The 57671-nt window shown below is 65.3% G+C and carries 52 protein-coding genes (1 of these 52 running past the window's edge); 31 read left to right on the forward strand and 21 right to left on the reverse strand.

What is annotated here, in order from left to right; translation table 11 throughout:
* From R2N03_RS15120 to R2N03_RS15145, 6 genes are all read right to left on the reverse strand, one after another.
* On the reverse strand, positions 1-4197 hold the 5' portion of the coding sequence (locus R2N03_RS15120; protein WP_316658412.1) for an Hpt domain-containing protein. 1824 nt of this gene lie to the left of the window's left edge; the window shows 4197 of its 6021 coding nt (coding positions 1-4197); it begins with the start codon at positions 4195-4197; the stop codon falls past the left edge of the window.
* 96 nt (positions 4198-4293) lie between these two features.
* Positions 4294-6528 carry a methyl-accepting chemotaxis protein gene (locus R2N03_RS15125; protein WP_316658413.1) on the reverse strand — a complete coding sequence of 745 codons (2235 nt, stop codon included), beginning with the start codon at positions 6526-6528 and terminating at the stop codon, positions 4294-4296.
* Positions 6529-6737: 209 nt separating this feature from the next.
* A complete protein-coding gene (locus R2N03_RS15130; RefSeq protein WP_316658414.1) occupies positions 6738-7283 on the reverse strand; it encodes a chemotaxis protein CheW in 546 nt (181 codons plus the stop codon).
* 29 nt (positions 7284-7312) lie between these two features.
* Positions 7313-7684, reverse strand: a complete 372-nt coding sequence (locus R2N03_RS15135) for a response regulator (RefSeq protein ID WP_316658415.1) — start codon at positions 7682-7684, stop codon at positions 7313-7315.
* A gap of 44 nt (positions 7685-7728) precedes the next feature.
* The gene (locus R2N03_RS15140) at positions 7729-8157 is read right to left on the reverse strand and encodes a response regulator (protein WP_428984417.1); all 429 of its coding nucleotides are present in this window, start codon (positions 8155-8157) and stop codon (positions 7729-7731) included.
* Positions 8158-8492: 335 nt separating this feature from the next.
* Positions 8493-8675, reverse strand: coding sequence for a rubredoxin (locus R2N03_RS15145; protein ID WP_003261842.1), 183 nt, complete (start codon positions 8673-8675; stop codon positions 8493-8495).
* 213 nt (positions 8676-8888) lie between these two features.
* Here R2N03_RS15145 and hemL point away from each other — a divergent pair, with 213 nt between their 5' ends.
* A complete protein-coding gene (gene hemL / locus R2N03_RS15150; RefSeq protein ID WP_316658463.1) occupies positions 8889-10190 on the forward strand; it encodes a glutamate-1-semialdehyde 2,1-aminomutase in 1302 nt (433 codons plus the stop codon).
* Positions 10191-10334: 144 nt separating this feature from the next.
* Here hemL and dapA read toward each other — a convergent pair whose 3' ends face one another.
* Positions 10335-11243: a 4-hydroxy-tetrahydrodipicolinate synthase gene (gene dapA, locus R2N03_RS15155; RefSeq protein WP_316658464.1), complete on the reverse strand. Its 909-nt coding sequence runs from the start codon at positions 11241-11243 to the stop codon at positions 10335-10337.
* A gap of 91 nt (positions 11244-11334) precedes the next feature.
* Here dapA and R2N03_RS15160 point away from each other — a divergent pair, with 91 nt between their 5' ends.
* The 6 genes from R2N03_RS15160 (at position 11335) to R2N03_RS15185 (ending at position 17373) form a co-directional block, all read left to right on the forward strand.
* On the forward strand, positions 11335-11538 hold the full coding sequence (locus tag R2N03_RS15160; protein ID WP_316658465.1) for a hypothetical protein: 204 nt from the start codon (positions 11335-11337) through the stop codon (positions 11536-11538).
* 99 nt (positions 11539-11637) lie between these two features.
* Entirely contained in the window at positions 11638-12264 is a 627-nt protein-coding gene (locus R2N03_RS15165; protein WP_316658466.1) for a LemA family protein, read from the forward strand.
* Positions 12265-12277: 13 nt separating this feature from the next.
* On the forward strand, positions 12278-13132 hold the full coding sequence (locus R2N03_RS15170) for a TPM domain-containing protein (RefSeq protein WP_316658467.1): 855 nt from the start codon (positions 12278-12280) through the stop codon (positions 13130-13132).
* A 14-nt stretch (positions 13133-13146) separates the two neighbouring features.
* A complete protein-coding gene (locus R2N03_RS15175; RefSeq protein ID WP_316658468.1) occupies positions 13147-13671 on the forward strand; it encodes a TPM domain-containing protein in 525 nt (174 codons plus the stop codon).
* 1060 nt (positions 13672-14731) lie between these two features.
* Entirely contained in the window at positions 14732-16111 is a 1380-nt protein-coding gene (locus R2N03_RS15180) for a sigma-54 dependent transcriptional regulator (RefSeq protein WP_316658469.1), read from the forward strand.
* Positions 16112-16131: 20 nt separating this feature from the next.
* Positions 16132-17373, forward strand: a complete 1242-nt coding sequence (locus tag R2N03_RS15185) for a glycosyltransferase family 87 protein (RefSeq protein WP_316658470.1) — start codon at positions 16132-16134, stop codon at positions 17371-17373.
* 41 nt (positions 17374-17414) lie between these two features.
* On the opposite strand, the gene R2N03_RS15190 is transcribed toward R2N03_RS15185, so the two are convergent.
* From R2N03_RS15190 to R2N03_RS15200, 3 genes are read right to left on the reverse strand one after another with little or no spacing between them, the layout of a single operon-like run.
* Entirely contained in the window at positions 17415-18662 is a 1248-nt protein-coding gene (locus R2N03_RS15190; protein ID WP_316658471.1) for a glycosyltransferase family 87 protein, read from the reverse strand.
* Between the two features lie 13 nt (positions 18663-18675).
* Positions 18676-19689, reverse strand: coding sequence for a glycosyltransferase family 2 protein (locus R2N03_RS15195; RefSeq protein ID WP_316658606.1), 1014 nt, complete (start codon positions 19687-19689; stop codon positions 18676-18678).
* 34 nt (positions 19690-19723) lie between these two features.
* Entirely contained in the window at positions 19724-20971 is a 1248-nt protein-coding gene (locus R2N03_RS15200; RefSeq protein WP_316658472.1) for a glycosyltransferase family 87 protein, read from the reverse strand.
* Positions 20972-22072: 1101 nt separating this feature from the next.
* On the opposite strand from R2N03_RS15200, the gene R2N03_RS15205 reads away from it, so the two are divergent.
* From R2N03_RS15205 to R2N03_RS15260, 12 genes are all read left to right on the forward strand, one after another.
* Positions 22073-22243 carry a Flp family type IVb pilin gene (locus tag R2N03_RS15205; protein WP_316658473.1) on the forward strand — a complete coding sequence of 57 codons (171 nt, stop codon included), beginning with the start codon at positions 22073-22075 and terminating at the stop codon, positions 22241-22243.
* A 95-nt stretch (positions 22244-22338) separates the two neighbouring features.
* A complete protein-coding gene (locus R2N03_RS15210; RefSeq protein ID WP_316658474.1) occupies positions 22339-22509 on the forward strand; it encodes a Flp family type IVb pilin in 171 nt (56 codons plus the stop codon).
* A 47-nt stretch (positions 22510-22556) separates the two neighbouring features.
* The gene (locus R2N03_RS15215; protein ID WP_316658476.1) at positions 22557-22727 is read left to right on the forward strand and encodes a Flp family type IVb pilin; all 171 of its coding nucleotides are present in this window, start codon (positions 22557-22559) and stop codon (positions 22725-22727) included.
* A 56-nt stretch (positions 22728-22783) separates the two neighbouring features.
* On the forward strand, positions 22784-23326 hold the full coding sequence (locus tag R2N03_RS15220) for an A24 family peptidase (protein ID WP_316658477.1): 543 nt from the start codon (positions 22784-22786) through the stop codon (positions 23324-23326).
* Positions 23327-23394: 68 nt separating this feature from the next.
* Positions 23395-24810 carry an ATP-binding protein gene (locus R2N03_RS15225; protein ID WP_316658607.1) on the forward strand — a complete coding sequence of 472 codons (1416 nt, stop codon included), beginning with the start codon at positions 23395-23397 and terminating at the stop codon, positions 24808-24810.
* Between the two features lie 49 nt (positions 24811-24859).
* Positions 24860-25705: a Flp pilus assembly protein CpaB gene (gene cpaB, locus R2N03_RS15230; protein WP_316658479.1), complete on the forward strand. Its 846-nt coding sequence runs from the start codon at positions 24860-24862 to the stop codon at positions 25703-25705.
* Positions 25706-25814: 109 nt separating this feature from the next.
* The gene (locus tag R2N03_RS15235; RefSeq protein WP_316658480.1) at positions 25815-27797 is read left to right on the forward strand and encodes a type II and III secretion system protein family protein; all 1983 of its coding nucleotides are present in this window, start codon (positions 25815-25817) and stop codon (positions 27795-27797) included.
* 25 nt (positions 27798-27822) lie between these two features.
* The gene (locus R2N03_RS15240; protein WP_316658481.1) at positions 27823-28155 is read left to right on the forward strand and encodes a hypothetical protein; all 333 of its coding nucleotides are present in this window, start codon (positions 27823-27825) and stop codon (positions 28153-28155) included.
* Between the two features lie 116 nt (positions 28156-28271).
* The gene (locus R2N03_RS15245) at positions 28272-29480 is read left to right on the forward strand and encodes a CpaE/TadZ family protein (RefSeq protein ID WP_316658483.1); all 1209 of its coding nucleotides are present in this window, start codon (positions 28272-28274) and stop codon (positions 29478-29480) included.
* A gap of 76 nt (positions 29481-29556) precedes the next feature.
* Positions 29557-30870, forward strand: coding sequence for a TadA family conjugal transfer-associated ATPase (locus R2N03_RS15250; protein WP_316658609.1), 1314 nt, complete (start codon positions 29557-29559; stop codon positions 30868-30870).
* 41 nt (positions 30871-30911) lie between these two features.
* A complete protein-coding gene (locus tag R2N03_RS15255) occupies positions 30912-31889 on the forward strand; it encodes a type II secretion system F family protein (RefSeq protein ID WP_316658484.1) in 978 nt (325 codons plus the stop codon).
* Positions 31890-31948: 59 nt separating this feature from the next.
* Positions 31949-32911, forward strand: coding sequence for a type II secretion system F family protein (locus R2N03_RS15260; RefSeq protein WP_316658485.1), 963 nt, complete (start codon positions 31949-31951; stop codon positions 32909-32911).
* 800 nt (positions 32912-33711) lie between these two features.
* Here the strand turns inward: R2N03_RS15260 and R2N03_RS15265 are convergent.
* The 7 genes from R2N03_RS15265 to R2N03_RS15295 form a co-directional block, all read right to left on the reverse strand.
* Positions 33712-34158 (reverse strand): TadE/TadG family type IV pilus assembly protein, encoded by a 447-nt coding sequence (locus R2N03_RS15265; RefSeq protein WP_316658486.1) that lies wholly within the window; start codon positions 34156-34158, stop codon positions 33712-33714.
* A complete protein-coding gene (locus tag R2N03_RS15270) occupies positions 34151-34642 on the reverse strand; it encodes a TadE/TadG family type IV pilus assembly protein (protein WP_316658487.1) in 492 nt (163 codons plus the stop codon). Before R2N03_RS15270 ends, R2N03_RS15265 begins: the two co-directional genes overlap by 8 nt.
* Before the next feature lie 9 nt (positions 34643-34651).
* On the reverse strand, positions 34652-35860 hold the full coding sequence (locus tag R2N03_RS15275) for a TadE/TadG family type IV pilus assembly protein (RefSeq protein ID WP_316658489.1): 1209 nt from the start codon (positions 35858-35860) through the stop codon (positions 34652-34654).
* Positions 35861-36126: 266 nt separating this feature from the next.
* Positions 36127-36573, reverse strand: coding sequence for a GtrA family protein (locus R2N03_RS15280; protein ID WP_316658490.1), 447 nt, complete (start codon positions 36571-36573; stop codon positions 36127-36129).
* A 209-nt stretch (positions 36574-36782) separates the two neighbouring features.
* Entirely contained in the window at positions 36783-38426 is a 1644-nt protein-coding gene (gene groL / locus R2N03_RS15285; RefSeq protein ID WP_232042130.1) for a chaperonin GroEL, read from the reverse strand.
* Positions 38427-38527: 101 nt separating this feature from the next.
* Positions 38528-38818 carry a co-chaperone GroES gene (gene groES / locus R2N03_RS15290; RefSeq protein ID WP_021196716.1) on the reverse strand — a complete coding sequence of 97 codons (291 nt, stop codon included), beginning with the start codon at positions 38816-38818 and terminating at the stop codon, positions 38528-38530.
* Between the two features lie 362 nt (positions 38819-39180).
* Positions 39181-40104 (reverse strand): LysR family transcriptional regulator, encoded by a 924-nt coding sequence (locus R2N03_RS15295; protein WP_316658493.1) that lies wholly within the window; start codon positions 40102-40104, stop codon positions 39181-39183.
* 111 nt (positions 40105-40215) lie between these two features.
* Here R2N03_RS15295 and msuE point away from each other — a divergent pair, with 111 nt between their 5' ends.
* The 4 genes from msuE to R2N03_RS15315 all read left to right on the forward strand — a co-directional run bounded on the left by msuE (position 40216) and on the right by R2N03_RS15315 (position 45505).
* Positions 40216-40797 carry an FMN reductase gene (gene msuE / locus R2N03_RS15300; protein ID WP_316658610.1) on the forward strand — a complete coding sequence of 194 codons (582 nt, stop codon included), beginning with the start codon at positions 40216-40218 and terminating at the stop codon, positions 40795-40797.
* Between the two features lie 45 nt (positions 40798-40842).
* Positions 40843-41826, forward strand: a complete 984-nt coding sequence (locus tag R2N03_RS15305) for a DUF1852 domain-containing protein (protein ID WP_316658494.1) — start codon at positions 40843-40845, stop codon at positions 41824-41826.
* 195 nt (positions 41827-42021) lie between these two features.
* Positions 42022-43047 (forward strand): methionine synthase, encoded by a 1026-nt coding sequence (locus R2N03_RS15310; RefSeq protein WP_316658495.1) that lies wholly within the window; start codon positions 42022-42024, stop codon positions 43045-43047.
* 682 nt (positions 43048-43729) lie between these two features.
* Complete coding sequence (locus R2N03_RS15315) at positions 43730-45505, forward strand: diguanylate cyclase (RefSeq protein WP_316658496.1); 1776 nt, start codon at positions 43730-43732, stop codon at positions 45503-45505.
* A gap of 14 nt (positions 45506-45519) precedes the next feature.
* Here R2N03_RS15315 and R2N03_RS15320 read toward each other — a convergent pair whose 3' ends face one another.
* Entirely contained in the window at positions 45520-46332 is an 813-nt protein-coding gene (locus R2N03_RS15320) for a DUF6597 domain-containing transcriptional factor (protein WP_316658498.1), read from the reverse strand.
* Positions 46333-46460: 128 nt separating this feature from the next.
* Between R2N03_RS15320 and R2N03_RS15325 the strand changes: the two genes are divergently transcribed.
* A complete protein-coding gene (locus R2N03_RS15325; RefSeq protein ID WP_316658500.1) occupies positions 46461-47129 on the forward strand; it encodes a glutathione S-transferase family protein in 669 nt (222 codons plus the stop codon).
* Between the two features lie 6 nt (positions 47130-47135).
* Here the strand turns inward: R2N03_RS15325 and R2N03_RS15330 are convergent, their stop codons facing one another.
* A complete protein-coding gene (locus tag R2N03_RS15330) occupies positions 47136-48938 on the reverse strand; it encodes a methyl-accepting chemotaxis protein (protein ID WP_316658501.1) in 1803 nt (600 codons plus the stop codon).
* 222 nt (positions 48939-49160) lie between these two features.
* Here R2N03_RS15330 and R2N03_RS15335 point away from each other — a divergent pair, with 222 nt between their 5' ends.
* A complete protein-coding gene (locus R2N03_RS15335; protein WP_316658502.1) occupies positions 49161-50267 on the forward strand; it encodes an S-(hydroxymethyl)glutathione dehydrogenase/class III alcohol dehydrogenase in 1107 nt (368 codons plus the stop codon).
* Positions 50268-50277: 10 nt separating this feature from the next.
* Positions 50278-51138, forward strand: coding sequence for an S-formylglutathione hydrolase (gene fghA, locus R2N03_RS15340; RefSeq protein ID WP_316658503.1), 861 nt, complete (start codon positions 50278-50280; stop codon positions 51136-51138).
* 18 nt (positions 51139-51156) lie between these two features.
* Here fghA and R2N03_RS15345 read toward each other — a convergent pair whose 3' ends face one another.
* Positions 51157-51555, reverse strand: a complete 399-nt coding sequence (locus R2N03_RS15345; RefSeq protein ID WP_316658504.1) for a hypothetical protein — start codon at positions 51553-51555, stop codon at positions 51157-51159.
* 208 nt (positions 51556-51763) lie between these two features.
* On the opposite strand from R2N03_RS15345, the gene R2N03_RS15350 reads away from it, so the two are divergent.
* From R2N03_RS15350 to R2N03_RS15365, 4 genes are read left to right on the forward strand one after another with little or no spacing between them, the layout of a single operon-like run.
* Positions 51764-52588 carry a paraquat-inducible protein A gene (locus R2N03_RS15350; RefSeq protein ID WP_316658505.1) on the forward strand — a complete coding sequence of 275 codons (825 nt, stop codon included), beginning with the start codon at positions 51764-51766 and terminating at the stop codon, positions 52586-52588.
* A complete protein-coding gene (locus tag R2N03_RS15355; RefSeq protein WP_316658506.1) occupies positions 52585-53313 on the forward strand; it encodes a paraquat-inducible protein A in 729 nt (242 codons plus the stop codon). Before R2N03_RS15350 ends, R2N03_RS15355 begins: the two co-directional genes overlap by 4 nt.
* On the forward strand, positions 53310-54953 hold the full coding sequence (locus R2N03_RS15360; RefSeq protein WP_316658507.1) for a PqiB family protein: 1644 nt from the start codon (positions 53310-53312) through the stop codon (positions 54951-54953). The genes R2N03_RS15355 and R2N03_RS15360 overlap by 4 nt, the downstream gene beginning before the upstream one ends.
* Positions 54954-54961: 8 nt before the next feature.
* Complete coding sequence (locus R2N03_RS15365) at positions 54962-55600, forward strand: PqiC family protein (RefSeq protein WP_316658509.1); 639 nt, start codon at positions 54962-54964, stop codon at positions 55598-55600.
* Between the two features lie 12 nt (positions 55601-55612).
* On the opposite strand, the gene R2N03_RS15370 is transcribed toward R2N03_RS15365, so the two are convergent.
* Entirely contained in the window at positions 55613-57076 is a 1464-nt protein-coding gene (locus R2N03_RS15370) for an aminotransferase-like domain-containing protein (RefSeq protein WP_316658510.1), read from the reverse strand.
* Between the two features lie 194 nt (positions 57077-57270).
* On the opposite strand from R2N03_RS15370, the gene R2N03_RS15375 reads away from it, so the two are divergent.
* On the forward strand, positions 57271-57609 hold the full coding sequence (locus R2N03_RS15375) for a hypothetical protein (protein ID WP_316658511.1): 339 nt from the start codon (positions 57271-57273) through the stop codon (positions 57607-57609).
* Positions 57610-57671: the final 62 nt, after the last annotated feature.

Genomic DNA, 57671 nt, shown 5'->3' on the forward strand with positions numbered 1-57671 from the left:
CGCATCATTGATGAGCGAATCGAGCGCACGCGCCTGCACGCGCACCATCGCACGCTGGCGTTCGGCGACTTCCAGCGCTTCGGTTTCGGGGCTGCGCACACCAGTCAGATCGACGCTGGTCGTGGCCACGGCCGGCAACATCGACGGGCTTGACGCAGCCTGCTCCTCGGCGGGCGCCTGCGGGGCAACGGCAGCGTCGGCCAGCCCGGCGTCCAGCGGCAGCAGCGTGCCCGACCCCAGCGCATCGACGTGCGCCTGAATCCGGTCGAACCACACGTAAAGCTTGCGGAACAGCGTGTCGTCCACACGGTTCTGGCGCAGGCCGGTCTCGATGGCGCTTTCCATCTCGTGCGCAACCTGGCCGAGCGTCATGGCACCGGCCATGCGCGCGCTGCCCTTCAGGGTGTGCAGGTTGCGCAGCAGTAGGCCCGAGCCGGTGCGGTCCTGCGGCGCGGCTTCCCACGCGCGCAGGTGCTGGCCGAGTTCCGGCAGGGCAACGTGCGCTTCTTCCAGGAAAATTTCTAGCAGCGCGGGATCGAGCGCATCGGAAGGCGCCTGGCGCACGAGTTCCGCGACGGCGGGTTCCGCCACCGGCGACGGGTATGCCGGCGCCAGCGGCACGAGGCCCGCAGGCGGCGCGAATGCAGGTTCACCGGCCAGGCCCGCCGTTTCGTTCTCGGCCTGCTCGGCTTCGATGACAGCCTGCGGCGCGGGCTCCAGCGGCAAGCGAGGACGCAGCAGCAAGCGCTCGCACAGCTCTTCCAGGCTGCGCCGCACGGGCTCATCGGCCTCCGGCCAGACACCCGCGGCAAACTGATGCAGCATGCCGCGCATGCGCTCGACAGCCTGGTCGAGCAGGCGGAAGTCGCCAGGGTGCATGGCCACCGGGCGGCTATTGAGGTTCAGCAAGGCCTGCTCGAGCGCGTCCGCCAGCTGGCGCACCGGTTCCAGTTCCACCACGGCGGAACTGCCTTGCAGCGTATGGGCGGCGCGCAGGGCAAGCTCGCTCGGCGGCGTACGCCCTTCATGGCGCCATTCCGAGAAATCCACGCCCAGCCGCCGGATCAGATCATCGGCTTCCTGCAGGTAGACGTTGTACAAGGCCACGCTGATGCGGACCGGGCCGATGGCCTTCACGCCATCGTCGTGCGGCGCCTCTTCCGGTGCGCCGGTCTGCGCGAACGGGAACGGGATCACCTTGGCGTCACCCTCGGCAGCATGCGCCGGCGCATCCGATTCGGCGTGCGGCTCGCCTTCGTCTTGCGCGGCAACCGGCATGTCGGACGCGGCGTTCGCGGTCCCGAACCCGGCGGTCGTCGCTTCGAATCGAGCGTCCTGCGTTTCGATCGCGGAGTACGGCGTCTGGGCCTCGGCGTCCGGCGTATCGGATACCACGCCAGGCGTGTGCGGCTCGGCGGCGGCCGGTTCGTCCTCCCAGATCAGGGACGCGGCGTCAGCGGCAGGTTCGGAGGCGTCGGCTACGGCCGCACCGGTTTCGGCAGGGCTATCGACTTCAGGCGCCGCCTCCAGCCAGACAAACGGGCCGCCATGACGCACCCGCTCGGCGGCCGCAACGAGCGGCTCGATCGGGTGATCGGCCTGCGGCATTTGCGCGATGGCCGCCGCCCACGCCGACAGCTCGGCTTCAGCGCGCGTGAGCAATGCGGCAAGGTCGAGCGTCGGCACGCGGCTTTCCGCCAGCCACACGTTCATGACCTGCTCGATGGCCCAGGCGGCCTCCCCGTAGCGCGTGAGGCCGACCATACGGCCCGAGCCCTTCAGCGTGTGGAAGGCGCGGCGCAATTGCATCAGCAAGTCGAGGTCCGAACCCGCGGCCAGACCGCCCGAGCCGGCCTCGGCGGCAGCGTGCAGTGCGTGCAGATCGGTACGCACGCCAGCCAAGACTTCCTCAGCTTCGGACAGGAAGATGTCGAGCAATTCGGCATCAACGGACTGGGTATCGCGGGCCGCGGCAGCCGGCGCAGGCGCCGCCGCAGACGGCGTGGTCGCCGGTGCCGCCAGCGCGGCCTGCATGCGTTCCAGCGCGCCTGCGCTGCCCACCTGCCATGCGTCGAACTGGGCCAGCGCCTCTTCCAGGCGGCGGCGGCGCACGGGATCGTCGTCGATGGCGGCGGCGTCGCGTGCCTGCTGCAGCGCGGTGCGCAACTCGGCCGCGAGCGGGTCAGCCGGGTCGGCAGGCTGCCTGGCCAGCAGGCGGTCGACCAGCGATTGCAGCGGCGATACCGTGTCGGCATCGGCGGCCTGGGCAGCATCCTGCGCGTCCGTGTGGGCTTCGCGGCGGGTGAGCATGCCCGATTCCGCATCGAAAACGAATGCCTGCCACGCAACCTCGCGCTCGGTCGGCGTCAGCCTCCCTGCGATGACGATCTCGTCGACCTGTCCGCCGGTCAGTTCCGCGCCGATGGACAATGCGTCGAGCAGGCTCTGCAGCCCACTGACGTTGGCGGCCAGGGCAGCCAGGCAGCGCTCGCGTTCGGCGGGACGCTCGCCGGCCGCTTGCAGCGCGGCAATGGTCGACTGCGCGACCTCCGTCGCACGCACGGCCGCATCAGCGCCGAGCGTGGCAAAGGCTCCCTGCATCTCACCGAACAGACGATGGGCTTCTTGCAGGCCACCGCCCTGTTCGCCTTCGCGTTCGAAGGCGTCGAGATGCGTCTCGGCCGAAGCCAGCAACGTCTGCAGCGCGCGGACCTGCTCGGCCCGGGCTCGGCGTTGCGCGGCTTCTTGCGCCAGCAGCGCGAGCCATGCGGGCGTCGTGTGAGCGTCCGACGCGGCGAGCTCGCTGCAACGGGCGGCAAACCAGGCGCTGCGCAAATCGCCTGACTCGCCGTGCAGCGCCCACGGGCGTGCCAGCATGCGCGACAGGAATTGCAGCGCCGGGGCAATGTCCCCCGTGCCGGCGTCTGCCAACCGGTTGGACAGTTCACCCAGGGCGGGCTGGCCCAGCGCTCCGGCGTGCAGCGCGAGCGTCTGCAAGGCAGCGTCGAGCTCATCGGCAGCCGGAGCAGCCTGCTGGCTCAGGGCTTCCAGCGTGCGGCCGACGCGTTGCAGCGTGTCGCTGGCATCGGTCGGGAGCAACGCGTAGTACTGGCGCGTGTGCAGCGCACCGGCCGGCGCATGCGTGGGTGGAATCGCAAAAGCCTCGACGCAGGCAACGATGTCCGGGCCGAGCGTGTCATCGCCCATCGGCGCCGCTGGGGCGTTGTTGTAGGCCATGCCCGCCAGCAGGTACAGCGCGTCGGTCAGCAGCCCCTGCGGCAGCTGGACGTTGTTGTGCGAGTACTGGCGCAGCAGCAGGTTGACGCGCGCGGCCAGACGCTTGGCGGTCAGATCGGCCGGCACCAGGCCGGCACGCAACGCGCCGAACGTCAGCGCCAGCACGAGCCAGAGATCGCGCTGGAGGTCATCGCCCGTCCGGCGGGGTTCGCGCTCCAGCGCACGGATGCCGTGCAGCAGTTCTTCAAGGGGGGCGTACGCTGCCGCAGCGGCGGCCGGATCGGCTTGGGCGCCTTCGGCGGAAGCCGGCGCGCGCAGCGCGGTCAACAGCGCCAGTTCGAATTTGCGGCGCAGGCGCGCGAGACCTGGCAGGTCACGCGAGGGCAGCAGCAGCGCCGGCAGGTGGCGCAGCTCATCGGCCCACAGGTCGGCGGGGTGGATGCGCTCTTCGCCCAGGCGGGCGAGCACGGCTTGATACGGTTGGAACAGGCGCAGCGGCTCTTCGGCCATGCCGGCCATCAGGTCGGCCACGTACTCCTGCAACGCCTGCACGGCGCGCGAGAAGACATCGAGCGTCTGCATGTCGGCGGGCACCGAGCCAGCATCCACGGCATCCAGCAGACGCTTGGCCGCCTCGCAGTACACATCGACGCCGCGCAGCCCGACGATCAGCAGGGCACCGGCCGCCTGATGCAGATACTGGCCGGCCAGCCGCAGCGAGGTGGTATCGCGCGCACCGATGACTTCCGGGTGGGCTGTGACTTCGGCCGCGTATTCGCCGAACTCGCGCACGGCGTCGTCCAGCGCGGCGCGCATGTTGGGCGCCACCCAGGCCAGCGCGGAAAGATCCCGCGCCTGTGCGCTCGACGGAGCGGACCTTGGGCGCGCCGCAGGGACGCCAGCCGCCCCGGACGAGGCAGGATGGGACTGGGCGGGCTCGGCGGCAGATTGATGACGCATGTGTGCTTCCAAAAAGCAGATGGCGGTTGCCGCAGTTGCCTCGGTGAGCCCCTTGGCGCTCCCGCCCGAAATCCAGTGACGGCGTCGTGACGCGAATCAGGCGATGCGGAACCGCGCCACCGAGTCACGCAACTCTTCGGCAAGCTGCGTGAGCTGGCGCACCGACTGTGCGGTCTGGCGCGTACCGGTCGACGTCTGTTCCGTGATGTGCAGGATCTGTTCGATGTTCTGCGCGACGTCGGAAGCCAGCGTCGCTTCATGCGACGTCGTCTGCGAAATGCTCTCAATCAGTTCCGCAAGCTGGCGCGACACGCGGCCGATCTCCACCAGTGCGGCACCGGCGTTATCGGACAGCTTCGCCCCTTCCACCACACCCGCCGTGCTGCGCTCCATGGCGTGCACCGCGTCTTGCGTGTCGGTCTGAATCGTGCGGATCAGCGCGCCGATCTGCTTGGCTGCCTCGGCCGAACGTTCTGCCAGGCGCTGCACTTCCTCCGCCACCACCGAGAAGCCGCGACCGGCTTCACCCGCCGATGCCGCCTGGATGGCCGCGTTCAGTGCCAGCACGTTGGTCTGCTCGGTAATGTCCGAGATCAGCTCCACGATTTCACCGATCTCCTGCGACGATTCGCCCAGGCGCTTGATCCGCTTCGAGGTTTCCTGAATCTGGTCACGGATGTCGTTCATGCCCGTGATGGCGTTCTGCACGGCCTGCTGGCCTTGCTCGGCAGCGGCCAGCGAGGCGCGTGCAACGTTGGCCGATTCAGCGGCGCCCCGCGAGACCTGCGTGATGCGGTCCGCCATCTCCACCACCGACTGGCCGGTCTGGCGAATCTGGCGCGATTGTTCTTCCGATGCGGCCACCAGGCTTTCCGACGTGGTCTGCACCGCCGACGATGCCTGCGTCACCTGCTCGGCCGTCTGCTGCACCCGGCCGACCAGCTCGCGCAGTTCTTCCACGGTGTAGTTCACCGAGTCGGCGATGGCGCCGGTAATGTCTTCGGACACGGTGGCCTGCTTGGTCAAGTCACCGTCTGCAATGTCCTGCAGCTCGTTCATCAGACGCAGAATGGCGGCCTGGGTGGCGTCGTTGTTGCGCTTTTCCACCATCCGGCGCTCTTCAGCTTCACGCTGACGGGCTTCTGCTTCCATCGTACGCACACGCGAATCGCGCAGGTACAGGGCGGCCAGGCCAGCCAGGCAGACCACGGTCAGGATGGCCGACAGCACCACCGCGCCCAGCGTCAGTGGACGGTTGCGCACGCTGTTCGAGTACGCCGATTGCAGATCGGACAGGTCAGCGCGCAGTTTCTCGTTGTCGTTGAAGATCTGCTGCTGGGCGCGCTTGGCGGCGATCAGGCCAGGCAGGTTCTCCAGGATGATCTGCGTGGTCTTCTGCACGTTGTCGAAGCGCGACTGCAGTTCGGTCAGGTAGCCCTTCGTCTCGGCATCGGTCACCGCCGACAGGCGCAGCGCCTCCGACCCGTTGAGCAGGCCGTTCAGGGTTTCATTGAACGTGTTGGTGTCCTTGCCGAGCAGGAACGCCGTTTCGGGGTTCACGCCTTCGCCGGCCAGGAACTCGTTCATGTTCTTACCGAGACGCTGCGTCAGCATCACGAGCTGCGACGAGGCCGCCACTTCACGTGCCGGGGCATTGGTCTGCAGCTTCATCGAGGCGATCTGCTCCGCCTCTTCCAGCAGTTCGGGGTTGGACGCGTTGAACACGTTGAGCGTCTTGCCCACCGCCACCAGCGTCTTTTCCTGGGTCAGAATGGCCTGGGCGCTCTTCTCGCTGCGCTTCCACTCTTCGATGGACTTGTCGAGGAACGCCTGGGCATCGCCGCTGGAGGTGGCTCGCACGCCGCGTTCGGCGCTGCCGTTCTTGAGCGCTTCAAGGTTCTCCTGCAGGCGCGCGCGGCTCTCCTTGAGCTGCGCGAAGGCGTTGGCATTACCCAGCAGCGCCACCGGCACGGCCTTGGCCAGACGCTGCGAGTGCATCAGCGTGTCACCGGCAATTTCGATCTGCACCGAACCGTTGTTGGCTTGGCGGTTATCCAGGTACACCGAGATCAGCAGGGCAAGCAGGCCGACCAACAGGCCGATGGTGAACAACCGCTGCTGGGCGGCAAACGGCACGCGCTCCATCCAGCCGACCATCGCGTCAACGGGCGTGCGGCCCAGTTGCCCGGCCGCGCCGGCGGGCTGGCCGTCGTCCACATGGGCCGCATCATCCAACTGCACGGAAGCCGCGGAAGCGCCCTCCACTGCAACCTCCGGCGTCCCTGCCTCAACTCCAGCACGACGACCCGCGTTGAACCACTTGAACCCCATAGGACCCTCTTATTTTTTCGATGCCGCCCGCTCGCGTTATCGAGACCGACGACATGGATTTCCCATCCGCGTCCATGCCTTGTCTTGCCCGGCGTGGTCCGCACCTGTTGCCCTCGTGCGCGCTCGCTCCCGTTGCGAACGCACGCAATCTTTCTCGTTCTTTGCCGGGCCGATCGAGCGCCCCGGTCCGTACAGCATGCGCCGCGCGTTCAGGCGCGGCTGCGGCCCACTTGCAGGAACGCCGGATCTGCCAGCAATTGCCGCACATCCAGCTCGCGCCACAGCATGCCTTGCGCATCGCGCCAGGCGCGGCCCTGCCACGGACGGCTCTCGTCCGGCGCGGCCTCGGCCAATTGGAGATCAGTCAGGCTGCGCAGGCCCGCCACGCGCGGCACAACGATGGCACAGGCCCGCTGGGGGTCCTTGGAAAGCACTACGATCTTGGCGCCAGGGCCACCGGCCGTCGGCGCCTCACCGCAGAACAGGCCGAAATCGATCACGCCGAGCAGGTTGCCGCGCGCATTCACCAGGCCGAGGTACCACGCCTGCGTGAGCGGCACACGGGCAGGCGGCTGATAATCCAGTACTTCGCCGGTGTCCGTGAGCGACAGCAGCCAGTGGTGCTCGCCGATCTGCACCCCCAGAAAGCCTTCCGTCGAGGACTTCGCGCGCGCCTCCTGCAGGCGGCGCGCAAGCATCGCCTGGTATTCATGCAGGCGCTGGCGGGAGGTCAGGTTCGTGCGCGTCTCGGTCATGTCCGGTGCGTCCTGGGTCGGTGGCTGGCTTACTGCTGCGCGAGCTTGGCGATCTTGTCGAGCAATTCTTCTGCCTTGACCGGCTTGACGATGTAGTCGGACGCGCCCTGGCGCATGCCCCACACACGGTCGGTTTCCAGTCCCTTGGTGGTGCAGATGATCACGGGGATATTCTGGAAGCGCTCGTCCTTCTTGATGGCGCGGGTGGTCTGGTAGCCGTTCTGGCCCGGCATCACCACGTCCATGAGGATCAGGTCGAAGGCTTCGGCTTCGAGCCTGGTCATCGCCTGCTCGCTATCGGCCGCGACCGACACCTTGAAGCCGTTCTTGCCGAGGATTTCCGACAGGTGCAGCGCCTCGGTCGGAGAATCATCGACCACCAACACTTTCTTGATTGCCATACAAACAGTCCTTCGTTGATAGAGAGCCAACCCTGCCGGGCAACCTACGCCGCCGACAGATGGGTCTGGACCGCCTCCAGCAGCGCCTCCTTGGTGAAGGGCTTGGCGAGGTGGTCCGCCGCCCCGACCGATTTGCCGCGCGCACGGTCGAAAATTCCGTCGCGCGACGACAGCATGATCACGGGCGTGGCATGAAACTTTGGGCTTTTCTTGATGAGCGCGCAGGTTTGGTAGCCGTCCACGTTCGGCATCAGGATGTCGCAGAACACGAGGTCGGGCTTCAGATCGCCCACCTTGGCCAGGGCGTCGAAGCCATCTTCGGCGAGCATGACCTGGCAGCCGGCCTGGGTGAGGAAAATCTGCGCGGTACGGCGGATGGTGCTGGAGTCGTCGATCACCAGCACTTTGCGGCCGGCAAGAGCGTTCACCAGGGATTGAGAGTCAGTCAGTTGTTCCACCCGCGCGGATTGCATCATGTTCTCGCATTGCGCGACCACGGGTCGCCACGACATTCTGACCGGATGGATCGCGGCAAATCACCACCCAGCGTGCACCCTGACGGCCCACGCTGGCGACGACTTCAAAACTACGCCCCCCGGCCCGCTTATGAAGTGTGAAGCTCAGAATTTGACGAAGTGTGACAAGTCACCTATTCGCCGTCAATGGCGCCGATCGTCCGCCGGCTGCGTGTGGCATGGAAGCGACGAGACCCATCGGCTGGATTCGATGGATGCGTCACTTCCTGATATCTGGGGATCGGCAAGAGGGCAACCGCTCACTTGCCGAGGGGAAACTGGTCAGACCCGGCTCAGATCTGGACCATTTCGAAGTCTTCCTTGCGCGCGCCGCACTCGGGGCAGGTCCAATTGATGGGTACGTCCTCCCACTTGGTGCCGGGGGCGATGCCGTCGTCCGGGGCGCCTTGTTCTTCATCGTAGATCCAGCCGCAAATCAGGCACATCCACGTCTTGTATTCAATCTGTTGTTCCATAAGGCAAAGCTTCGGTGGTTCCGTCTATTAAAATGGCAGGCCAGATGGTACCGAATCGCGCCCGCCCGCGCCAGAACAGGCGCGGTGCAGGCTTGGTGTTTGATTGCGTTCATACCGCATCTGCGCCAAACGCCGCACAATCGCACCCAAACCCGTCTTCTAACCGCGCCGCAGCGCTCTCCCGCCCGGCGCTTCTCTGATCCAACTGCATCCATGTCGACTCCTTCCCGCAGCGCCGCCCTGTTTGAACGTGCCCAGAAGACCATCCCCGGCGGGGTGAACTCGCCGGTGCGCGCGTTCCGCTCGGTCGGCGGCACCCCCCGCTTCATCGCCAAGGCAGCTGGTCCGTACCTGTGGGACGCCGACGGCACCCGCTACATCGACTACGTTGGCTCGTGGGGCCCGATGATCGTCGGTCACGCCCAACCCGAAGTCGTGCGCGCCGTGCAGGAGGTGGCGGCCGATAGCTTCTCGTTCGGCGCGCCGACCGAGGCGGAAGTCGTCATGGCCGAGGAGATCTGCAAGCTCGTGCCGTCGATCGAGCAGGTGCGGCTGGTGTCGTCAGGCACCGAGGCAACCATGAGCGCCCTGCGCCTGGCACGCGGCTTCACGGGCCGTGACCTGATCGTCAAGTTTGAAGGCTGCTACCACGGTCATGCAGACAGCCTGCTGGTCAAGGCCGGGTCGGGCCTGCTGACGTTTGCCGATACGACGCAGAATGCGCCGTCTTCCGCCGGCGTGCCCGAAGACGTGGTCAAGCACACGATGGTGCTGCCGTACAACGACGTGGCCGCGCTGCGTGAAGCGTTCGCGCGCCACGGCAACGAAATCGCGGCCGTGATCGTCGAGCCGGTGGCCGGCAACATGAACCTCGTGCGTGGCAGCAGCGAATTCCACCAGGCCATGCGTTCGCTCTGTACCGAGCACGGCGCCGTGCTGATCTTCGACGAGGTGATGACCGGCTTCCGCGTGGCGCTCGGTTGCGCGCAGGCGCTGTACGGCATCAAGCCGGACCTGACGTGCCTGGGCAAGGTGATCGGGGGCGGCATGCCGGCCGCCGCATTCGGCGGGCGCCGCGACATCATGGGCTTCCTGGCGCCGCTGGGCAGCGTGTATCAGGCCGGAACACTGTCGGGCAATCCGCTGGCCGTAGCCGCCGGGCTGACCACGCTGCGCCTGATCGCAGCAGAAGGCTTCCATGACCGGCTGGGCGCGCAGACACGCAAGCTCGTGGACGGACTCTCAGGCATCGCACACGAAGCTGGCGTGCCCTTTGCCGCCGACAGCGTGGGCGGCATGTTCGGCATCTACTTCCGCGAGGGCGTGCCGACGAGCTTTGCTGAAGTGACCAAGAGCGATGTTGGGCGCTTCAATGCGTTCTTCCATGCGATGCTGGATCAGGGCGTCTATCTGGCGCCGTCTGCGTTTGAGGCGGGTTTTGTGTCTTCCACGCATGATGATGCGATTTTGGATGCGACGTTTGAGGCGGCTCGGAGGGCGTTTAAGGCTGTTTGAGTTTTGTTTCTTGGGATGAGCCTTGGTGGTGCATCCCTGGTTTCATCCCCTGCCGGGGCTGACTCACTTTCTTTGGTCTTGCCCAAAGAAAAGTAAGTCGATCCCGGCAGGGAACGAAAGAGGGATGGACCACCAACAAAAAACTCAAACTCTCCCAACCACCCCCACCAACTGCCGCCCCACCCCCTCAGACGCCCCCATCATCGGCGCTCGCAACACATTCCGAATCAACCCCTCGGCAGCCAGCCAAGCCTTCAACGGCCCAGGATTCGTCTCGGCAAACAGCAACCGGATCACCGGCGCCAGCGCATGATGCAACCGCCGCGCATCGTTCAACCGCTGCTCCCGCACCGCCCTTGCCATCTCCACAAACAGCTCCGTGCGGACATGCGCCGCGGCGATGATCGCCCCGACGCCGCCCGCGCACAGCGTGCCGAACACCTGCGCATCCTCCCCCGCCAGCACCTGCAACCGCCCATCGGCAATCACGCGCTGCGTCTTGTCCGCATCGCCACCGCAATCCTTGATGCCATGGATGTTCGGGTGCGCCGCCAGCGCAAGCAGGGTTTCGGTGTCGATGTTCGCGCCGGTGCGATACGGAATGTCGTACAGGAGCACCGGCACCGGCGAGGCGTCGGCCAATGCGGTGAAGTATTCGATGATCCCGCGCTGCGACGGGCGAATGTACGAAGGCGCCGGAATCAGAAACGCCGCCGGACGATGTTCAGCAAGGCGCCGCATCCGCTCGCGTACGGACACGAGAGCACTGCCCGAGACACCCATCACCACGGGCAAGCCGTCGGCGGCGGCACGTACCGTATCGAGCACGTCGGCCTGTTCCTGATCGGTCAGCGCCGCGGCTTCGCCGGTACTGCCACACGCCACGAAACCGGCGACGCCCAGCGCGCGATACCGAACCACTAACGAATACAGCGCGCCGTAGTCGACGGACCGCGCCGCATCATCGGCAAACGGCGTCACGATGGGCACCCAGATGCCCGCATAAGACGGACGATCATGGTTCGACAGATTGACAGATGAATTTTCAAGCACGACAACACTCCTGGACGGATCAACGACCGGTCAAGAACCGTCAGGAGCGCTTCGGGAATGCGGCCCCGCGAGATGCGGGTGGGAGGCAACCGTGTCTAACGTATCGGTCAACCGCTGTTCCGTCGCCCATCTGACGGAACAGCGCTCCGGTCAGACGAGCGGCTGTTTGGTGGCTTTTTTGGCGCGCGCGAGCGTCGATACGGCCGACAGGCTACTTGCCGGTGCCGTGTTGATCGACGAGGAACGGGAAATCGCGCGCATGGAAATTGTCAAAAAAGTCCCCATACCGTACTGATGTGTGACTGGAGCGTCAAGCGCATAAGCTAGAGTTCGCAGGAACGCCATGAGACGATGTTTGTCCCATGCCACATTCTTTTCAGACCAAGAGGACTTCATGACCCCTGCCCTGTCCCTTCGCACAACGCGTTTCCCGGTGCTGCGCTGGCTGGCGCTGTCGCTGGCCGTGCTGGCTGCGCCCTTCCTCTCAGCCTGCGGCTATAACGATTTCCAGGCCAAGGACGAAGCCACGAAGGCCGCCTGGGCCGAGGTCGTCAACCAATACCAGCGCCGTGCCGACCTGATCCCGAACCTGGTCAACACGGTCAAGGGCTACGCCTCGCACGAGAAGGAGACGCTCGAAGCCGTGACGCGCGCCCGCGCTGCCGCGACGAGCATCCAGGTCACGCCGGAAACCCTCAATGACCCGGCGGCCTTCCAGAAATTCCAGCAGGCCCAGGGCGAGCTTTCGAGCGCGCTGTCGCGTTTGATGGCCGTCTCGGAAAACTATCCGCAGTTGAAGGCCGACCAATCGTTCCGCGATCTGCAGTCGCAGCTTGAAGGCACGGAGAACCGCATCACCGTGGCGCGCCAGCGTTACATCAAATCGGTGCAGGACTACAACGTGCTGGCCCGCAGCTTCCCGACCAACCTGACGGCCAAGGTAATGGGTTACCAGGTCAAACCGAACTTCACGGTCGAGAATGAGAAGGGCATCTCCACCGCGCCGACGGTGAAGTTCTGACGAGTTGACCGCCATGTCGATGCGCGCGCGAGCCTTCCTGACCTTTGTGCTGACGGCGGCCCTATGGCTGGCCGCGGCCCTACCAGCGCGCGCGCAAAGCGACGAGGTGGCCGTGCCGCCGCTGGCCGCGCGCGTGACCGACCTGACCGGTACGCTCGACGCACAGCAGCGCAACGCGCTCGAGCAGGTGCTGGCCGACTACGAGCAGCAGCACGGCAGCCAGATCTTCGTGCTGATGGTGGCCTCCACGGCGCCGGAGCCCATTGAGGCCTACGGCATCCGCGTGGCCGATGCCTGGAAGGCCGGCCGCAAGGGCGTGGACGATGGCGCCATCATCCTCATCGCCAAGGACAACCCGGCCTCGCTGCGCAAGATGCGGATCGAGGTCGGCCGCGGCCTGGAGGGCGCGCTGACGGATGCGCAATCGAAGCGCATCCTGCAGGACGTCATGGCGCCGCACTTCCGGCAAGGCGACTTCTACGGCGGCCTTGCCGCCGGCATCTCGGCCATCCAGACCGTCATTGCGCAAGAGCATCTCCCGCCCGCCGAGCGCGCGAGGCGCCAGCAGGCAGACGGCCTTGGCGAGTGGCTGCCTGTGCTGTTTCCGCTGGCGATCATCGTGTTCTTCGTGCTCAGTGCAGCGATGCGTTCGGGCGGCCGTGTGACCGGCAGCCTGCCGGGCCGGCCAGGCTCGCGCGTGATGATGGGCAATCGCGGCTGGGGCCCAGGGACGATTGGCGGCCTTGGCGGAGGCCTGGGCGGCGACTGGGGGCGCGACCGCGACGACTTCGGTGGCGGCGGGGGCGGCGGCTTTGGCGGCGGCGGCGGAGGTGGTTTCGGCGGCGGCGGCGCTTCCGGTAACTGGTGAGGACGATCACAGCCATGGCATCCGTGTCCCGACACCATCGCGGCGCCCGCCGCGCCCTCGTCCATCTGCTGACCACCGCGTCGCATGCCCGCCGCGCCTTCCCGCCCGAAGACCTGCGCAAGCTCGAAGCCGCCGTCCGTGAAGGCGAGCAGCGCCATCGCGGCGAGGTGCGGGTCGTCATCGAAAGCTCGTTGCCGGTGCGCGACGCATGGGCGGGCGTGACGCCGCGCCAGCGCGCTCGCACGCTGTTCGGCCTGCTGGAAGTCTGGAACACGCACGCGCACGTGGGCGTGCTGCTTTACATCAACCTGGCCGACCACGCGGTGGAGATCCTGGCCGACCACGGCATCGCCGCCAAGGTTGACGCCCAGGCGTGGCGCGCCATCTGCGACACCATCACGCGCGGCTTTGCGCAGCGGCTGTCGATGGCACCGGTGCTTGACGCGCTGGCGCAGATCAACGATCTCCTCGCCATGCATGCGCCTGGCGACGGTACCCCGCGCACCAACGAGCTCAGCGATCAACCGCTGGTGCTCTAGCTGCCCCCCCCGGCGACGGGCCACCCGGGTTCACGCCCCCCTGCCCTTGCCACACCATCCCTGCGCTTCATTCCTGATACACATCCGCAGCGGCGAAGGCGCGCATCAGTAACATGCCCGAGCAGCGTCGCGCCTCATCTTTTAGGATGACGCAGCGGCGGTGCGCTCTCATGAATCTGCGTCACCACTTTCGATGCACTCCCCCGCATCGCCGACATGCCGCTACGCCGTTCCCGCGACGTGCCCGCATTCCGCTCGAGCGTGTCTCCACGGATGGGGGTCCGTCGGCTCGTCTGGGACCCCGCGCATGTTTCACCGATGCAACCATTTGACGTGACCCGGGTTGTCCTCAGGCATCTGGGGCATCACAGGCAATCCGCGTCACTTTCGAGGCTCGTTTGCGGGTCCCATCGATCACAAAACATATCGATCTCAGGTGGCTTGCGCCCTGCGCGCTGGCGGTCAGCACGTTTCCATTTCGAAACGCCTCCTTGAAGCCTGCCGGCGCAAACACCTTCCATGTGACCGAAAGCCTTGTCAATCAAAGGTTTATCGGGTGTGGCATGGTCGTCGCTCAATGGGCTGGGCCTGCGGGACAAGACAGCGATCCGGAAAGCGGCGCGCAGCAGAACGGCACAAGCCGTCGCGTGGAGCGCAGGACAGATGCACGACGGGGTGCCGCATCGTCAGCACCTCGAGGGGAAGCTCAGAACAAGCGGGGTGTGCCACCCACATCAGATGGGACAGCACTCCAGAACAAGCCTGAAGCGTCAACACAGGCAGCAGGCAACGCGTGTGGAGTCCATGCGCAGAGGTCGAAGCAGAACTGTCCGGGGGTAGGGTCGGCGCAGGCCGACACACCAAAACCAGTCTCGATACAACGAGACAGCCGAGGCGACAAGGCCGGCACCGCAAGCCAGCCGCCGCACGGCACATAGATGTTCCTCCCCCAGACGACTTTTTCGGACAGGCGGCTTGCGCCTGTGTCCGATGGCAGTCCGGTCATTCCATGGCGGCCGCAGAATCAATGCGGTCCCTTAGAAGAACGTTGGGGGAAAACATGAACGCGTACATCAACCGCCCGTTGCTTTATGTCTCACTGCGTCACGATGCAACGCTTTGCCGCTACCTCGCCCAGCAGGGCTGGCGGTTGATCTTCGCAAACAGCCGCCGCGACCTCGAGGCGCTGAACCTCGATGATGCGACGGTGCTGGGCGGCCTGCTCGACCTCGACTGCGGCTATTCGGACGCCGAACTGGAAGACCTCGAGCCCTGGCTTGCCCTGCACAACATCGGCTGGATCGGCGCGGTGAACAACGGCGACTTGCTGTCGGAGCCGATGCGCAAGCTGCTCAGCCTGTACTTCATTGATTACTACAACATGCCCTGCGACACCGCCGAGCTGGCGCGCGCACTCGGCCATGCCGTCGGCATGGCGAGCCTGCGGCCGGCGGCATCCCTGGCGCGCAGTGCGGTCCGCCCCGACGGCATGATCGGCAACTGCGCGGCCATGCAGGCGCTGTTTCGCAGCATCGAAAAAGTGTCGAAGTGGGACACTCCGGTGCTGATCTCTGGCGAGTCCGGCACCGGCAAGGAGCTTGCGGCGCGCGCGGTGCATCGTGCCTCGCGCCGTGCCGACCACCCGTTCATCGCCGTCAACTGCGCGGCCATCCCGCCCACGCTCCTGATGTCGGAGCTGTTCGGCTACGAACGTGGCGCCTTTACCGGCGCAGTCAAACGCAAGCTGGGCCGCATCGAGATGGCACACGGGGGCACGCTCTTCCTGGACGAGATCGGCGACATGCCGCTGGAAAGCCAGACCAGCCTGCTGCGCTTCCTGGAAACCGGCTGCATCGAACGCCTTGGCGGCACGGAGTCCGTCGCGGTGGACGTGCGCGTCATCTCGGCCACGCATGTCGACCTGGAAGCGGCCATCGCCGCGGAGCGGTTTCGCGGCGACCTGTATCACCGGCTGTGCGTGCTGCGTGTCAAGCAACCCGCCTTGCGCGAGCGGGACACCGACATCCTGCTGCTGGCCGAGCACATCCTCAACAGCATCCGCAGCCATTCGCCAGAGCACATCAGGGGATTCTCGCCGGCTGCACTGCGCGCCCTCTGCGCGCACGCCTGGCCGGGCAACGTGCGCGAGCTGATCAATCGCATCCGGCATGCGGCGGCCATGTGCGAAGACGGCATCATCAAGCCTGCCGATCTCGACCTGCAAGCGCCGGCAGAACCGTCGCGCCCGCTCACGCTTGCCGAGGTCAGGGACGCTGCCGAACGCAATGCCGTCAAGGACGCCTTGCAACGCAATCATGAACGCCTCATCGACGTGGCCGAGGAACTGGGCATCTCCCGCGTCACGCTGTTCAGGATGATGCGCGAGCACAAGCTGCAGATTCGTAAAGGAGAGCTGGGGATGGTGTGCGTCCAGGGATAGCGCGAAAACCGCGGCATACCATGTCAGACAGCCAGCAGCAGCCGGCGCTCGCCTCGCCGGCAGCAAACGAGGGAGGGAGGGGATGGCCGGGGTCTCGCCGGTTCCAGGTCTATGGCGGGACCCTGCTCTTCCTGGAGTATTTCGCGCTCGGTGTCTGGTGGTGGGGCCACCACGTGCTCAGGAATGCCACCATTCCGTCGCCCGGCTGGGATCTCGGGGTGTTCTGGAGCGCCTCCGGCCTGGCCATTCAGCACGGTGCGGCGGCGGCGTATGACTGGGACCTGCTCCGCGCGGCGGAAGCTGCCATTTTGCCGCCCGGCATCTTCGGGCCCTTCTCATACCCGCTGACGTTCCTGCTGCTCATCTATCCGCTCGGATTACTGTCGTTTGGCGCGGCCACCGCGCTCTTTTCGGGCGGCGGCGTTGCGCTCTATCTTGTCGTGCTGCGACGGGTGCTGGCGCCGCAGCGGTTGCCCTGGCTGATCCCGGCGCTGACGTTCCCTGGCGTGTGGGTCACGATCGCCACGGGCCAGAACTCGCTCTTCACGCTGGCGGCAGCCGGGGCTGCGCTGATGCTGCTGCGCCGCTCGCCCGTGGCAGCCGGCGCCTGCATTGCTGTGCTCTGCATCAAGCCGCAACTAGGCATCCTCTTCCCGCTGTACCTGCTATGTGATCGACAGTGGCGCGCCATCGCGTCCGCCACCGTGTTCTCTTTGCTCTATCTGGCAATGAGCTGGCTCGTGTTCGGCACGGATGCCTTGCTGGCCTCGGTAAAAAGCCTCGCCATGTTCCGCCACGCGATTATCGAGAACGGCGGCGTCATCCTCTACGGCGCGCCGACGGTGTTCGGCATGTTGCGTTCAGCCGGATACTCCACCACGGTGTCTTACGCGGCGCACGCGGGTTCGGCACTGCTCGTGGTTGCTGCGTGCGTGTGGCTGTGGCGAGGCTCATGCCGCTTTTCGCTGCGCGCGGCGTCGTTGCCCGTTGCCACGTTGATGGCACAGCCGTACCTCATCTATTACGACCTGGCGTGGCTTGCCTTGCCGATTGCATGGCTCACCGTGGACTTCCTTCGTCATGGCAGCCGCTGGATGGAAAGAGTGGTGCTGCTTGCGGCGTGGCTGCTGCCCGCGCAGGGCCTGTTCGCGGTTCTGTCGCGGCAGACGGGGCAGTGGGCGCCCGTGGTGCTGGCGGCGCTCCTGGTGGTCATTGCACAACGCGCGCGCCAGGACCGGCGTGGCGTCGACACGGCAACTTGAGATCAGGTGGACCACCCGCCTGCGATTGCAGGCGATCAGCGTCACGAACACGGACCGATCGCCACGTCAGTTGCGGCGCCGGCGGCGCTCCGTCGGATGCCGGGTGATCGCAAATGGCGACGCACCACCATGCCGAGCATGGCGAACAGCACCAGCGGAACCACTTGCAGATACCACCCAACGTACGCCGCAAGCACGCCCTGCAGCGGCGCCAACCAGGCGGCCGCGAGCACCGTCCACTCGGCGCGGCTCAATGCCTGCTTCCTGGCGTCCCGCAGCAGGAGCGTGATCGGCAGGATCAACCACGCCAGGTCATAGAACATGAGATAGGGCTGCACCAGCAGGGTGGCGCAGACCAGCGCAGCGGCGCGAAGCTCGAAGCGGGCGCGCACAGCCCACAGGAACGCCACGACAATCACGGCAGGCGCGGCAACCAAGCCATGCACGGCGTAGGCGACGCCCACGGGGCAACCCAGCGCGCGGCTCATGGCAAAGACGGTCGGCATGCCGGGCCACATTCCGCTTCCGCCCTGCTCCACCGCGATCCGGTTGAATTCGGGCAGGTAGGCTGCAAACGCGCGCCATGCCTCCACCCCGAACACGGCTACGCTGGCCGCCGTGAACGCCAAGGTACAGAGGGCGGCCACGACGAGCGCCTTCCATTGCCTGCCGCACACCAGCGCCACGGGAAACAGCACGCCAAACTGCGGCTTGATGGCAAGCATCGCGATGAAGATGCCGGCCACCGCGGAGCGGCTCTCCAGAAGAATCAGCGCGGCGCCCGCCGCCGACACCGTCAACAGTGTGCTCTGCCCCATCCCCACGGCGACGGGAATCCCCGGAAAAGCAGCCAGCAGGGGCAGGAGTGCACGGTCGATCTTGCGGCGGATGCGCGCCAGCATCACGGCATAGGCGCACAGGCCGCACCCCAGATACAGCAAGAGCGCGCCCGTAAACGGCAAGAGCCCGAGCAGCACCACCACGAGCAGAAAGGTCGGAGGATAAGGCCATGGCGAATAACCGTCCTGGTGCCGGACCGCGGCTTCAATCGGCCCCACCCATTGCGCGGAGAATACCGATGCCGCGTTCCGCTCCAGCGCAACCCGCGCCGCAGACCAGAACACCGAGAAGTCGTAGCCGACCATCGGCGCGGCCCGGTCCTCCACGAGGTAAAACCGGATCATCCAGATCAGCAGGACCACAACCTGGAGGGCCAATGCAGCCAGCGCGTAGACCTGGAGGCGCCCCGCCACGAGGCGCTTCGAGCCAGGTGCAGACACGCTCGACATGGCACGCGACCGCTCAACCGCGCTGGCCTGTCACGAGACGGATCACACGCCGGTCTCCGGGCAGCCGGTTGCGCAGACGACGCTCCTGATAGCGGCGCTTCACGAGGTAGATCGGGCGGGCCTTGGCTTCGTCATAGATGCGGCCGATGTATTCGCCGACGACACCAAGGCCGATCAGTTGCAAGCCGCCAAAAAACAGCGAGAGCGACAGCAGCGAAGCGTATCCCGGCACGTCGATCCCCAGGACCAGGGTACGAACGATGATGAAGCCGCCATACAGGAACGCGATGCTCGCGATCGCCAACCCGATGTAGGTCCAGCTCCTGAGCGGCCACGTGCTGAAACTGGTGATGCCTTCCAGCGCAAAGTTCCACAGACGCCAGCCGGAAAACTTCGACTGTCCCGCGCTGCGGGGTTCCCGCTCGTACGGGACGATCACAGTGTTGAACCCCACCCACGCGAACAGGCCCTTCATGAACCGGTGCCGCTCCGGCAACTGCTTGAGCGCATTGACGACCGCGCGGTCCATCAGGCGAAAATCGCCCACGTTCTCGGGCAGCTTCAGATCGGAAAGCGTGTTGTGCACCCGGTAATACGCCGCAGCGGTCACCCGCTTCAGGAACGCGTCGCACGCACGGCTGGCCCGTTGCGCCAGCACCACCTCCGCGCCCTTGTGCCAATGCGCCACCAGTTCGGGAATCAGTTCCGGCGGGTCCTGCAGATCGGCGTCGATCGGGATGACGGCATCCCCGACGGCTTCATCGATGCCGGCCGTCAGCGCCGCTTCCTTGCCGAAGTTGCGGGTCAGGTCGATGACGCGAACGCGCTCATCGCGACGCGACACGGCGACCAGTTTTTCCAGCGTGTCGTCCTTGCTGCCGTCGTTGACGCACACGATCTCGAACTGCATGTCGTCGATCGATTCGAGGATCGGCACCACGCGCGCGAAGAACGCGGCGAGTGCATCGCCTTCGTTGTAGAACGGCACGACAAGCGAAAGCAACTGTGTTTTCTTGACGTCCGACATCATTGTTCTCCCCGTCAATGGCGCGGGCACGCGGTTATGCTCCGCGTTGCGCGCGCTCAAGATGAATACGCCGTGCGATATGCGCCAGGGCCATCAGCACGATGACCGGCATCAGCTGAAAGCCAAGTCGCTCGACCAGAAGCATCCCCGCCAGCGGCAGGAGCCAGAGCACGATCAGGGCTTCGCGTTCACCCGGAAGCCATCCCGCCTGCCGGGCGTACACCGCGAGCCAGGCCACGGCCAGACCGAGGAAGGCGAGATCGTAGTCGTACAGGTATGGGCTGATGAGCATGCTGGCAGTCAACAGGGCCGCCGCCTGCAGCGCGAAGGTGCAAGGTCGGCTCCATGCGTAGACAACGACGGCACAGGCGGCCGTCGCCCCCAGCAGGTGCAGCGCATAGGCGAGCGCCACACTGCCATGCAGCATCTTGACCATCGCAAAGAGCGTCGGCATGCGCTCGAGATGGACCGCCCCCGATTCCACCACCGAGCGCGCAAACGCCGCGTTCTGCAGGAAGGCAGCGAAGCATTCCGGACCGAATGCCACCAGCGCCAACACGGCCAGCCCGAGCGAAGTCGCCACCATGGCGATCAGCGCCCGCCACGCGCGCGCGCAGAAGAGCGCCACCGGAAACATCAGCGCCAGGTGCGGCTTGACGCTCAGAAGCGCCAGCAGCATCCCTGCCGCAACCGGCCGCGCGCGCAGCAGCGTCAGGGCCAGTCCACCGCAGGCAGCAAGCAGCAGCGCGTTCTGGCCGGTCGAGAACACCACGGCAATACCGGGAAAGGCCGCGCAGGGCAACCATGCCTCGCGCCACGGCACGATCCGGCTCGCCACCCACAGGAAGCTGCCTGCGCTCACGCCCAGAAAGACGGGCACCGCGAGCCAATAGGGCAACAGGCCGAACGGCACCACGAGCGGCATGAACGTCGGCGGATAGAACCAGGGCAACACGCCCTGCGTGGTGGCGACCAGCGGAACGGTTGCAAGCTCCACCTGATGCAGCACGGCAACGTTGTAAGCCGCAAGCGGATCGCCCTGCAGGACCAACTGCGCAGCGCTCCAGAACACCAGGAAATCGCCGCCGAGCGGGAAGACACCCGGCACCCTCAACACGCTGGCGCGGATGAACCAGATGACGAAGTACGAGGCGTAGCACGCCAGCACCGCTTGCGAATACACACGCAGGCGATCCCGTCCCAGCCAGTGCACGGCAGGGACGGCGGGCGGGGCGCGCAGCCCGGAAGCACAGTCTTCTTTCGTCACGTTGGCAGCAGCCATGATCCCTCTCACACTCGCGTAGCGGCACGGCACGCAACCAGCGCCCTCCTGGCCAGCAGGACCCGCGACCGGCAGCGGCCTGACGCGCTGCGTGGCCACACGCGGCGCACAGGTGCGCTGATCTCTGGCGCACCGGTGATGGGTCATGCAGAGCGTGCAGACGATGACGGACTGCAGGATGAACGACCGGTCTTTGCCAAGCAGCCGGGCTGTCGTGTGCAACGTCTCCGGTGCATGCGAGCCTGAGCTCAGTCTTGTTCGCACCCGAGGAGAAGGCAAGACGGGGCACGGGCGCTGGCGCTCGGCAAAGGCCAACCCTGGCCGCCGGAATGCTGCGACGTTTCAGCGTTGAAGCGCGCGTCCTCCGGCTGAAAGCGTTGTCGCCGCGCCGTCGCAGCGCGCCCGTTCGCGCGTCCGGGCGCTCAGGTGCCAAACAACGTTTCTGCCCGGAAACGTCACTCCCCGGCCCGTCATCCCGCCGCCATCTGTGTGAAAAAGGCTTCGACCACGGTACCGCCCACTCGCCACCTGATCGCCACCGTCCACTACGCCCATCCCCCCCCTGTCCGTTTGAACGAGGGCGCTCCGCCGGACTGTCATCCCTAAGTAGCCTCATCCAAATCGACCTGCCGTGTGTTGCGTTTCCGCGCGGCAACTCGACCCCGGCTAACGCCATCGCACGCCGCCATCGTCCACGGCCAGCGATACGCGGACCGCCCGCAAAGCCTTGTCATACCAGGCAATGCAGCAGGGTGGCCCGCCTTTTGCCTATACCCGATCGCAACGCACCGCCACCTCAGTCATGAACGGGGAGCTTCAGGTTCACGGAGGGGTGGCTACGCAGAACGGAATCTCCAATTCGGACACTCGAATTGAACAAGGGATCGGAACTCATGCTTAACGCCTACAAGTCCACATCGCTCGAAAGGGACAACACGCAGTGCAACGCCCACTCGGCCGCGCCAAGCAAGTTCCTGCGGGCGGGCCGCAGCGGCCAAGGCTGCTGGCCGTTCCATGCGTGCGCCATCTGTGCGCCGCCCGCTTGACCGCCCACCGTTTCAGGTTTTTTCGCTCGCCCATTACACACTGAAGGAGATTGTCATGAACCACCTCGCTACTACGTTCAAGAAGTTCGTCCGCGACGAAGACGGTGTGACCGCCATCGAGTACGGCCTGATCGCTGCACTGATCGCTGTCGTGATCATTGCTTCGGTCAAGGCAGTTGGTACGAACCTGAGCACCGTGTTCAACAACATCGCAACAGCGCTCTAGTTTTCCGACGTGCGCGTGTGGGCGGTCGCCAACCCGACAGCCCGCACGCCAGCGGCGCATCGCCGAACCCCGTTCCCTTGCACAAGGAGATCACCATGAAAACGCTTGCCATGCTTCTGCAGCAGTTCGTCCATGACGACGAAGGCGTCACAGCCATCGAATACGGCCTGATCGCAGCGCTGATCGCCGTGGTCATCATCGCGTCCGTCCAAGCCGTCGGGACGAACCTGAGCACCGTGTTTTCGAACATCGCCAGCGCGCTCTGAAGGGCTGCGCCAACCGATCCGCTACCCGTGCGAGACAGGAGACCAGCATGCACAAGTCCATCCATCTTCAGCAATGGTTGCGCGACGAACAGGGCGTGACCTCCATCGAGTATGCCCTGCTCGGTTCGCTCATCGCGATCGTGATTCTGGCCTCTGTCGTCGCGTTGGGCAGCAGTGTTCGGTCCCTGTACGAAATGATCGCAGCCGCCATGCCGTGATGTCGCAGTCGTCAGCACCCGAGCCATTGAACCGAACACGCGACCTCGAGAACACCATGAACAACGCCCACCTGCTCTCGCCCTTGATCGGCCCCATCGCGATGGCCGTTGCGCTGCTGGCTGCGGCCATCGATGCGCAGAGCCGACGCATTCCGAACTGGCTGACCTTCGGTGCCTGGCTGGCAGCGCTGCCACTGCAGGTGGCGGCATTCGGCTTCGGTCCTGGCATGCAGATGTGGGCCGGGGGCTGGCTTACCGGCCTGGCGATCTTTCTACCGTTCTACGCGCTGCGCGGGATGGCTGCGGGTGACGTGAAGCTGATGGCCGCGGTCGGTGCATGGCTTGGCGCATCCATGGCCTTCGAGATTGCGCTGGCGACGTTCGTGATCGGCGGCGTATGGGCGCTGGCCATCACCGTTCGAGGCAAGCGCATGGCCCAGCTTCGCCGCAACCTGCGCTCGGTGTTGCTCACGCCGGGACAGCTCAGCCGCCAGGCACCGTCGCAACCCGAAACCGACGCATCCTGGTCGGTCGGCTCGCTGCCATACGGGGTGGCGATTGCCGCTGGCACGATCGCCGTCCTGTTTGCATCGAGCTGACAAACCGCCCGCAAGCCCATCGTATCCATCCATTCAGCCAAACGGTGACGAAGATGATTGGCGACCAATTGATCGAGCGTAACGAATCCGGCCACTTCCCGCGCATGCTGGAGCCGGTGCCCTCGCCGGCAGCAGCGGACGGCGCCCGCAGGGAGCCCGCGGCTCCATGGCACATCTTGCCGCGCACCGTTGCCGAAACCGGCCTCGACATCTCGCTGCTGCTCAGCCTGCTGATGAAGGTGGCCTATCTGCACCGCAGCGCGACGCTGGTCATGCTGATGGACACCCTGAAGCTGCCTGCGATGGTCATCAATGAGGTTGCCGCGTACGCGGTGCGCGAGCGCCTGCTGGAAGTGGCGCACCGTGGCGCCAATGACCTGGACGTCCGCTATCAGCTGACCGATGCCGGCTATATCCGGGCAGCCGAATTCACCGCGCGCTGCAGCTATGTCGGCGCCGCGCCGGTCACGCTGGAAGCCTACGTCGAAGCCGTCCAGCGGCACTCCATCCAGCGCACCGCAGTGTCGAAAGAAGAAGTCAGCACGGTCTTCAGCACATTCGTGATGCCTGAGGATCTGCTCGACGACGTGGGCGTGGCGCTCAACACCAGCCGCGCGCTGATGCTGTACGGCCCGGCCGGCGGCGGCAAGACCTACCTTGCGCAGCACTTGGGCATGCTGCTGCCGGGCGTGGTGCCGGTGCCGTACGCAGTCACCGTGGCGGGCGACATCATCCAGATCTTCGATCCACTCGTTCACGTGGTGCAGGACGACGACGAGGGTGCCGTGGCGCGTCGCCCGCTCGATCGGCGCTGGCAGATGTGCCATCGCCCTGCCGTGCTCTCCGGCGGTGAACTCACGCTCGACATGCTTGAGCTGCGCTACGACAGCGCCACCGGTTTCTACCAGGCGCCTCCTCACATGAAGGCCAACAACGGCATCTATATCGTCGATGACCTTGGCCGCCAGCAGGTAGGCGTCAGCGAACTGCTCAACCGCTGGATCGTGCCGCTGGACCGCCGCGTCGACATGTTCTCGCTGCGCAACGGCGTGCGGTTCTCGGTGCCGTTCGACGTGTGGCCCGTCTTCTCCACGAACCTGGAGCCTGCCCAACTGGGTGACGACGCGTTCCTGCGCCGGCTCGGCAGCAAGTTGTACGTGGGTCCGCTCTCGGTGGATGACTACCGCGAGATCTATCTGCGCGCTGCGCAAGAGCTGGGACTGCAGAACGCGGCCGCGGCCTTCGACTATCTGTGCGAGGCATTGCACGGCGCCAGCGGCAAACCGCTGCTGGCGTGCATCCCGCGCGACCTGCTACGCCTGGTGGCTTCCTCCGTCACGTACCGCGGAGCGCCACCCGAGGTCAGTGAAGAAGCGCTGCGCCGCGCATGGCAAATCTATTTCTGTTCGCACGCTGATTTCGGCAAGACCGATTCGATGGGTGCGGGCACGGGCTGGCGGCAAGACGTGCAGGCTCGCACCTGAACTTTGCATATCAGATCCGCTTGATTGATCTCAGAAGGGGGAATTCATCATGAAAAACGCGCGTGCAGTCGTGATGCTGGTCGTGGCGCTGGTGGCGGGGATCGCGGCCGTCGTTTCCGCGTCGCGCTGGCTGGCCCAGCAGTCTTCCAGCTCGGTCAGGCAGGTCGTGGTGGCGGCCAATGACATGGATCTCGGGCAACCACTGGGTAATGAGCAGTTGCGCGTCGTCAGCTGGCCTGCCGGCAGCCTGCCCCCGGGCACCTTCGACGACGTCAAGTCGCTGCAGGGGCGCGTGGTCCGGGCCAGCCTGCAGAAGGGTGAACCCATCCTGGAAAGCAAGCTCGCGCCGGTGGGCACCAAAGGCGGCCTGTCCGCCGTCATCGCTGAAGGCAAGCGGGCCATCACCGTGCGCGTGAACGATGTGGTGGGCGTGACCGGCTTTGCACTGCCGGGCAACCTCGTCGACGTGATCGTCAATACCAATGAAGACGCGAAGAGCACGAACAACAGCAGCATTTCCAAGATCGTGCTGGAGAAGATCCTGGTGCTGGCCGTTGCGCAGCAGGTCAGCCGCGACGACACCCAGCCCAAGGTGGTCAACGCCGTGACGCTGGAAGTCACGCCCGAGCAAGCAGAAAAGCTCGATGTGGCGCGCAGTGTCGGAACGCTTTCGCTGGTGTTGCGCAACCAGGTGGATCTGGCGGCCTCGGCCACTGGCGGCGCCACCAAAGTCACCCTGCTCGGTACGCCGGCAGCGGAACCCGCCCCCAAGGTGGTGACGGTCACCGCGCCGGCTGTCACGGCAAAGGTGCGGCACGTTGCGTCGGCACCGGCCCGCCAACGCGACTGCATCGGCGTGCTGGCCGGGGTACATGGCAGCCTGGAGTGCTTCTGAGGCTGGCACCACACCTGAAGGTCGATCCACACGCTTGTCGAGGTCACGCAGTCACCGGGTATTTCAACCGCAATCCGTTCTTGTGCAGCAGCCTCTCCGGGGGGGAGATATGAAGACGAACCAAAAAACCAATGCCGCGCTGGGTAACGCACATGTCCTCGGTAGCGCACGCGCGCTTGTCCTGGCCAGTGCAGCCGGTGCCGCTCTCTGCATGCCGCCGCATGCAACCGCGCAGACGGCCGCCGAGGCCGGTGGGATGGCCAGATCCACCACCGCGCCGATCGCCGTGCAGACCCGCACAGGCGCAACCGCACCGGTGCAGATGACGATCAGCATGAACCCTGCCCTGGCCGCGCCACCGCAGGCCGACGTGCGCGGTCCGAACTGCACGGGCGCCGTGCGCGGCGAAAGCAGCGTGGTCGTGCCGGTCGGCAAGTCTTCGATCATTTCGCTGCCCGAGCCCGTGCGCAACCGCACGCTGGGTAACCCGGGCGTGGTCCAGGCGACCATGGTGTCGCCCCAGTCGATGTATCTGCTTGGCCGCAGCGTCGGTACCACCAACATGATCGTGCAGGGCCGCAGCGGTGCCTGCAGCATCGTCAACGTGGTGGTCAACGCGGATGCGGGCGGCCTGCAGACATCGCTTGCCCAGTTGATGCCGGGTGAATCGAAGATCCGCGTCATGACGGCCGCTGACAGCCTCGTGCTTGCCGGCAATGTGTCGAGCGCGCAGGCTGCGCAGCAGGCGATGGAAATCGCGCGCGCCTATGCCGCCGCCGCACAGAGCGGCAACGACAAGTCCGGCGGTGCGGCGGCTGCGGGAATGGGCGGCATGGCCGGCGGCGCGGGCGGTGCCACCGGCGGCAACGTCATCAACATGATGATCGTCGACACGCCGCAGCAGGTGATGCTGGAAGTGAAGGTCGCGGAAGTCTCCAAGACCCTGCTCAATCAGCTGGGCTCGGCGCTCAACATCCAGGGCGGCTTCGGATCATGGAGCGGGGGCCTGCTGACCTCCCTGCTGACCGGCTCGTCCACCACGTTCTTTGGCAACAAGGCCAACAACCGGCCGTTCCAGGCGCAACTGGACGCGCAAAAGAACGACAGCCTGGTGAAGATCCTGGCGGAACCGAATCTGGTCACCCTCAGCGGGCAGGAGGCCAGCTTCCTGGCGGGCGGCAAGATCTACATCCCCGTCGCGCAGAGCAGCAGCTCGGGCGGCGCGCCGACCATCACGCTGCAGGAAGAGGAATTCGGTGTCGGCCTGAAGTTCACGCCCACCGTCATGGCCAATGGCCGCATCAACCTGAGGGTGGCACCGGAGGTGTCCGAGCTGTCGCCGACGGGCGCGACGGTCACCGGTGCGAACGTCAATGGCCAGACCATTCTGCCGCTCATCACCACGCGGCGCGCCTCCACCACCGTGCAGATGCGCGACGGCGAGAGCTTTGCCATCGGCGGCCTGCTGCAGGACAACGCGCGCGGCTCGCTCAAGGCGTTGCCGGGCGCCGGAGAAGTGCCGGTGCTGGGTACGCTGTTCCGCAGCACCCAGTTCCAGCACGATCTGACGGAGCTGGTCATCGTGATCACGCCGCACCTGGTGCAACCGATGCAGACGGCCTCGTATCCGCTGCCGACCGACAGCTTCTCGACGCCTGATGAACTGTCTGTCTACATGACGGGCAACATGGAAGGCTCCGGAGCCAAGACCCGTGCCGCCAAGCCGGCGCCGTCAGCAGCACCGCAGGCACCTGCTTCCGCGCCCGCCGCACCCTCGGCGCCGTCCGCGCCGAGCTCACAGGCACCGGCTCCGGCCATGCCAGCGCCGCAAGCCCCGGCTGCCCCAGCCCCACGCGCCCAGGTGAGCACGGTGCCCCTGGAGCAGCCCGTGACCGACGCGCCCGCGAAGCCCGCCGCCGCTGCACCGGCGCCAGACGCGACGCCCGCCGCCTCAGCCGCGCCGGCCCCGGCAGACGACACCGCTGCACGCATTGCCCGGATTGAAGCCACCGCCGCGCGCCTGGCCCAGGCCAGCGCCAAGGCGCCGAGCCGGCAGACTGCCGCAGCCGATACAACCACGCAGACGCGCTGAACCGCGAACCATGTGGAGATATGCCATGAACACCCATCTCAAACGCCTGCAACGTGCTGCACTCGTCGTCCTGGCCTGCCAGGCCCTGACCGCCTGCATGACCACCACCCCAATCTGGGACAAGCACTTCGGCGAAGCCGTCACGACCGTCAAGCAGGCCCAGGTCATCAACCCGGATGCACCGGCCGGCCTTCCTGCAGCCGATGGCTATGACGGCAAGGCAGCGGTCTCCGCCATGACCAACTACGACCGCTCGATGACGCGCTACCCCACGGGCGGCGCGGGTACCGGAACCGGGAGCGGCTTTGGTGCTGGCGGATACGGCGGCGCGGGCATGATCGGCGGCAGCTTCCGCTAGCGGCACCTGGCGGGCGCCAGGACAGCGCCCGCCATCTCGCGTCGACTACCGCGCCCGCCCATTCGCAAGGCGATGCTGCGACACACACAAAACACGACCGAACGGGGAGCTTTGCCATGCTGAAGATCTTGATTGCGTCCGAAGACGGCGAACGTCTGGCGGAACTCGCGCGTCTGGTTGCCGCCAGCGGAAACTACCAAGTGATGCGGCTCCAGGCCACGCCGGGCAGCCTGTCCACGCACGCCTGCCAGTTGCGTGGTGCCGATGCACTGATCATCGACCAACCGGGCGGTGGCGCTACGCAGATGCTGGGCATCGAGGTATTGCGCCAGCAATATCCCGACCTGCCGTGCATTCTCGTCACGCAGACCCAGCAGCCAGACGATCTGATCCGCGCGCTGCGCGCGGGTGTGAGCGATGTCCTCGGCTGGCCGCTGGAAAGAGCACAGCTGACCGAAGCACTCACGCGACTGGAAGCCAATCACACACCCAGGGCCAGGGACGAGGCGCGCGTGATTGCCTTCGTCTCGAGCAAGGGCGGCGCGGGTGCCAGCTTCATCGCCAGCAACGTCGGCTACACCCTGGCCACACACGAACAGAAGCGGGTACTGCTGATCGACCTCAACACCCAGTTCAGCGACACGCACTTCCTGGTGAGCAGCAAGACGCCGCCGGCTACGCTGTCAGAGGTGTGCGCGCAGGTGGACCGGCTGGACGATGCCTTCCTGGAGGCCTGCCTGACGCGAGTCACCAAGGGCTTCGACGTGCTGGCAGGCGCCACCGACCCGATCAAGGCGGGCGAGATCAAGAAAGAGAAGATCGAGTACGTCCTGTCGATGGTCTCGCCCCTGTACGACTTTGTCCTGGTTGACATCGGGCAGGCCATCAACCCGCTCTCGATCGCGGTGCTCGACCACAGCGACCAGATCTGCGTGGTTGTCCAGCCCACCATCGCCTTTGCGCGGACCGGACGGCGGCTGCTCGACATCCTGCACGGCCTGCACTACGCGGCCGACAAGATCCGGATTCTGGTCAATCGCCACGGCAAGCGCGACGAGCTGCCCCGCGCAACGTTGGAGCAGGTCTTTGGCCAGCGGCTCTTCCACATGCTGCCCGACGATGCGTCGGCGGTGGACGAATCCATCTGCCAGGGCATCCCCATTGCGCAGGGCCAACGGAACAGTGCCATGGCCAAGGCACTGGTCGCGCTGGCCGACATCCTCGCGACGGCACGCGAGAACGAGCGTCATGCGCCGCAGGAGAAGGGCTTTTCGTTGAGCAAGCTCTTCGCGCGCACGAAGACGTCATCCCCGAACATTGCTTGAGTTTCTCCCGCAGACGGAGCCCATCATGTCAATCCGCGAACAGTTGTCCGGCAGCCCGGACCATCCGCCGCTGTCCATGAACGGACACACGCTGAACGTGCCTCAGGCGGGCCATCCGGCCTACCGGGATTTCAAGAAGACCGTCCATGAAGTCGTGCTGGACCGGGTCGACCTGGAGCGGCTGGCACGCTTCCCCACCGAACAGGTCCGGCACGAGATCGGCACCCTGGTCAACAGCATCATCGACGAGGAAAAGCTGCTGCTCAACGATACCGAACGCCGGCAGATGACCACCGACGTGTACGACGAGATGTTCGGCTTCGGCCCGCTGGAGCCGCTGCTGCAGGACCCGACGGTATCGGACATCCTGGTCAACACCGCCAAGCAGGTCTATGTCGAGCGCCGCGGCAAGCTCCAGCTCACCGATGTCACCTTCTACGACGACGCCCACCTGATGAAGGTGATCGAGAAGATCGTCTCGCGGGTGGGCCGCCGCATCGATGAAACCAGCCCGATGGTGGATGCCCGTCTGCCGGACGGCTCACGCGTGAACGCGATCATTCCACCATCGGCCATCGATGGGCCGCTGCTGTCGATCCGGCGGTTTGCCGCCAATCCGCTGCAGATCTCGGACCTGATCGACCTCAAGACGCTGACCCCACCCATGGCGAAACTGATGCAGGCGTTGTCTCAGGCCAAGGTCAACGTGCTCGTCTCGGGCGGCACGGGCAGCGGCAAGACCACCCTGCTGAACATCCTGTCAGGCTTCATTCCGACAGATGAGCGGATGATCACCATCGAAGACGCGGCCGAGTTGCAACTGCGCCAGCCGCACGTGCTGCGCCTGGAGACGCGCCCGCCCAACATTGAAGGCAAGGGCGAGATCACGCAGCGCGCCCTGGTGCGCAACGCCCTGCGCATGCGGCCCGACCGCATCATCCTGGGCGAAGTGCGCGGCGGCGAGGCGCTGGACATGCTCAACGCCATGAACACGGGCCACGAAGGGTCGCTCACCACCATCCACGCCAACACCGCGCGCGACGCCCTGACCCGCATGGAAAACATGGTGAACATGGCGGGCCTGAACCTGCCGCCCAAGACGATCCGGCAGCAGATCGCGTCAGCCATCACGGTGATCATCCAGGTGGCGCGGCTGACCGATGGGCGACGCAAGGTGATCAGCATCCAGGAGATCACCGGCATGGAGGGCGACGTCATCAACATGCAGGAAATCTTCACGTTCCAGCGCACGGGCGTTGCGCAGGACGGCGCCGTCAAGGGCGTCTTCCGCGCCACGGGGGTCTATCCGAAGTTTGCCGAACGCCTGCGCGTGTTCGGGGTGGGCTTGCCGGACGAAACATTCGACCCGGCACGGCATTTCGAGGCCTGAAGACAGCGCAACCGGCCCGATCCTGAAAGGGGGCACCCCAAATGAACGAAATCTTCTACGCCTTCGCGATCCTGCTCTTCGCGGCAGTCGTCCTCTGCATTGAAGGGCTCTATCAGTGGTGGAACAACAACCACGGCCCCGAAGCCAAGCGCGTCGACGCCCGGATCCGGGCCCTGTACGCAGGAGGGCATGTCGGGCAAGACCAACTCTCGATTCTGAAGAAGCGCTTGCTGAGTGAATCGCCGCAGGTTCAACGCTGGCTGATGAGCCTGCCTCGCGTGAGTCTGCTCGATCGCTGGCTGGAGCAGTCCGGCAGCGACTGGTCGGTGGCGCAGCTGCTCGGCTACTCGACCCTGGTCGCGCTGTGCACCCTTGCGCTGGGCGCCTGGCTGCCGTTTCCGTTCAGCATCGTGGCGGCCGGCGCGCTGCTCGCGGCCACGCTTCCCGCCCTGCACATTGCGTCGCTCCGGCGCAAACGCCTGAAGAAGCTGGAGGCGCAGCTTCCTGACGCGGTCGACATGATTGCCCGCGCGCTGCGCGCCGGCCACTCGTTTGCCAGCGCGCTCGGCATGGTCGGGCAGGAGATCAAGGAGCCGATGGGCCCGGAGTTCCGCACCACCTTCGAAGAGATCAACTACGGCGTGCCGATCGACGAGGCACTGACGAACCTGGCCAAGCGGGTGCCCGTGAGCGACCTGCGCTACTTCGTGATCGCCGTGCTCATCCAGCGCGAGAGCGGTGGCAACCTGGCCGAGATTCTCGACACCATCGGCATGCTGGTGCGCGAGCGCCTGAAGCTCTACGCCAAGATCCGGGTGCTGTCAGCCGAGGGTCGCCTGTCGGCCTGGATCCTGGGCCTGCTGCCCTTCTGCACGGCCGCGCTGATCCTCATCGTCAACCCGGATTTCATGAAGGTGCTGTGGACGGACCCGATCGGCCTGAAGATGATCGGCGTCGCGCTACTCAACATGCTGCTTGGTCTGATCTGGATGCGAAAGATCATCCGCATCCGTGTCTGACGTACACGCGTCATGCAACCTGACATGACGGAACGATTTCGCTTTGGGGGGAGACGATCATGCAAGCGCTCAATTCCGGACAACTTCTTATCCTCGCACTGATCTTCGTGGCTGCCTTTGGCGGCGCGCTTGGGTTGCTGCATCTGTTTTCTCCGAGCCGCACACGCGGCCGGGTACAGCAGATCGGAGGCCAGACCATCGGTACCGACCTGGTCGGCGGCCCCGACCATGCCTGGGTCGAAAAGCTGGCGACGTGGGCCAAGCCGGTCTCGCAACTGTCCCTGCCCAAAGAAGGCTGGGACAGCTCGCAGCTGCGCGTGCGCTTCATGAACGCGGGATGGCGCCAGCCCTGGGCCCCATCCTTGTACTTCGGCGTCAAGACGACGCTGGCGATCGCTCTCCCATTGCTGGGTCTGATGGTGTTGGGCGCCCGGCCGGAACATCACAGCCAGGAGTTGATTTTTGCCATTCTCGGTCTGCTGAGCGCCATCGGTTACTACCTGCCCAACGCCGTGCTGGCGCGCAGGATCGAAACACGCAAGCGCGCCGTGTTTGAAGAGTTTCCCGACATGCTCGATCTGCTCACCGTATGCGTTGAGGCCGGGTTGGGTCTGGACGCCGCCATGATGCGTGTGGCCGATGAGCTCGCGCTGCGCTGTCCCGTCATGGCCGAAGAGATGGAGCTCACCCTGCTGGAACTGCGCTCCGGTTTCTCCAAGGAGAAGGCCCTCACCAACCTAGCGCTGCGTACGGGCGTGGAAGATGTCGACCGGTTTGCCTCGATGCTGATCCAGGCCGACCGCTTCGGGACGAGCCTGGCCGATTCGCTGCGCGTGCTGTCCGACATGCTGCGCACCAAGCGTCGGATGCTCGCCGAAGAACAGGCCGCAAAGATTGCGCTCAAGCTGCTTTTCCCGCTGATCTTCTTCATCTTTCCAACGCTGCTGCTGGTGTTGCTTGGCCCGGCGTTCATCCAGATCTACCGCGTGCTGCTGCCAACCATGACCGGCCAGGGAGGCTGACATGAGAGGCCGCGGCTAGCCTGGCGGCAAAGGCCCCCGGACCGTCATCCGGCGCACCGCGCCGGAACGGTGGTCCAGTTCCCGGACGCGCGCCGGGTTTTTTCCGTTGTGCAAGACGGGTTCGATCGGGCCGGGATGCTCCCACTTTCAGGGCCTGATGGCGATCGTCTGGATGGCAACACGTGGCGGCAGTGGCGGCAGTGGCGGCGCGATGTCGCCGGCGCATCCCTTTTTACCGCCTCCCGGGGCGAAGCCGCTTTCGCGGTGCGGCCACAGGCAGTCAGCAAGGAAACGCGCGCCAGAGAGCGCGGAATCTCCTCGCATCTGTGTCGCCAGACGGAAGAGACAGCGCAACCGCGCTGCCGTCAGAGACGCCTCCGTCTTCGATCCGTCCGCTTGCAAGGTGTCGAGGTGCCATCGAAGACAGGACGCCATGAGACAAAGGCCAACGTCTCGCGGGGCAGGCCTTGTTGTCGTGGCCGGTGCGCAGACGACCGGACTGTTGACCTTCTGCCCTACGCGGCGTCTTGGTTCTCCGCAGCAAGGTGGAAAAAAAGAGGGAGGCTTGTCCCAGCGCACCGCGTTTGCCGCCTGCTGCGCCTGGTGACCGACACTCACGGGAGCTTTCGGCGCAGCAGGCGTTCCTTTGCTTGCTGACTGCCTGTGGCGACATGAAGACAGCAGGCCAGCGCCCGCAGCGTATCAACCGCGGGGGCCCATGCGCGCCGCAGGCGCTGCCGGCCCGCAGCGATGGTGATCCACGAGGTCTCGGATACGCACCCCGCAAGCCACGCGGCCGATCAGGAGCAAACAGCGCTGCTGTTGGGATCCTGCCCCATGACTTCACGTGGCAGGTAGGTGGAGAAACTCGGTACGGCCAGTTGCGAGAAGCCGATCCAGGTGGCTGGCGAATAGGCCGCAACCGACATCCCCGTGACGCTGACGGCGACACCACCGCAGTTCGTTGCGTCGCACGTCGAGCTTGGGGTCCCGCTGGTGTCGTACCACTGCACGGTCACGTTGGACGACGTGAGCGCAGGCAGGATCGTCTGCATCTTGGCAACCACGGACGTCGAACCCTGCGCGCAGACCACGGCCTGACGCGCCCCCCAGCGGGTCGCCTCACCCACCGCATTCCAGGTGAAGAGAATGCGCCCAAAGTCGAGGATGGCGAGCAGCACCGTCAGAAAGAGCGCCGCCACAATGGCAAACTCGACCGCCGTCGTACCTTTCTGGTGCTTATTCATAGGACTGCCTCATGGTCACGGAGATGTTCCCGAATGGGAACGAGGTGAGCGACCCGCTGCCGCCTGAATAGAAGCGCGTGAAGGCCAGCATGTCGATCACCGGATTGAAGGTGTAGCCTGTGATCGTTACGGTGACCGTGTTGATCGCGGGGTTGGTGCCTTGCGCAATATTCGACGTGCAGCTTGTGTTCGACGCATCGCAGATGGCGACCATGCTGGCCTTGAGTCCAGGCACCAGCGTTGGCTGCGTGCTGGCGGGCGTTGGCGTGCCATAGACCACCAGGTTCTGCGCTGTTGCATACGCGCTGGCATTGCCCGCCGCCTGCGTACTCAGATAGCGGGTCGCATCTCGCGCGGCTTTGGCCAGCGTGTTGTACGTATAGATGGCCCTGCCGAACTCCGTGATGGCGAAGGTGATCGCCAGCAGCAAGCTGAGCGTGATGGCCAGTTCGACCACTGCGACGCCGCGTTGTCGTGTCTTCATGGCGCGCTCCTACTCCACCAGTGCCGGAACGAGCGGGCCGACGTTGCCGCCGGCCAGACCGCTCGGCGTGCATGGGCTGCCGACGCTCCCTCCGTTGCCCAGGTATTCGAACTGAATGGTCGTGGTCGGACCGTCCACGGGCTGCAGCATGAGCATGCAGGCGTAGTCCATGATCTTCGAGGCCGACGACACGACGGGCACCAGCACGATACGCCGGCTGGTCCCGTAGGTCGCAAGATCGCCGGTCGACCCGCTCGTGGCAAGGTTCTGATAGCCGCCCTTGATATTCAGGCCAGTGATGACGTTACCAGCCTGGACTGTGGTTCCAGTATTCGCGTAGTTGGCGTATGCGAGCCGTTTGGTCTTGAAGTTGGCGGCAGTCGCATCGGAGCCCGCAGCGGGTGTGCCGCTGTAGGCGTTCTGGGGCACGGCATTCTTCCAGTTGGTGGACGTATAGGCATAGCCCGTGAAATCGGGCCGGAGATCGGCTGCGGTGAACTTGTTCTTGTAGATACCGAAGCGGGCATTCCATGCATCATCGACCGCGACCTTCGCGCCGGGTGTGCCCAGCGAGTCGCCGACCTTCGAATTGCAGTAGCCGACGTTCATCTCGGATTTCGTCTCGCTGGCATTGGTGGAGCCATCGAGGTTGTACCAGCCCATCTCGCCCGGCGTGGGTGAGCCACCGGAATACAGCATGCTGACCCACTCGCCCTTCTGGTAGCCGTAGTCTGGCGCCGCACCGCCCGACTTCGGCAGCAGGCCGACCGGGATCGGGCACGTGCTCTGCGCATGCACGCGCGTTGCCACCGCCAGTGCGGCAACCGCGTTGCTGGAGGCCCCGCCCACCATCTTGATCAGATACGCCACGATGCCACTCGTCGCGTGATTGCACTTCACGTAGCTGGACGTCGTCGAGGCGCTTCCAGCGGGACTGTACAGGCCTGTCAATGAAGTGCTGAAGGTGATGTCCGCGTCCGTGATGGATGCAGAGGTCTTCTGGTAGACGACCTTGTTCGCGTTGCCTGCGGTCTTTCCGGCACTGGTCGCCCGTGTCAGCGCATCCGTCGCACCATCCAGCTCTTGCGCGGCGGCCAGGGCGCAACTGTCCACGGCCGACTGCAGCTCCGTCTTGGCGACAAACAGCCCACTCAGGTCGACGACCAGTCCCGCCATGCCCAGCAACACGGCAAGGATCAGCCCAACCATCGGAAGCACTGCCCCTCGTTCTCTGTGCTTGTTATGCGTGCGCATATGCCTTCACCTCCGCCGGCGTGAATGCTGACCGGCTGCCGTACTGACAACCTGATGCGAAACACCTGTCGCATGCAGGCTTCCCCGTCCCTTTCACGTCAGTTGTAGCCGCCGCAGGCGAAGTGCGAAACTGGCCGTAGGTATGATTCAGCGGTGAAACGCGACGCGGCTTGTGGCGTGGCACTGCAATGCGCGGCGCGAGCGCCATGCACCCGCGCATGATGCAGGGCTCAGCGAAACGTCCAGAACCGGTGCAGCACGAAGGTGAGGGGCGGCACCGCGAGCAGGATGGCGACGAGCCCGGCCCAGTAAGTCAGACCCAGCGTCTGCGCAAGCCACGAGATGGCCAGCGTCAGCGCCAGTCCGAGCAGCGACACCGCATAGAAGCGCAGGAAGTTGGCACGTCCCGGCTTGGCGGAAAAGCTCCAGAACGCGTTGAGCAGATACGAGCAGACGTTGGCACAGACAAACGCCACCCCGTTTGCGGTCACCTGTGAAGCAGAGAGGCCGTTGATGAGCGAGGTTGCAATCGCCACATGCACGCCGGTCGCCGCCACGCCAGACACCCCAAAGCGGCATACGCGCACGATCGTCATCGGATTCGGCAGCCAGCGTGCCAGGGCTGACGGCAGCACGCCCACCAATGCCTCCACGACGCCGGACTCCGCCTCTCGCATGATCAACTCCCCCCGCAACGCATTGTTGGTGGCGGCGGAGTCGGCCGAAATCCATCAGATGGATGACGCAGTCGCGGGGAATCGGACGAGATGCGCTCGCGCGTCAATGGCACACCGGCAACAAAAAACCCCGCAGGCTCGCACCCGCGGGGTTTTTTGTTTGGAACAGCCATCCCGGAGGATGGCCGGGCCAGGGCCGGTGCGGCAAATTACATCATGCCGTCCATGCCGCCCATGCCACCCATGCCGCCCGGCATTGCCGGAGCTGCATCGTCCTTCGGCAGTTCTGCCACGGCGCAGTCCGTGGTCAGCATCAGCGAAGCAACCGAAGCGGCGTTCTGCAGCGCGGTGCGGGTCACCTTGGTCGGGTCCAGCACGCCCATTTCCACCAGGTCACCGTACTCGCCGGTGGCGGCGTTGTAGCCGTAGTTGCCCTTGCCTTCGATCACCTTCGACACCACAACCGAAGCCTCGTCGCCAGCGTTGGTGACGATCTGGCGCAGCGGCTCTTCCATGGCGCGCAGCACGATCTTGATGCCGGCGTCTTGATCAGGGTTGGAACCCTTCAGACCGGAGATCAGTGCACGGGCGCGCAGCAGTGCAACACCGCCGCCAGCCACGATGCCTTCTTCCACGGCAGCGCGCGTTGCGTGCAGCGCATCTTCCACGCGGGCCTTCTTTTCCTTCATTTCGACTTCGGTGGCAGCGCCAACCTTGATCACGGCAACACCGCCGGCCAGCTTGGCCACGCGCTCTTGCAGCTTCTCACGGTCGTAGTCCGAAGTCGCTTCTTCGATCTGGGCACGCACTTGCTTCACGCGGGCTTCGATGTTGCGGGCGTCGCCTGCGCCATCGATGATCGTGGTGTTTTCCTTGCCGATTTCAACGCGCTTGGCTTGGCCCAGGTCGTTCAGGGTCGCCTTTTCCAGCGTCAGGCCGACTTCTTCAGCGATGACTTGGCCGCCCGTCAGGATGGCGATGTCTTCCAGCATGGCCTTGCGGCGGTCGCCGAAGCCCGGAGCCTTGACGGCGGCGGTCTTCAGGATGCCACGGATGTTGTTCACCACCAGCGTTGCCAGGGCTTCGCCTTCGACGTCTTCAGCGATGATCAGCAGCGGACGGCCAGCCTTGGCCACTTGCTCCAGCACCGGCAGCAGGTCGCGGATGTTGCTGATCTTCTTGTCGAACAGCAGCACGAACGGGTTGTCCAGCTGGACAACTTGCTTTTCCGGGTTGTTGATGAAGTACGGCGACAGGTAGCCGCGGTCGAACTGCATGCCTTCCACGACGTCCAGCTCGTCGGCCAGCGACTTGCCGTCTTCCACGGTGATCACGCCTTCCTTGCCAACCTTGTCCATGGCTTCAGCGATGCGCTGGCCGATGGATTCATCGCTGTTGGCCGAGATGGCGCCAACTTGAGCGATTTCCTTGCTGGTGGTCGTCGGCTTGCTGATCTTCTTCAGCTCTTCAACGGCGGCCGTCACGGCCTTGTCGATGCCGCGCTTCAGGTCCATCGGGTTCATGCCGGCGGCAACGTACTTCATGCCTTCGCGCACGATCGACTGGGCCAGCACCGTTGCGGTGGTGGTGCCGTCACCGGCGTTGTCGCTGGTCTTGGAAGCGACTTCCTTGACCATTTGCGCGCCCATGTTCTGCAGCTTGTCCTTCAGCTCGATTTCCTTGGCGACCGACACACCGTCCTTGGTCACGGTCGGGCCACCGAAGCTGCGCTCCAGCACCACGTTACGGCCCTTCGGGCCCAGGGTCACCTTGACTGCGTTGGCGAGAATGTTCACGCCTTCGACCATCTTGGCACGTGCGGCGTCGCCGAACACTACGTCTTTAGCTGCCATCTTGAGAATCTCCGAAATCTTTGGATGTTGCCCGCGCGCTCAGTCAGCGGCGCCGGCAATGAGGATTGGGTTACGGGTAAGCGATGCGACGGAGCGCGTGCTTACTTTTGCACCACGGCCATGATGTCTTCTTCGCGCATGACCAGGACTTCCTGGCCATCCACCTTGACGGACTGGCCGGCGTACTTGCCGAACAGCACGCGGTCGCCGACCTTCACGTCCAGCGCGATCGCATTGCCCTTGTCGTCTTTCTTGCCCGGGCCGACGGCCAGCACTTCGCCTTGATCCGGCTTTTCAGCGGCGGCGTCGGGGATGACGATGCCCGAAGCGGTCTTCGTCTCGTTGTCCAGGCGCTTCACGATCACGCGGTCGTGCAAAGGACGCAGGTTCATACACAACTCCTCAATGCAAAGTGAGTGTTTATTCACAAAACGCGCCGCAGAACGCGGCGCATCGGGAAAGCATCGGGAACCGGAGGCGTTGTTAGCACTCCTGCCCGGCGAGTGCTAATTATAGGGACGGGGTATGACGATTTCAAGAACGGGGGAAACCGAAGTTTTTGTCGAGATTCACGCAACGCTGGCCTGTGTTCACCCAGCTTCGAACTCATCCCAGAGCCTCAGCGCACACCAGAACCAAACATTCCTTTCAATTTCATAGGGTTACGCAACGATCGGCCGCTCAAAGCGCCACCCTCATGGAAGGAAGATGACGGCAAGCGCGCCCGGTAACCACCCAGCTTGCCGATCGGTGTTCATCCCTTGGCTCCTTGGGCAATGGCAGTCTTGGTAGCGATTGCAGGCTGGCGGGCCAGTTCAATGAAGGCCCGCACGTAGTCAATGGCGGTGTCCGCTTCGCGTGCGCCCAGGAAGATTTGCTTGGCGATGCCGCGCGCGCCCAGCCGCACGGGTACCACGTCGATCTTGGCCGCGTATTCCTCGACCAGCCAGCGCGGCAGGGCGGCCACGCCGCGGCCGCTGGCCACCATCTGCAGCATGATGTCGGTGGTTTCGATGGCTTTGTGGCGCCTGGGCGTTACACCGGCCGGCAACAGGAACTGGCTGTATATGTCCAGGCGCTCGATGTCCACGGGGTAGCTGATGAGCACTTCCCGGGTCAGCTGCCGGGGTTTCACATAGGCCGCCGAAGCCAGGGCATGGCCCCGCGCCACGACCAGCACCTGCTCGTAGTCGAATACGGGTTCGAACTTCAGCCCCGGCTTGAACAACGGGTCCGGCGTGACCAGCAGGTCGATCTCGTAGCCGAACAGCGCACCGATCCCGCCGAACTGAAACTTCTGCTTGACGTCCACATCCACGTCGGGCCATGCGGCCAGATAGGGAGACACCACTTTGAGCAGCCACTGGTAGCAGGGATGGCATTCCATGCCGATACGCAGCGCCCCGCGCTCGCCCTGCGCGAATTGGCCGAGGCGCTCTTCGGCCAGATCCAGTTGCGGCAGCACCCGGTTCGCCACGGCCAGCAGATATTGGCCGGCCTGCGTCAGGCGCAGGCTTCGTCCTTCGCGCAGCCAAATGTCGGTGCCCAGCTGAAGCTCTAGTTTCTTCATGCTGTGGCTCAGGGCCGACTGGGTCAGGTTCAGTACGCCTGCGGCGGCCGTCAACGACCCTTGCTTCTCGACCTGCTGAACGATGCTGAGGTGGATGCGCTCAAGCATTCACATGATTCCTATTCATGAATTTGTGAAATAAAACCATTTTACTTCATTGATCCACATCAATACCATGCGTTCCGATTGTTCGATCGCAGCCATCTGAAAGAAAAAAAAATGACACGTCCACTTCGAGTAGTAGCGGTTTCCGGCGGACTGCAACGCCCCTCCAAGGCTGCAGCCCTGGCAGAGCACCTGCTGGATCTGATCGCCGACGAAGTTCCGTGCCAACAACGCCTGATCGAACTGGGCGAACTCGCGCCACAGCTTGCCGGCGCGGTCTGGCGATCCCAACTGCCCGATACGGTGGAGCGGGAACTCGCGGCGGTCGAGCAAGCTGACGTCCTGGTGGTGGCAACGCCCGTCTACCGCGGCTCTTACACCGGGCTGTTCAAGCATTTCTTCGACTTCATCCACCAGGACGCCCTGATCGACAAACCCGTTCTGTTGGCAGCCACTGGCGGGAGTGAGCGCCATGCCCTGGTGATCGACCACCAGTTGCGGCCGCTGTTCAGCTTTTTCCAGGCACGCACATTGCCGCTGGGCGTCTATGCGACCGACAAGGATTTCGTGGATTACCGCCTGCAGGACGAGGCCCTGATTGAGCGGGCAAGACTGGCCGTCCAACGGGCATTGCCGTTGGTCGAATTGACGCACCACGCCAGGTCGTCTCTGGCCGATGCGGTGGTTGTGGCCTGAAACACGAATTGGCTTTTCTCTCCGAAATTAGGTCACTGGATCACAATGCACCAAGAACTCACCTTTAGCCTCAAAAGCATTTGTTTCGATGAAAACTATCAGCCATCGGACAGCACTCGCATCACCACAAACTTTGCCAACCTGGCCCGTGGAAAGAATCGGCAGCAGAACCTGCGCAACACACTGCGGATGATTGACAATCGCTTCAATGATTTGGCGCATTGGGACAATCCCACGGGAGATCGCTACGCTGTCGAACTCGAGATCATCTCTGTCGAGATGAACCTTGACGCCCAAAGCAGCAACGATGTTTTTCCGCTGATCGAGATACTGAAAACCAGCATTCTCGACAGGACAACAAACAAGCGCATCGACGGCATCGCGGGAAACAATTTTTCTTCCTATGTGCGCGATTACGACTTCAGCGTCCTGCTTCCGGAGTACAACGCCCATCGAGCGGAATTCAGCACTCCAGACGATTTTGGCGACTTGCATGGCAAGCTGTTCCAGCAATTTGTCTACTCGCGCGCTTACAAGGAGCGCTTCAGCAAGCCGCCTGTCATCTGCATCAGCGCCTCGACCAGCAAGACCTATCGGCGGACCGGGAACCAGCATCCCGTACTGGGTGTGGAGTACCAACAGAATGCACTGTCCTCAACTGACCAGTATTTCGCAAAGATGGGGATGCAGGTTCGGTTTTTCATGCCGCCGAATGGCGTTGCACCCTTGGCTTTCTACTTTCAAGGCGACCTGCTGGGTGATTACACGAATCTCGAATTGATCGGCACCATCAGCACCATGGAGACCTTTCAAAAGATTTATCGTCCGGAAATTTACAACGCCAATGCTGCAGCAGGAAATCGCTATCAACCGAGCCTGAAGCATCAGGATTACTCATTGACGCAGATTGTCTATGACCGGGAAGAACGCAGCCAGCTGGCTGTCAAACAAGGGAAGTTTGCAGAGGAGCATTTCATCAAGCCCTATAAGCGCGTCCTTGAACAATGGGCGACCGATTTCGCGCTCTGACTGGCCAAAATACATGGGCCATTCTTCCCACATCTCGTTGACCAGGCTTGCCGAAGCGAATGACCCTGTCTAGCGGCACTCGCATCGGCGCTGCCGGCAGTCCTGCCCCACATAACACACCATCCCGCGGCTGCTCTGGCAAAACGGTCCCGAAGCACGTTTGCCACACCCATCTTTCTTGAAAGGAATCCTCCGATGTTTGAAACCTCCATCGCCGGCAGCCTGCCGAAGCCTGCCTGGCTGGCTGAAACCAACAAACTCTGGCCTCAGTGGAGGGCTGAAGGCGATGCGCTGCTCCAGGCCAAGGCCGACGCGACGCTGCTGTGGATCAAAGCCCAGGAAGACGCAGGCCTGGACATCGTGTGCGACGGCGAGCAATCGCGCCAACACTTCGTGCACGGCTTCCTGGAGCAGGTCGAGGGCATCGACTTCGAGCACAAGGTGAAGATGGGCATCCGCGACAACCGCTACGACGCGATGGTGCCGCAGGTGGTTTCGGCCCTACGCCTGAAGGGCCGCGTGCACGCTTTCGAAGCGCAGCTGGCGCGCGCCCACACGAAGAAGAAGCTGAAGTTCACGCTGCCCGGCCCCATGACCATTGTCGACACCGTGGCAGACCGCTTCTACGGCGACAAGGTCAAGATAGCCTTCGCGTTTGCGGAATTGCTCAACCAGGAAGCGCTCGCGCTGCAAGCCGATGGCGTGGACATCATCCAGTTCGACGAACCCGCGTTCAATGTCTACATGAAGGACGCCGCTGACTGGGGCGTGCAGGCGCTCGAGCGCGCGGCGCAGGGCTTGACCTGTACGACGGCGGTGCACATCTGCTACGGCTACGGCATCAAGGCCAATACCGACTGGAAGCGCACCCTGGGCGACGAATGGCGTCAGTACGAGGCGGTATTCCCCGCGCTTGCCCGCAGCCGCATCGACCAGGTGAGCCTGGAATGCATCCACTCCCATGTGCCGCCCGACCTGATGAAGTTGCTGGTCGGCAAGGACGTGCTGGTCGGCGTGATCGATGTGGCCAGCGACGTGGTAGAGACACCTGAGGAAGTGGCTGACACCATCGGCCGGGCGCTGGCGTTCGTGCCGAAGGAGCGACTGTTCCCGTGCACGAACTGCGGCCTGGCGCCGATGGCGCGGGACGTGGCGTGGCGCAAGCTGGAAGCGCTGGCAGAAGGCACGAGACTGGCCAAGGAGCGGCTCGCTAAGGCGTAACGTCCGCCCGGTCATCGCGACCGGTCATCCTGGTCGCGCCGTCGATGGCACGACACAGGTACGCGCCGACTGAGCGGCCATCGAGCGTTGGGTCAGCGGCGCGTCATGATTTGGGCATCGCAGGCTGCCGCTGTAAAGCAGCCAGCGACCGCCGCGGTTCAAGCGGCTGCGGCGGGTCGGAAGCCGCAGTTGATCTCCTGCCCCGCAAGTGGCGGCTTCGGGCCCGAACCGGACATCACGAACCCAATGGATCGCTTTCGTTCACCGTGCAAGGTTCAGAGTCACGTGAACCAAGACGCAGCGAGTTCAACGTTAAGCGAACCCAGCATTCAAAGTTGGCTGCGCAACGCCGCCCGGAACGCCTATGGATAGCGGCCCACCGGTTCAGCGTTGAGTAAATCTCGACCAGCGGCAATCACCCCACGGCGAACTGCTCCTCCCGCGCTTGCTCATCGATAAAGCCATGTTGAGCGTCAACGACGGCAAGACTGAGGGGTTGCCGCCCCGCACCGCGGACTTTTCATTTGTTTGCAATGTGCGCCCTACGGGACGGTTCAATGGCACGGTAAAGATGCCACGCATCCTGCCGTTAGCCTGAGCAGGTGCCGCGTGCCAGGATGGACACCGGCCCTGTCGCCCCCTCACACCCGAGCCGCCTGCCCAGACACCCCCGCTTCCGTTCATGTCCCCTGAAACGTCGATGGACAAGCGCTTTGGCGCCAGCGTTGCCATCGTCCTCGTCCCGGTGCTGTTGCTGTCGTGCTGGCTGCTCGGCTACGCATGGCACGCCTATGGCCGGGCCGACGAGGCCGCAATCAGCTTCCATGCGCTGCAGCGGTCGCTCCTGGTCATGGAAAAGGTCTCGGCCGAGCGCGGCCCGACCAATGGCGTGCTCGGCGAAGACCTGCCGCTACCCGCCGAACGCGTGGCGGCACTGCGGCGCGCGCGTGCCGCCAGCGATGAGCGCATCGCCCAACTGCTCGAAGCGCTGCGCCCCGAGCGCTGCCCCGCCTGTGCGGCCGACGCCGACGCCGTGCGCGGCGCGCAAGCCGACCTGGTCAGCGCGCGCCAGAACATCGACCGGCTGATCGTCCAGCCGCTGCACGCGCGCGGCAGCCGTGCCCTTGCCGATGCAGTGGACCGCATGATTGCGGTCATTCCGAAGTTTCTGCCGGTCGTCAACGCGCGCACGGCCAGCATCACGCGCGGCGACCCGGAGGCACTGAACTGCCTCACGCTGGCGCGGCTGTCCGCCGATCTGCGCGAGTACGCCGGCCAGATCGGCTCGCGCCTGACTGGCGCACTGGCCATGCACCGCATGCTGACGCTGGATGAGCAGTACGCCATCGAGCGCACGCGCGGCCGCATCGACCAGCTTCGCGCCATGATCGACACGCGTATTGCACGGCGACCGGGGCTGGACCGGCGCGCCATCGAGGCGCTCGCCACGCAGTACTTCGGTGAGGGCCTGGATTATCTGCAGAGCGTGCGCGCCCTGGCCAGTCGCCCCGGAGGCGTCGATATCACCACCGGACAATTCGCCGAGCGCTACGTGCCCACCATGCGCGCCATCACCGATTTCCGCGACAGCGTGCTGCAACTGGCCGGCCAGGACATTCAAGCGCACCGGCGCGCGATGCTCCTGGTCTTGCTCGGCTCGGCCGTCGCGGTGCTGTCGGTGCTGGGGGCCCTCGCGTGGATGACGCTTTCGTTCCGGCGTGACGTGGTGGGGCCGTTCGTCAACGCCACGCGGCTCATCGATGCCATCGCGCGTGACGATCTCGGCGTGCACATTCCGACCGGCTTCGCCCGGCGCGAGATCCGCGCAATGTTCGACGCGATCCGCGTGCTGCGCGTCAACAGCATCGAACGCCAACGGCTCGAGCGGGAGCGCGCCCATCTCATGCGCGAACTCGAACGCATGGCACAGACCGACCCGCTCACCAAACTGCTCAACCGACGCGCATTCGAGGACCGCGCAAGCGCCATGTGCGACACGCTGCAACCGCAGGCGCCGCTGATTGCGCTGGTCATGTTTGACATCGACCACTTCAAGCGCATCAACGACACCTATGGTCACGCCGTCGGCGACGAGGCGCTGCGTGCCGTCGCCCGCCTGTGCCGCACCGATGGGCAGTCCCCCGATACGGTGGCACGCATCGGCGGCGAGGAATTTGCGGTGATGGCGTGGGCAGACTCGCAAGAGCAGGCGCGCCTGCTGGCAGAGCGCCTGCGCCAGCGCATCGCCGGCATGACGGTACCCACGGGCGCCGACGTGTCCTGCCGCATGACAGCCAGCTTCGGGGTGGCCGTGGCGCAAACGGCTGAACAACCCTCGCTGGAGACGCTGCTGAGGCGTGCCGACGATCTTCTCTATGCCGCCAAACTGGCGGGGCGCAACTGCGTGATGACGGACGCGCCAGCCCCGTCTCGAGACCTGCCGGCCGCCGCCGGCTGAAGGCGTGCGCAGCGTCAGGGCTGGTTCGCGCGCCGGTACTCTGCCGGCGCTTTCCCCACCAGACGCCTGAAATCGCGCGAGAAGTGCGCCTGATCGAAGTAGCCGAGCCGCTGCGCAAGTTCGGCCAGGTCGATGTCCGCGCCGTTGGCCAGTTGATCGGCCGCTTCGTGCAGGCGATAGCGGCGGATCACCCACTTGGGCGTGACACCGACATACTCCGAGAACAACTGCTGCAGCGTGCGCTCGCTCATGCCGGCACGCTCGGCCAGGTCGCGTACCTGGGTCACACCGGCATCCTGTTGCAGCGACCGCAAGATCGTATGGATGCGCTCGACCTGCGCATCCGGTGGCGGCAGCACCCGCAGGAGCAACCCTTCGGCGGCGGACACCATGCCCCCGTCGTCGGCCGCGCCGAGCACGATCGCTTCTGCCTGCGCACTGCTCACGCCGAGCACATCCGAAACCGGTACGGTCTTGTCGGTCAGCAAGCGCACCGGCTTGCCGAAGAACGCGCGAAATGCACCGGGCCGAAAGCGCAGGCCGATGACGCGGCCCGTCTCGGCCAATGTGGTTTCAAACGCCCCCGACACCACGCCAAAAACAGCGGTCTGCCGACGGTCGAACACAACGTTCACGCACGGATACGGCAGCGTGCGCTGCGTGTAGGGCGGCTGACCGCGCAAGTCCCATTCGACGATCCAGTGGTGATCGAGCACGCCGGCCAGCGCAGCACACGGCTGGTAGCGGTTCAGGCGGAATCGCTGGTGAAATGCCAGCGGGTCGACCACGCCCTTTGGCTTGTTTGCAACGTCACGCAGGTCGGTCATGGAGTCGGCAGCAAAAGCAATGCCGCGATGATGCACTGCGGCAGCGGATTTTTCCAAGACGCACGGGGGCCTGTTCGCCTACAGTGGCGATCTTTTCTCCACCCATTCCACCGCACACGGAGCCCACGATGCCGCAAGACCGCCACCTGATCCTTTACCACTCCCCTCGCAGCCGCTCGCGTGGGGCGCGCATGCTGCTCGAAGAACTCGGCGCGGATTACGAGGTACGTGCCTTCGACCTGACCACCGGCCAGCATCGCGCGCCGGAATTCCTGGCCATGAACCCGCTGGGCAAGGTGCCCACCCTTCGGCATGGCGACGTGGTCGTCACTGAACAGGTGGCCGTGTATCTGTATGCAGCGGAGCTGTATCCGGAAGCTGGCCTTTCGCCTGCCGTGGGGGATCCGTTGCGCGGTCCGTACCTGCGCTGGATGGCGTTCTACGGATCCTGCTTCGAGCCCGCCGTCGTCGACCATTCGATGGGTCGCGCCCCTGCGGCGTATTCAACCTCGCCGTATGGGGATTTCGATACCGTCATGGCTGCGATCAACGCACAACTGGCGAACGGACCCTACCTGCTGGGCGACCGCTTGACGGCGGCAGACGTGCTCTGGGGTGCCGCACTGGACTGGATCACGACGTTCAAGCTGATGCCCGAGACGCCCGTGGTGCGCGCGTATATCGACCGCATCCTGGCGCGGCCGGCAATCCAGCGCGCACAGGCCGCCGACCTCGCCCTTGCGGAAGAACAGGACAACGCCAAGGCGGCCGCCGGTGCAGCCGCACCAGGAGCCTGACCCCGATCAGTGCGACAGGCGGAACTGCCCCACCGCCTCGTTCAGGCTATGGGCCTGTTCTTCCAGCGATTCCGCGGCGGCAGCCGCCTGCTCGACCAGCGCGGCGTTCTGCTGCGTCACCTGGTCCATCTGGTTGACCGCCTGGTTGACCTGCTCGATGCCGCTGCTCTGCTCTTCCGAGGCAGCCGAGATCTCGCCCATGATGTCGGTCACGCGCTTCACCGCGTCCACGATCTCCGCCATGGTCACGCCAGCCTGATCGACCAGCGCTGAGCCGTTGCTCACGCGGTCCACCGAGTCGCTGATCAGCGCCTTGATCTCCTTGGCCGCACCGGCCGAGCGCTGCGCCAGGTTGCGCACTTCGCTGGCCACCACGGCAAAGCCGCGGCCCTGCTCGCCCGCGCGCGCGGCTTCCACCGCGGCGTTCAGCGCCAGGATGTTGGTCTGGAACGCGATGCTTTCGATCACGCCGATGATGTCGGCGATCTTCTTGCTGCTCTCGTTGATGCCGCCCATGGTCTGCACGACCTGGCCGACCACGTTGCCGCCGCGCGTGGCCACGTCCGACGCCGTCACGGCAAGCTGGCTGGCCTGGCGGGCATTGTCGGCGTTCTGCTTCACGATGCTCGTCAGTTCTTCCATGCTCGATGCGGTTTCTTCCAGCGAGCTGGCCTGCTCTTCCGTGCGTTGGGAGAGGTCGGCATTGCCGGCGGCAATTTCCTGCGCGGCCGAACGCACCGAATCGCTGCCCAGGCGGATCTGCTGCATCACCGCCGTCAGCTTGTCGGCAAACGTATTGAACGAACGGGCGATCTGCGCGACTTCGTCCTCGCCGTCGGACGGCAGGCGCTTGGTGAGGTCGCCGCTGCCCGAGCCGATCTCGTCCATCGCGTCGCGAATCATCGACAGGCGGCGGAACGCGCGCGAGGTCATCGCGCCCACGATCAGCGCGGCCACGATGGCCACTGCCACCAGCGCACCGGCCGAGGTCATCACCAGCGAGCGCATGCCCGCCGTGGCGTCGGATTTGTCCAGCGCCACCACGAGGCCCCAGTCGGTGCCTTTCACGCCCTGGCGGTAGAGCAGCTTGGTGGCGCCGTCCACGTCGACTTCCACAGGCTTGTCGGCTTGCGCCAGCGAAGCGAGCGTGGCTTCGTTCAACCCCGCCGAGAGTTCGGTGACAGGCTTGAGCGTGAGCTTGTCGTCCGGGTGCGCGACGATCTTGCCGGCCGCGTTGACGAGGAAGCCGAAGCTGGCCGGCGTCGGCCGGATCGCCTTGACGTTGGCAATGACGCTGTCCATCGCGAGATCGCCACCGATCACCGCCTTCAGGCCGCCGTCGCGCAGCACGGGCACCGCAAAGGTCACCACCAGCTTGCCGGTGCTGGCGCTCACATAGGGCGGCGTCACCACGGGCTTGCCAGCCTCCACGGCTTGCTTGTACCAGGGCCGCGCCGTCGGATCATAAGTCGGCGGAATGCCTTCGGGGTCGGAGAACTTGTAGCTCTTGTCCGGGTAGCCAACGTAGACGTTGATGAAGCCGCCGGCGTCCCGCACGGTCTTCAGCATGGGAATCGGGTCGTCCGACAGCGCCGCCCCCTCCAGCGCCACCATCGTCTGGGATTTGGAGGCGACCCAGTCGTCAATCCCGGCGATGTGGCCACGGGCGACGGATTGCAGGTTCTGGCGGATGGAGGCGTCGTTATACGAACGCGTGACCAGGTAATTGAGGCCGCCGGCGAAAGTCAGCGCGCCGACCACAATCGCGACGCAGGTCAGCAGAATGCGGGTACGGATGGATGCAAGCACGGTATGGTTTCCTACGAAGCCACGGCGGGGATTCCGCCATGTAAGGCATGCGGCACACGGCCCTGTCGGCCTTGCCGTTGCAGAGGAAACGGCCGATATAAGAAAAACTGAAGTCTGCTTTACCCCTCTTCTCTGGCGGGTCAGGTGCCTTGGCCGACAACCCTCTACAATCGGCGTCGACCCGTAGCCCCCCCCAAAAAAAGTCACACACGAGGAATGCGCATGAAAACCAAAGCTGCCATCGCCTGGAAAGCCGGCGCCCCGCTCACCGTGGAAGAAGTCGACCTGCAAGGCCCGCGTGCCGGCGAAGTGCTGGTGGAGATCAAGGCCACCGGCATCTGCCATACCGACTACTACACGCTGTCCGGCGCCGATCCGGAAGGCATCTTCCCGGCGATCCTGGGCCATGAGGGCGCCGGCGTGGTGATGGAGGTGGGCGCAGGCGTGACCTCGCTGAAGGCGGGCGATCACGTGATTCCGCTGTATACCCCGGAATGCCGCCAGTGCAAGTTCTGCCTGTCGCGCAAGACCAACCTGTGCCAGGCGATCCGCGCCACGCAGGGCAAGGGGCTGATGCCGGACGGCACGTCGCGCTTTTCGATCGACGGTCAGCCGCTGTTCCACTACATGGGCACCTCCACGTTTGCGAATCACATCGTGGTACCGGAAATCGCGCTGGCGAAGATCCGGCCCGATGCGCCATTCGACAAGGTCTGCTACATCGGCTGCGGTGTCACGACCGGCGTCGGTGCCGTGGTGTACACGGCCAAGGTGGAACCGGGCGCCAACGTGGTGGTGTTCGGCCTCGGCGGCATCGGCCTGAACGTGATCCAGGGCGCGAAGATGGTCGGCGCGGACAAGATCATCGGTGTGGACCTGAACCCGGCACGCGAGGCGATGGCCCGCAAATTCGGCATGACGCACTTCGTCAACCCGAAGGACGTCGATAACGTGGTCGACCACATTGTCCAGCTCACCGATGGCGGTGCGGACTACTCGTTCGAATGCATCGGCAACACGCAGGTCATGCGGCAGGCACTGGAGTGCTGCCACAAGGGCTGGGGCCAGTCGATCATCATCGGCGTGGCAGAGGCCGGGGCGGAGATCAGCACGCGTCCGTTCCAACTCGTGACGGGGAGGCAGTGGAAGGGCTCGGCCTTCGGCGGCGCACGCGGCCGCACCGACGTACCGAAGATCGTCGACTGGTATATGGAAGGCAAGCTCAACATCGACGACCTCATCACGCACACGCTGCCGCTGGAGCGCATCAACGAAGGCTTCGACCTGATGAAGCGTGGCGAGTCGATCCGTTCCGTTGTCCTGTACTGAGGGCCGTGCCATGAGCCAGGCATCCACACTGGAACTGGTATCCGAGCATGCCTGCTTCGGCGGCGTGCAGCGCTTTTACCGGCACGATTCGGCGGTGATCGGCCTGCCGATGCGCTTCTCGGTCTTCCTGCCGCCGCAAGCGCTGGCGGGCGCGCGCTGCCCGGCGCTGTTCTACCTCGCGGGTCTGACCTGCACCGAAGAGACTTTCGCCATCAAGGCCGGCGCCCAGCGCGTTGCCGCGCGCGAGGGCCTCGTCCTGATCGGCCCCGACACCAGCCCGCGCGGCGCCGACGTGCCGGGCGAAACCGACAGTTGGGACTTCGGCGTGGCTGCCGGCTTCTACCTCGACGCAACGCAGGAACCCTGGCGCACGCATTACCGCATGGAGACCTACGTCGTCGACGAACTGTACGCGACGGCGTGCGATGCCCTGCCCGTCGACAACCAGCGCATCGGCATCTTCGGGCACTCGATGGGCGGGCATGGCGCACTCACGCTGGCGCTGCGGCATCCTGGACGCTTCCGATCGGTGTCCGCATTCGCCCCGATCGCACACCCGTCGGTCTGCCCATGGGGCCTCAAGGCCTTCACCGGCTACCTCGGTGACGACCGTACCGCCTGGGCCGCACACGACGCTACGCTGCTGATGCAACAGGCACGCCGCCCGTTTCCAGGCGGCATCCTGATCGATCAGGGCGAAGCCGACCGATTCCTGGCCGAGCAGCTCTACCCCGAGGACTTTGCAGCAGCGTGCGCTGCAGCCGGGCAGCCGCTGCAACTGCGGCGCCACCCCGGCTACGACCACGGCTATTACTTCATCCAGACCTTCATGGAAGATCACCTGCTGCATCACGTCGCGCAGTTGCGCTAGCGTGCCATGCTGGCGGGGCTAGCGGCTGCCGCCACCCGCACCGCCGCCGGCCGCGCCCCCACTGTTGCCGCCACCGGGCGCGCCAACCGCACCACCGGCGCCCGGTGCGCCGGACGAGCCGGACCCGGGGGCTCCCACACCCGGCCCGACGGAACCGCCGCCGGTTGCGCGACCTGCGGCGGACCCCTGCATGGCCGTGCCCGTCGAATCGTTCGCGTTGCCGCCGTCCCCCCGCGCCGAAGACGACGTGCTGCCCGACCGCCGCTGTGTGCCGGTGGCGTCGGCACCCGCGGGGGGCACGTTGCCGCCTGCGGCCGCGCTGTTCGATCGCGCGCCTGTTGCCTGGGCGTTGGCAAGTCCTGCGGTACCGGCCAGGGCAAGCGCGACCAACAGGGAAGATGCTCGAAGATGCGTCATGAATGGCTCCTCTGGGGTTGAAGACGTACCTCGTGCAACAGCAAGGGCCGTTCCGCCGTCACCCTAGAGCAAGGCGTCAGGAACGCGCGATGGCGGGTTACTTGCGTGGCTCCCTGCGTCAAAATGCGGATGGCCGCACCTGAGCTATACATTCAATCGTGTATGTATAATCGGCCGCACCTCGGTGCCTCAAAGCGCCGGGCAAACGATGGAGTTGCTCAACGTGAGATTTCCCTTCCCGCTGCCGGCATCTTGGCGTGCGGCCCTGCCCGGGCTGACGCCACACCCTGCATCGGGCCACCCTGCCGCTCCCCCTGCCGCGCCGGTGGCGCTGCCGCTGCCCGGTGACCCCGATGCCTGGATCGCCTGCGAGCACTGCGATACCCTGCATCGCCACGAGGTCATTGCGCTCGATGAGGAAGCGCATTGCACGCGCTGCGGCGTCAAGCTGTATCGCAACCAGACCGAGCGGTTGTCGGTCCTGCTGCCCCTGCTCATCACGGGAATCATCGTCTACGTCGTCGCCAACGTCTTCCCGATTGCCGAGATGAATGGCGGCGGCTCCCGCAACGCCACCACCCTCTGGGGCGCCATCGAGGCCCTGTACAACTACGGCATGGTGTTCGCGGCCGTGCTGGTCGCGCTCACCACGGTGCTGTTTCCGCTGATGTACATGTCGGTACTGGCGCCGCTGCTGATTGCACGGCTGCGCGGGCGGCAGCATCCGTCCGCGGCGCTGGTCTTGCGCGCGGCCGCCATGATCCGTCCGTGGGCCATGATCGAGATCTTCATGCTGGGCGTCGTGGTGGCGCTCATCAAGGTGGCCCACATGGTGTCGCTGGAGGCCGATGCAGGCCTGTGGGCATTTGCCGCGCTCACGGTGTTCCTGACCATCGCGCTGTCGATCGACCTGCGCCCGTTCTGGCGCGAGATCGGCCTGACGCTGCCGCCGCGCACGCACATCGATGCGCCCACCGGTCTGGACGCCGCCGCCCGTCCCGGCGAAACCGCCTCGGGCAGGGACCGCACATGAGCGCCGCGACCGGCACCACGACCGCACAGCCAGCGCGCCCGCTGCGTGCCGCCGCGCATGGCCTGGCTACATGCGAGCGCTGCGGCCTGCTCGCTCGCATGCCCGCCGCGGACGCGGCTACGCAGGCTGTCCTGCACTACGAGGATGCGCCGGACCCAGGCACGCCCGCGCCGGTCTGCCCCCGCTGCCTGTCGCCGATCCATGTGCGCAAACCCGAAAGCCTGGCGCGCTGCTGGGCGCTGCTGATTGCAGCCGCCGCCATGTACCTGCCCGCCAACCTGCTGCCGGTCATGATGACAGACACGCTGCTCGGCTCGCAGCAGGACACCATCATGAGCGGCATCGTCTACCTGTGGACATCGGGCTCATGGCACCTGGCCATCATCGTGTTCATCGCCAGCTTCTTCGTCCCGCTGGCCAAATTGGGCATTCTTGCGGTGCTGTGCCTGTCCGTGCAGCAACGCTGGCGCTGGAACCCACGCCTGCGCACCCGCCTCTACGTCATCGTCGAGGCGATCGGCCGCTGGTCGATGCTCGACGTGTTTGTCGTGACGCTGCTAGCAGGCCTGGTGCATCTTTCCACCCTGGCCATCATCAAGCCCGGCCCTGGGGTCGGTCCGTTTGCCGCCGTGGTGGTGTTGACCATGTTTGCCGCCCGCTGTTTTGACCCGCGCCTGATGTGGGACGTCATCGACGAACCCGACCCCGAAGAGACCCAAGCATGACCGACCCTGTAGACAACGAAAACGTTCCGGCGCCGCGCCGCATGAAGCGCAAGCGCTGGCTGCCCTCGCTGATCTGGCTGGTGCCGATCGTCGCGCTGGCGGTAGGCGCCACGCTCATGGCGCGCGTGATCCTGGCGCGCGGCTCGCAGGTGACGGTAACGTTCAGTTCGGCGGAAGGCATCGAAGCCGGCAAGACGCGCGTGAAGTACAAGAGCGTCGACATCGGCGTCGTCAAGGCCGTGGGGCTGACGGAAGACCGCTCCGGCGCGGTGGTGCAGATCGAACTCACGCACGACGGCAAGGCGTTCGCTGCCTCCGACACGCGCTTCTGGGTAGTCCGCCCGCGGGTGGCGGCAGGCAGCATCTCGGGGCTCGGCACGCTGCTCTCGGGTGCCTACATCGGCGTGGACGGCGGTCGCTCGCACGACAGGCAATCCACCTTCAAGGGACTGGACACGCCGCCGGCCATCTATGCCGACACGCCGGGCAAGCAGTTCGCGCTGCATGCGTCCGACCTGGGCTCGCTGGATATCGGCGCCCCGGTGTATTTCCGCCGTGTGCGCGTCGGCCAGGTCACCGCCTATGACATCGACACCGATGGCAAGGGCGTCACCCTGCATATTTTCGTCAACGCGCCGTTCGACAAGTTCGTGGCAAACGGCACGCGCTTCTGGAACGCCAGCGGCATCGACCTCAAGCTCGATGCGAGCGGCCTGAAGGTGGACACGCAATCGCTGCTGACCGTGGCGCTCGGCGGCATCGCCTTCCAGACGCCGGAAGAGGCCGATCACAGCCCCGCCGCGTCGGATGCCGAGTTCCAGCTCGTGCGCAATGAAACCATGGCGCTGAAGGACCCAGAGCATCTCTCGCAGACCGTGGTGATGTATTTCCACCGCTCCCTGCGCGGGCTGACGGTGGGCGCACCGGTCGAATTCAAGGGCATCAACGTGGGCGAAATCAAGTCGATCGGCATCCACTACAGCAAGAAGCGGCACGAGTTTGTGTTGCCCGTGACGGCCACGCTCTATCCGACGCGCTTCGGCATGGACATCCGCGACGACAACCCGCAGCACGCCGCCGAAGACGTGCGCACGCAGTTCGACGCGCTCGTCAAGAACGGCATGCGCGCGCAACTGAAAAGCGCGAGCCTGCTGACCGGCCAGCAGTTCGTGCAGCTCGACTTCATCAACGCGGCCGACCGCGAAAAGACGCCGCCGCACTTCGGGCCGCGCGAACGTGACGGCGCCTACATCTTCCCGACCGCCGACAACCCGACCGACGACATCGAAACGCAGATCGCCGGCATCGCGAAGAAGCTCAACAAGGTGCCGTTCGAGCAGATCGGTCAAGACGTCCATCACACGCTTAACACCCTGGACGCGACGCTCAAGCAGACCGAGCAGTTGGCCAAAACGGTCAACACGGACCTGGCGCCGCAGATGAAGGAAACGCTGGCCGAGGCGCGCCGCACGCTCGACAGCGCGCGCCAGGTGTTCTCCGACGATGCGCCGCTGCAGCGCAACGCACGCGACACGCTCGACCAGGTTGCCAAGGCGGCGGCTTCGGTACGCGTGTTGACCGACTACCTGCAACTCCACCCCGAAGCGCTGATCCGGGGCAAGGCAAAGGATGCGCAATGAGTTCAACCATGACGTGGTCTCCCATTCGACTGGCTGCTGCCTGCGCCGCCGCGGCGCTCGTAGCGGCGTGCGCCTCGCCCGAGCCGACGCTCCATACGCTGTCGGCGCGGCCAGCGGCAACCGATCCCGGCCGGTTCCAGCGTGCCTTCCGCCTGGCTGGCGTGCGCGTGCCCGATCGCCTGGACAGGCCGCAGATCGTCCTGCGCACCTCCGATGACGAAGTGCAGGCGCTGGAGCAGCAGCGCTGGGCCTCGCCGTTCGGCGCGGAACTGCGCGATGCGCTGTCGGCCGATCTGGCCGGCACGTTGTCCGCGGTCGACGTGGGCGGCAACGCAGCGCCGGCAGGCGTGCCGCTCTACCGCATCAGCGCCGCCATGCGCAGCTACGATGCGCGGCCCGGTCAGGGCGTGAGCGCGCTGGTGTCATGGCGCGTGGCGCGCGATGCCGCCACACAAGGCGCCGTGCCCGCCGCCCTCACCTGCCAGACCACCCTGACACAGCCGACGAATGGCGACGCGCATGCAAAGGCAGGCGTGGATGCCGTGGTGTCGTCCACGCAGCGGATGGTGCAGCAGTGGTCGCAGCAGATTGCGCTGAGCGTGCAGGCGCTGGAATCCCCCTCTACCCCGCCCGCGTGGTGCCGCTAAGGCGGCAGCCAATCAGCTCTGCGCCAGTTGCTGGGTGAGCTGTCCCAGCGTGGCGAGCGCGGCTTCGAGATTGGCCGAATGCGACAGCCCGAAGCAGATGCGGAAGTAGTGATCGAACCGATTCAGGTTCGAGAACAGGGTCCCCGGCGCGATGCGAATGCCTTGTGCAAGCGCGGCATCGAACAGCGCCGTTGACGATACGTTGGCCGGCAACTCCACCCACATTGCCAAGCCCCCGGCGGGAACAGACAGCCGCGTACCGGCGGGAAAGCAGCTGGCAATCGATTCCGCCATGCGTTCACGCTGCTCGCGCAGCGTCTGGCGCAGCGTGCGCAGGTGCCGGTCATACGCGCCCGACGCGATGAAGCGCCCCGCCAGCACCTGCGACCATGAGTCGTTCGGGCGCGACTGCGCGAACTTCAGCATCTGCACGCGCTCGTGCCAGCGGCCCGCGGTCATCCAGCCCAATCGCAGGCCAGGCGCCACGGTCTTGCTCAATGACGCGCAATAGATCACGTTGCCGGTGCGGTCCCACGCGTTGAGCGCCTTCAGCGGCGTGGCGCTGTCAGCGAGCGGGCTGTAGGTGTCGTCTTCGATCAGGGCGATGAGATTGGCATCGCAAAACGCCGCCATCCGGCGCTTGGCCACATCCGGCATGATGCTGCCCAGCGGATTCTGCAGATTGGGCACCACCACTACGGCCCGGATGTTGCCATAGGCCTGCACGGCCATTTCGAGGGCTTCGATCGACATGCCGGTGCGCGGGCTGGTCGGAATCTCTACCGCCCGCATGCCAAGGCTTTCGAGCACCTGAAGGAGTCCGTAATACGTGGGCGACTCCACCGCCACCGTATCGCCGGGCTGCGCCACGGCGCGCAGTGCAAGGTTGACCGCCTCGATGCAACCGTGCGTGACCACCACGTCGTCCGGCGCAATCTGCACACCCATGTCGAGCGCACGCCGGGCCACGGCGATCTGCAGCTCCGGATGCCCGTTGGGCCTCACCGGCTGCGTCAGCAGCAGCGGATGCCTGCGCAGCACCTGCGAGGCGATCCGGTTGAGCGCGGCCGCCGGATACAGCGTGGCTGCTCCACTCGCGCCGGACAGATCGACGCGCACATCCGCCTGCTGACCGCGCGCGACGATCGCCGACACACGCGCGTGCACACCGACATATGCGGCCGGGTCGGGCGTGGACACCTCGGGCTCCTTCACCGGCGCCAGCAGGGCACGGCGCGGCTGGCGCACGAAATACCCGGAGCGCTCGCGGGCCTCCAGCCAGCCCTCCGTCTCGAGGTGCCGACACACCTGCAGCGCAGTGGAGAGACTCACGGCATGCGTGCGCATCAATGCGCGCACCGACGGCATCCGCTCGCCCGGAGCCAGCACCCCGCTACGGATCGCGCCGAGGTAATGATCGGCAAGCGTCCGGTACAGCGGCTGCGCGGGCGGTGAAGTCAACTCGGTGACAGACATGGCGGGCGGGAACGCGGTGAGGTGTCCGGCACATCATGCCGCCAGCGCCACCGGCGCAACAGATACAGAGAACGCAAAACTGTACCGCAACAGATCGCCCCGAAGGCCCGGCTGTTGTGCCGCATGCGGTGGCGTCTGTGCCTGTTGATGCACCGCGTGCGCGCCTACGCTGCGGTCATGTTGAGGAGAGCGACATGACGACAAGCCCCCCTGCTTTCGACGACACATGGCTGGCGCTGCGCGCTGGGCATGACGCCCTGCATTGGCTCGCGGCCGGCACGACCCTGATTGCCCTTGAAGGCAGCCTGCGGATCGAACCGGTGGCGCGCTCGGTTCACCTGCCGCAGGCGCTGGGGGCAGGTTACGCATACGTGGTGGAAACGTCGGGATGGTGGCGACTCCTGGCGCACGATCGCACGGGCGCCACGCTGCGCATCGTGGGTGTCTCGCACGGCACGCCGCGCCTGCCAGTGCGAGCGGTATGGGATCGGATACGCAACTGGATGCAGCCGCGCGAGACTTCGCGCGGCTGAACTTGGAACTGGCACGAGCGCCGCTCCGCCGGCGTGTGCTGTGGCGCGGCAGGACGCTTGCC

This window comes from Ralstonia condita, assembly GCF_958405655.1.
GTDB classification, from domain to species: Bacteria; Pseudomonadota; Gammaproteobacteria; order Burkholderiales; family Burkholderiaceae; genus Ralstonia; species Ralstonia condita.

Bases quoted from the DNA above. Each gene is read 5' to 3' on its own strand.
- R2N03_RS15325 (WP_316658500.1), top strand. From the start codon at position 46,461: ATGCCGCAAGACCGCCACCTGATCCTTTACCACTCCCCTCGCAGCCGC.
- R2N03_RS15205 (WP_316658473.1), top strand. From the start codon at position 22,073: ATGAACCACCTCGCTACTACGTTCAAGAAGTTCGTCCGCGACGAAGAC.
- R2N03_RS15370 (WP_316658510.1), bottom strand. From the start codon at position 57,076: ATGTCTGTCACCGAGTTGACTTCACCGCCCGCGCAGCCGCTGTACCGG.
- R2N03_RS15200 (WP_316658472.1), bottom strand. From the start codon at position 20,971: ATGGCTGCTGCCAACGTGACGAAAGAAGACTGTGCTTCCGGGCTGCGC.
- R2N03_RS15180 (WP_316658469.1), top strand. From the start codon at position 14,732: ATGAACGCGTACATCAACCGCCCGTTGCTTTATGTCTCACTGCGTCAC.
- R2N03_RS15335 (WP_316658502.1), top strand. From the start codon at position 49,161: ATGAAAACCAAAGCTGCCATCGCCTGGAAAGCCGGCGCCCCGCTCACC.
- R2N03_RS15135 (WP_316658415.1), bottom strand. From the start codon at position 7,684: ATGGCAATCAAGAAAGTGTTGGTGGTCGATGATTCTCCGACCGAGGCG.
- R2N03_RS15185 (WP_316658470.1), top strand. From the start codon at position 16,132: ATGTCAGACAGCCAGCAGCAGCCGGCGCTCGCCTCGCCGGCAGCAAAC.
- R2N03_RS15140 (WP_428984417.1), bottom strand. From the start codon at position 8,157: ATGCAATCCGCGCGGGTGGAACAACTGACTGACTCTCAATCCCTGGTG.
- R2N03_RS15265 (WP_316658486.1), bottom strand. From the start codon at position 34,158: ATGAATAAGCACCAGAAAGGTACGACGGCGGTCGAGTTTGCCATTGTG.
- msuE (WP_316658610.1), top strand. From the start codon at position 40,216: ATGACACGTCCACTTCGAGTAGTAGCGGTTTCCGGCGGACTGCAACGC.
- R2N03_RS15270 (WP_316658487.1), bottom strand. From the start codon at position 34,642: ATGAAGACACGACAACGCGGCGTCGCAGTGGTCGAACTGGCCATCACG.
- R2N03_RS15350 (WP_316658505.1), top strand. From the start codon at position 51,764: ATGGAGTTGCTCAACGTGAGATTTCCCTTCCCGCTGCCGGCATCTTGG.
- R2N03_RS15260 (WP_316658485.1), top strand. From the start codon at position 31,949: ATGCAAGCGCTCAATTCCGGACAACTTCTTATCCTCGCACTGATCTTC.
- R2N03_RS15295 (WP_316658493.1), bottom strand. From the start codon at position 40,104: ATGCTTGAGCGCATCCACCTCAGCATCGTTCAGCAGGTCGAGAAGCAA.
- fghA (WP_316658503.1), top strand. From the start codon at position 50,278: ATGAGCCAGGCATCCACACTGGAACTGGTATCCGAGCATGCCTGCTTC.
- R2N03_RS15355 (WP_316658506.1), top strand. From the start codon at position 52,585: ATGAGCGCCGCGACCGGCACCACGACCGCACAGCCAGCGCGCCCGCTG.
- R2N03_RS15305 (WP_316658494.1), top strand. From the start codon at position 40,843: ATGCACCAAGAACTCACCTTTAGCCTCAAAAGCATTTGTTTCGATGAA.
- groES (WP_021196716.1), bottom strand. From the start codon at position 38,818: ATGAACCTGCGTCCTTTGCACGACCGCGTGATCGTGAAGCGCCTGGAC.
- R2N03_RS15360 (WP_316658507.1), top strand. From the start codon at position 53,310: ATGACCGACCCTGTAGACAACGAAAACGTTCCGGCGCCGCGCCGCATG.
- R2N03_RS15170 (WP_316658467.1), top strand. From the start codon at position 12,278: ATGTCGATGCGCGCGCGAGCCTTCCTGACCTTTGTGCTGACGGCGGCC.
- R2N03_RS15255 (WP_316658484.1), top strand. From the start codon at position 30,912: ATGAACGAAATCTTCTACGCCTTCGCGATCCTGCTCTTCGCGGCAGTC.
- cpaB (WP_316658479.1), top strand. From the start codon at position 24,860: ATGAAAAACGCGCGTGCAGTCGTGATGCTGGTCGTGGCGCTGGTGGCG.
- R2N03_RS15220 (WP_316658477.1), top strand. From the start codon at position 22,784: ATGAACAACGCCCACCTGCTCTCGCCCTTGATCGGCCCCATCGCGATG.
- R2N03_RS15250 (WP_316658609.1), top strand. From the start codon at position 29,557: ATGAACGGACACACGCTGAACGTGCCTCAGGCGGGCCATCCGGCCTAC.
- R2N03_RS15365 (WP_316658509.1), top strand. From the start codon at position 54,962: ATGACGTGGTCTCCCATTCGACTGGCTGCTGCCTGCGCCGCCGCGGCG.
- R2N03_RS15210 (WP_316658474.1), top strand. From the start codon at position 22,339: ATGAAAACGCTTGCCATGCTTCTGCAGCAGTTCGTCCATGACGACGAA.
- R2N03_RS15345 (WP_316658504.1), bottom strand. From the start codon at position 51,555: ATGACGCATCTTCGAGCATCTTCCCTGTTGGTCGCGCTTGCCCTGGCC.
- R2N03_RS15190 (WP_316658471.1), bottom strand. From the start codon at position 18,662: ATGTCGAGCGTGTCTGCACCTGGCTCGAAGCGCCTCGTGGCGGGGCGC.
- R2N03_RS15145 (WP_003261842.1), bottom strand. From the start codon at position 8,675: ATGGAACAACAGATTGAATACAAGACGTGGATGTGCCTGATTTGCGGC.
- hemL (WP_316658463.1), top strand. From the start codon at position 8,889: ATGTCGACTCCTTCCCGCAGCGCCGCCCTGTTTGAACGTGCCCAGAAG.
- R2N03_RS15215 (WP_316658476.1), top strand. From the start codon at position 22,557: ATGCACAAGTCCATCCATCTTCAGCAATGGTTGCGCGACGAACAGGGC.
- R2N03_RS15235 (WP_316658480.1), top strand. From the start codon at position 25,815: ATGAAGACGAACCAAAAAACCAATGCCGCGCTGGGTAACGCACATGTC.
- R2N03_RS15320 (WP_316658498.1), bottom strand. From the start codon at position 46,332: ATGACCGACCTGCGTGACGTTGCAAACAAGCCAAAGGGCGTGGTCGAC.
- R2N03_RS15130 (WP_316658414.1), bottom strand. From the start codon at position 7,283: ATGACCGAGACGCGCACGAACCTGACCTCCCGCCAGCGCCTGCATGAA.
- R2N03_RS15125 (WP_316658413.1), bottom strand. From the start codon at position 6,528: ATGGGGTTCAAGTGGTTCAACGCGGGTCGTCGTGCTGGAGTTGAGGCA.
- R2N03_RS15315 (WP_316658496.1), top strand. From the start codon at position 43,730: ATGTCCCCTGAAACGTCGATGGACAAGCGCTTTGGCGCCAGCGTTGCC.
- R2N03_RS15280 (WP_316658490.1), bottom strand. From the start codon at position 36,573: ATGCGAGAGGCGGAGTCCGGCGTCGTGGAGGCATTGGTGGGCGTGCTG.
- R2N03_RS15175 (WP_316658468.1), top strand. From the start codon at position 13,147: ATGGCATCCGTGTCCCGACACCATCGCGGCGCCCGCCGCGCCCTCGTC.
- R2N03_RS15165 (WP_316658466.1), top strand. From the start codon at position 11,638: ATGACCCCTGCCCTGTCCCTTCGCACAACGCGTTTCCCGGTGCTGCGC.
- R2N03_RS15240 (WP_316658481.1), top strand. From the start codon at position 27,823: ATGAACACCCATCTCAAACGCCTGCAACGTGCTGCACTCGTCGTCCTG.
- R2N03_RS15375 (WP_316658511.1), top strand. From the start codon at position 57,271: ATGACGACAAGCCCCCCTGCTTTCGACGACACATGGCTGGCGCTGCGC.
- R2N03_RS15245 (WP_316658483.1), top strand. From the start codon at position 28,272: ATGCTGAAGATCTTGATTGCGTCCGAAGACGGCGAACGTCTGGCGGAA.
- R2N03_RS15310 (WP_316658495.1), top strand. From the start codon at position 42,022: ATGTTTGAAACCTCCATCGCCGGCAGCCTGCCGAAGCCTGCCTGGCTG.
- R2N03_RS15195 (WP_316658606.1), bottom strand. From the start codon at position 19,689: ATGTCGGACGTCAAGAAAACACAGTTGCTTTCGCTTGTCGTGCCGTTC.
- groL (WP_232042130.1), bottom strand. From the start codon at position 38,426: ATGGCAGCTAAAGACGTAGTGTTCGGCGACGCCGCACGTGCCAAGATG.